Origin of the sequence: Psychrobacter sp. M9-54-1 (genome assembly GCF_016613355.1) — a bacterium.
In the GTDB taxonomy this organism is placed as follows: Bacteria; Pseudomonadota; Gammaproteobacteria; order Pseudomonadales; family Moraxellaceae; genus Psychrobacter; species Psychrobacter faecalis.
On record NZ_JADGFW010000013.1, the window covers coordinates 115,344 to 173,014 of the forward strand.

At 43.4% G+C, this 57,671-nt stretch carries 46 protein-coding genes; 24 read left to right on the plus strand and 22 right to left on the minus strand.

From position 1 onward, the window contains the following. The first annotated feature begins 728 nt into the window (after positions 1 to 728). Together IQ457_RS06520 and IQ457_RS06525 are read left to right on the plus strand one after the other, a co-directional pair. A complete protein-coding gene (locus IQ457_RS06520) occupies positions 729 to 1,754 on the plus strand; it encodes an RluA family pseudouridine synthase (protein ID WP_242465373.1) in 1,026 nt (341 codons plus the stop codon). A 167-nt stretch (positions 1,755 to 1,921) separates the two neighbouring features. Then, on the plus strand, positions 1,922 to 2,632 hold the full coding sequence (locus IQ457_RS06525; RefSeq protein WP_200662533.1) for an HAD-IA family hydrolase: 711 nt from the start codon (positions 1,922 to 1,924) through the stop codon (positions 2,630 to 2,632). A gap of 186 nt (positions 2,633 to 2,818) precedes the next feature. Here the strand turns inward: IQ457_RS06525 and yihA are convergent, their stop codons facing one another. Next, positions 2,819 to 3,574: a ribosome biogenesis GTP-binding protein YihA/YsxC gene (gene yihA, locus IQ457_RS06530; protein WP_242465374.1), complete on the minus strand. Its 756-nt coding sequence runs from the start codon at positions 3,572 to 3,574 to the stop codon at positions 2,819 to 2,821. A 396-nt stretch (positions 3,575 to 3,970) separates the two neighbouring features. On the opposite strand from yihA, the gene IQ457_RS06535 reads away from it, so the two are divergent. The 4 genes from IQ457_RS06535 to IQ457_RS06550 all read left to right on the plus strand — a co-directional run bounded on the left by IQ457_RS06535 (position 3,971) and on the right by IQ457_RS06550 (position 7,120). Further along, positions 3,971 to 4,306 carry a c-type cytochrome gene (locus IQ457_RS06535; RefSeq protein ID WP_200662534.1) on the plus strand — a complete coding sequence of 112 codons (336 nt, stop codon included), beginning with the start codon at positions 3,971 to 3,973 and terminating at the stop codon, positions 4,304 to 4,306. 354 nt (positions 4,307 to 4,660) lie between these two features. Beyond that, positions 4,661 to 5,329, plus strand: coding sequence for a c-type cytochrome (locus tag IQ457_RS06540; protein ID WP_200662535.1), 669 nt, complete (start codon positions 4,661 to 4,663; stop codon positions 5,327 to 5,329). A 271-nt stretch (positions 5,330 to 5,600) separates the two neighbouring features. Further along, complete coding sequence (locus IQ457_RS06545) at positions 5,601 to 6,743, plus strand: hypothetical protein (protein WP_200662536.1); 1,143 nt, start codon at positions 5,601 to 5,603, stop codon at positions 6,741 to 6,743. Continuing rightward, a complete protein-coding gene (locus IQ457_RS06550) occupies positions 6,743 to 7,120 on the plus strand; it encodes an RnfH family protein (protein WP_200662537.1) in 378 nt (125 codons plus the stop codon). The genes IQ457_RS06545 and IQ457_RS06550 overlap by 1 nt, the downstream gene beginning before the upstream one ends. Before the next feature lie 22 nt (positions 7,121 to 7,142). Here the strand turns inward: IQ457_RS06550 and IQ457_RS06555 are convergent, their stop codons facing one another. After that, on the minus strand, positions 7,143 to 7,562 hold the full coding sequence (locus tag IQ457_RS06555) for an outer membrane protein assembly factor BamE (protein ID WP_200662585.1): 420 nt from the start codon (positions 7,560 to 7,562) through the stop codon (positions 7,143 to 7,145). Between the two features lie 312 nt (positions 7,563 to 7,874). Here IQ457_RS06555 and fur point away from each other — a divergent pair, with 312 nt between their 5' ends. Continuing rightward, positions 7,875 to 8,309 (plus strand): ferric iron uptake transcriptional regulator, encoded by a 435-nt coding sequence (gene fur, locus IQ457_RS06560; protein WP_068406404.1) that lies wholly within the window; start codon positions 7,875 to 7,877, stop codon positions 8,307 to 8,309. A gap of 135 nt (positions 8,310 to 8,444) precedes the next feature. On the opposite strand, the gene IQ457_RS06565 is transcribed toward fur, so the two are convergent. Then, positions 8,445 to 9,566: a PilT/PilU family type 4a pilus ATPase gene (locus IQ457_RS06565; RefSeq protein ID WP_200662538.1), complete on the minus strand. Its 1,122-nt coding sequence runs from the start codon at positions 9,564 to 9,566 to the stop codon at positions 8,445 to 8,447. Between the two features lie 167 nt (positions 9,567 to 9,733). Further along, complete coding sequence (locus tag IQ457_RS06570; protein WP_200662539.1) at positions 9,734 to 10,789, minus strand: type IV pilus twitching motility protein PilT; 1,056 nt, start codon at positions 10,787 to 10,789, stop codon at positions 9,734 to 9,736. Positions 10,790 to 11,158: 369 nt separating this feature from the next. Between IQ457_RS06570 and IQ457_RS06575 the strand changes: the two genes are divergently transcribed. Continuing rightward, positions 11,159 to 11,923 (plus strand): YggS family pyridoxal phosphate-dependent enzyme, encoded by a 765-nt coding sequence (locus IQ457_RS06575; protein WP_200662540.1) that lies wholly within the window; start codon positions 11,159 to 11,161, stop codon positions 11,921 to 11,923. 84 nt (positions 11,924 to 12,007) lie between these two features. On the opposite strand, the gene IQ457_RS06580 is transcribed toward IQ457_RS06575, so the two are convergent. Together IQ457_RS06580 and IQ457_RS06585 are read right to left on the minus strand one after the other, a co-directional pair. Further along, complete coding sequence (locus tag IQ457_RS06580; protein WP_191691893.1) at positions 12,008 to 13,285, minus strand: hemolysin family protein; 1,278 nt, start codon at positions 13,283 to 13,285, stop codon at positions 12,008 to 12,010. A 298-nt stretch (positions 13,286 to 13,583) separates the two neighbouring features. Then, the gene (locus tag IQ457_RS06585; protein WP_200662541.1) at positions 13,584 to 15,287 is read right to left on the minus strand and encodes an NAD+ synthase; all 1,704 of its coding nucleotides are present in this window, start codon (positions 15,285 to 15,287) and stop codon (positions 13,584 to 13,586) included. Between the two features lie 1,095 nt (positions 15,288 to 16,382). Between IQ457_RS06585 and IQ457_RS06590 the strand changes: the two genes are divergently transcribed. From IQ457_RS06590 to epmA, 3 genes are all read left to right on the plus strand, one after another. Further along, on the plus strand, positions 16,383 to 17,537 hold the full coding sequence (locus IQ457_RS06590; protein ID WP_242465375.1) for an AI-2E family transporter: 1,155 nt from the start codon (positions 16,383 to 16,385) through the stop codon (positions 17,535 to 17,537). Positions 17,538 to 17,687: 150 nt separating this feature from the next. Then, positions 17,688 to 18,800 (plus strand): 4-phosphoerythronate dehydrogenase, encoded by a 1,113-nt coding sequence (locus tag IQ457_RS06595; RefSeq protein WP_200662586.1) that lies wholly within the window; start codon positions 17,688 to 17,690, stop codon positions 18,798 to 18,800. 87 nt (positions 18,801 to 18,887) lie between these two features. Continuing rightward, positions 18,888 to 19,913 carry an EF-P lysine aminoacylase EpmA gene (gene epmA / locus IQ457_RS06600; protein WP_200662542.1) on the plus strand — a complete coding sequence of 342 codons (1,026 nt, stop codon included), beginning with the start codon at positions 18,888 to 18,890 and terminating at the stop codon, positions 19,911 to 19,913. A 148-nt stretch (positions 19,914 to 20,061) separates the two neighbouring features. Here epmA and IQ457_RS06605 read toward each other — a convergent pair whose 3' ends face one another. The 6 genes from IQ457_RS06605 to IQ457_RS06630 form a co-directional block, all read right to left on the minus strand. Next, positions 20,062 to 20,700: an NAD(P)H-binding protein gene (locus IQ457_RS06605; RefSeq protein WP_200662543.1), complete on the minus strand. Its 639-nt coding sequence runs from the start codon at positions 20,698 to 20,700 to the stop codon at positions 20,062 to 20,064. 370 nt (positions 20,701 to 21,070) lie between these two features. Next, entirely contained in the window at positions 21,071 to 21,520 is a 450-nt protein-coding gene (locus IQ457_RS06610; RefSeq protein ID WP_144297416.1) for a YaiI/YqxD family protein, read from the minus strand. After that, positions 21,520 to 22,866 carry a 5-(carboxyamino)imidazole ribonucleotide synthase gene (locus IQ457_RS06615; protein ID WP_200662544.1) on the minus strand — a complete coding sequence of 449 codons (1,347 nt, stop codon included), beginning with the start codon at positions 22,864 to 22,866 and terminating at the stop codon, positions 21,520 to 21,522. Before IQ457_RS06615 ends, IQ457_RS06610 begins: the two co-directional genes overlap by 1 nt. Positions 22,867 to 23,085: 219 nt before the next feature. Next, entirely contained in the window at positions 23,086 to 23,664 is a 579-nt protein-coding gene (purE, locus tag IQ457_RS06620) for a 5-(carboxyamino)imidazole ribonucleotide mutase (protein WP_144297418.1), read from the minus strand. 119 nt (positions 23,665 to 23,783) lie between these two features. Then, positions 23,784 to 24,740, minus strand: a complete 957-nt coding sequence (locus IQ457_RS06625; protein WP_200662545.1) for a metallophosphoesterase — start codon at positions 24,738 to 24,740, stop codon at positions 23,784 to 23,786. 106 nt (positions 24,741 to 24,846) lie between these two features. Then, the gene (locus IQ457_RS06630; RefSeq protein WP_068406432.1) at positions 24,847 to 25,455 is read right to left on the minus strand and encodes a rhomboid family intramembrane serine protease; all 609 of its coding nucleotides are present in this window, start codon (positions 25,453 to 25,455) and stop codon (positions 24,847 to 24,849) included. A gap of 523 nt (positions 25,456 to 25,978) precedes the next feature. On the opposite strand from IQ457_RS06630, the gene IQ457_RS06635 reads away from it, so the two are divergent. Further along, the gene (locus IQ457_RS06635) at positions 25,979 to 27,631 is read left to right on the plus strand and encodes a hypothetical protein (RefSeq protein WP_200662546.1); all 1,653 of its coding nucleotides are present in this window, start codon (positions 25,979 to 25,981) and stop codon (positions 27,629 to 27,631) included. 432 nt (positions 27,632 to 28,063) lie between these two features. Next, positions 28,064 to 29,779 carry an OmpA family protein gene (locus tag IQ457_RS06640; RefSeq protein ID WP_200662547.1) on the plus strand — a complete coding sequence of 572 codons (1,716 nt, stop codon included), beginning with the start codon at positions 28,064 to 28,066 and terminating at the stop codon, positions 29,777 to 29,779. A 132-nt stretch (positions 29,780 to 29,911) separates the two neighbouring features. Here IQ457_RS06640 and nagZ read toward each other — a convergent pair whose 3' ends face one another. Then, positions 29,912 to 30,982 (minus strand): beta-N-acetylhexosaminidase, encoded by a 1,071-nt coding sequence (nagZ, locus tag IQ457_RS06645; RefSeq protein ID WP_200662548.1) that lies wholly within the window; start codon positions 30,980 to 30,982, stop codon positions 29,912 to 29,914. A gap of 553 nt (positions 30,983 to 31,535) precedes the next feature. Between nagZ and IQ457_RS06650 the strand changes: the two genes are divergently transcribed. Next, positions 31,536 to 33,746 carry a carboxy terminal-processing peptidase gene (locus IQ457_RS06650; protein ID WP_200662549.1) on the plus strand — a complete coding sequence of 737 codons (2,211 nt, stop codon included), beginning with the start codon at positions 31,536 to 31,538 and terminating at the stop codon, positions 33,744 to 33,746. A gap of 483 nt (positions 33,747 to 34,229) precedes the next feature. On the opposite strand, the gene IQ457_RS06655 is transcribed toward IQ457_RS06650, so the two are convergent. Continuing rightward, positions 34,230 to 34,715 carry an FKBP-type peptidyl-prolyl cis-trans isomerase gene (locus IQ457_RS06655; protein ID WP_068407618.1) on the minus strand — a complete coding sequence of 162 codons (486 nt, stop codon included), beginning with the start codon at positions 34,713 to 34,715 and terminating at the stop codon, positions 34,230 to 34,232. 326 nt (positions 34,716 to 35,041) lie between these two features. Here IQ457_RS06655 and IQ457_RS06660 point away from each other — a divergent pair, with 326 nt between their 5' ends. After that, on the plus strand, positions 35,042 to 37,009 hold the full coding sequence (locus tag IQ457_RS06660) for a M61 family metallopeptidase (protein ID WP_207161707.1): 1,968 nt from the start codon (positions 35,042 to 35,044) through the stop codon (positions 37,007 to 37,009). 114 nt (positions 37,010 to 37,123) lie between these two features. Here the strand turns inward: IQ457_RS06660 and copM are convergent, their stop codons facing one another. Both copM and IQ457_RS06670 read right to left on the minus strand, forming a co-directional pair. After that, positions 37,124 to 37,966, minus strand: coding sequence for a CopM family metallochaperone (copM, locus tag IQ457_RS06665; protein WP_200662550.1), 843 nt, complete (start codon positions 37,964 to 37,966; stop codon positions 37,124 to 37,126). A 251-nt stretch (positions 37,967 to 38,217) separates the two neighbouring features. Next, entirely contained in the window at positions 38,218 to 38,844 is a 627-nt protein-coding gene (locus IQ457_RS06670; protein WP_200662551.1) for a pseudouridine synthase, read from the minus strand. 482 nt (positions 38,845 to 39,326) lie between these two features. Here IQ457_RS06670 and icd point away from each other — a divergent pair, with 482 nt between their 5' ends. Then, complete coding sequence (gene icd / locus IQ457_RS06675; RefSeq protein ID WP_200662552.1) at positions 39,327 to 40,586, plus strand: NADP-dependent isocitrate dehydrogenase; 1,260 nt, start codon at positions 39,327 to 39,329, stop codon at positions 40,584 to 40,586. A gap of 114 nt (positions 40,587 to 40,700) precedes the next feature. On the opposite strand, the gene IQ457_RS06680 is transcribed toward icd, so the two are convergent. Further along, on the minus strand, positions 40,701 to 41,012 hold the full coding sequence (locus IQ457_RS06680; RefSeq protein ID WP_200662553.1) for a potassium channel family protein: 312 nt from the start codon (positions 41,010 to 41,012) through the stop codon (positions 40,701 to 40,703). Positions 41,013 to 41,495: 483 nt separating this feature from the next. Then, on the minus strand, positions 41,496 to 43,718 hold the full coding sequence (locus IQ457_RS06685; RefSeq protein ID WP_200662554.1) for an NADP-dependent isocitrate dehydrogenase: 2,223 nt from the start codon (positions 43,716 to 43,718) through the stop codon (positions 41,496 to 41,498). A gap of 853 nt (positions 43,719 to 44,571) precedes the next feature. Between IQ457_RS06685 and IQ457_RS06690 the strand changes: the two genes are divergently transcribed. The 3 genes from IQ457_RS06690 to glyA all read left to right on the plus strand — a co-directional run bounded on the left by IQ457_RS06690 (position 44,572) and on the right by glyA (position 48,160). Then, a complete protein-coding gene (locus IQ457_RS06690; RefSeq protein WP_200662588.1) occupies positions 44,572 to 45,933 on the plus strand; it encodes a GNAT family N-acetyltransferase in 1,362 nt (453 codons plus the stop codon). A 71-nt stretch (positions 45,934 to 46,004) separates the two neighbouring features. Further along, positions 46,005 to 46,505: a chorismate--pyruvate lyase family protein gene (locus tag IQ457_RS06695; protein WP_200662555.1), complete on the plus strand. Its 501-nt coding sequence runs from the start codon at positions 46,005 to 46,007 to the stop codon at positions 46,503 to 46,505. A 398-nt stretch (positions 46,506 to 46,903) separates the two neighbouring features. After that, a complete protein-coding gene (gene glyA, locus IQ457_RS06700) occupies positions 46,904 to 48,160 on the plus strand; it encodes a serine hydroxymethyltransferase (RefSeq protein ID WP_200662556.1) in 1,257 nt (418 codons plus the stop codon). 144 nt (positions 48,161 to 48,304) lie between these two features. On the opposite strand, the gene gltS is transcribed toward glyA, so the two are convergent. From gltS to IQ457_RS06720, 4 genes are all read right to left on the minus strand, one after another. Beyond that, positions 48,305 to 49,576 carry a sodium/glutamate symporter gene (gltS, locus tag IQ457_RS06705; RefSeq protein ID WP_068406019.1) on the minus strand — a complete coding sequence of 424 codons (1,272 nt, stop codon included), beginning with the start codon at positions 49,574 to 49,576 and terminating at the stop codon, positions 48,305 to 48,307. Between the two features lie 84 nt (positions 49,577 to 49,660). Then, complete coding sequence (locus tag IQ457_RS06710) at positions 49,661 to 50,038, minus strand: barstar family protein (protein ID WP_200662557.1); 378 nt, start codon at positions 50,036 to 50,038, stop codon at positions 49,661 to 49,663. Between the two features lies 1 nt (position 50,039). Then, positions 50,040 to 50,813 carry a ribonuclease domain-containing protein gene (locus tag IQ457_RS06715; RefSeq protein WP_200662558.1) on the minus strand — a complete coding sequence of 258 codons (774 nt, stop codon included), beginning with the start codon at positions 50,811 to 50,813 and terminating at the stop codon, positions 50,040 to 50,042. A 158-nt stretch (positions 50,814 to 50,971) separates the two neighbouring features. Beyond that, on the minus strand, positions 50,972 to 52,273 hold the full coding sequence (locus IQ457_RS06720) for a glutamate-5-semialdehyde dehydrogenase (RefSeq protein ID WP_200662559.1): 1,302 nt from the start codon (positions 52,271 to 52,273) through the stop codon (positions 50,972 to 50,974). A 414-nt stretch (positions 52,274 to 52,687) separates the two neighbouring features. Between IQ457_RS06720 and IQ457_RS06725 the strand changes: the two genes are divergently transcribed. From IQ457_RS06725 to IQ457_RS06745, 5 genes are all read left to right on the plus strand, one after another. Continuing rightward, positions 52,688 to 53,002: a hypothetical protein gene (locus IQ457_RS06725; RefSeq protein WP_144297436.1), complete on the plus strand. Its 315-nt coding sequence runs from the start codon at positions 52,688 to 52,690 to the stop codon at positions 53,000 to 53,002. Positions 53,003 to 53,355: 353 nt separating this feature from the next. After that, complete coding sequence (locus IQ457_RS06730) at positions 53,356 to 54,153, plus strand: ABC transporter ATP-binding protein (RefSeq protein ID WP_200662560.1); 798 nt, start codon at positions 53,356 to 53,358, stop codon at positions 54,151 to 54,153. A gap of 306 nt (positions 54,154 to 54,459) precedes the next feature. Further along, a complete protein-coding gene (locus tag IQ457_RS06735) occupies positions 54,460 to 55,260 on the plus strand; it encodes a transporter substrate-binding domain-containing protein (RefSeq protein WP_198328818.1) in 801 nt (266 codons plus the stop codon). A gap of 137 nt (positions 55,261 to 55,397) precedes the next feature. Further along, entirely contained in the window at positions 55,398 to 56,336 is a 939-nt protein-coding gene (locus IQ457_RS06740; RefSeq protein WP_200662561.1) for a transporter substrate-binding domain-containing protein, read from the plus strand. Between the two features lie 143 nt (positions 56,337 to 56,479). After that, positions 56,480 to 57,439 carry an ABC transporter substrate-binding protein gene (locus IQ457_RS06745; RefSeq protein ID WP_200662562.1) on the plus strand — a complete coding sequence of 320 codons (960 nt, stop codon included), beginning with the start codon at positions 56,480 to 56,482 and terminating at the stop codon, positions 57,437 to 57,439. The last annotated feature ends 232 nt before the right edge of the window (positions 57,440 to 57,671 follow it).

The window sequence follows — 57,671 nt, forward strand, 5'->3', positions numbered from 1 at the left end:
TCATTCTTTATTTATCGTTCTTTTGGCTATCACGTCAAAAATATCTGGGGTAACTCAAAGCTAGGTGGCGCTGCTCTAATCATCAGCGGGGCGTACTTGGCAAACAGAATAAATGACCGGCTTATCGGCGCGGTGTCTCTTGTCTATCCTACTTCGCGTGCTCTGTTTGACCACCAATACTTAGGCAGCTATCGATAATCAATCAATGATGCTCGATTCTGGCTCTAAGCGACCCATACTTGCTCAACTGTGCGCTAAAGGACTGGCTGATAATTAGTTATGCGTGATAAATAATTATCAAAATAAGTCGTGGTTAGGCGGTAGTGAGTAAATGTTATGTTGTTATCGCGCGATAAAATGGTTGTTAGCCAATTTATCAAAGCGATGTCGTTTAATATCAGCGTGTTTTGTCTTGATAAAAAACTATATTACTAAAAAACGTTGTACTAAAAATTTTGGGTACTGATACATCCTATATATAGATAATTATCAGCGTTGTTCTTACAATTTATGGGGCATTATAGGGTATATCAAGGGATATAACACCCTTAAAATCAGATGAAACGCACAAGTTTGGCAACCTTTATAACGGCCATCGCCTGACTAACCAGTAGTAGCAACGGCGCAATATTGTCTGTAACAACAAGGAATTATTGTCGCAGCCTCTGCTTAATTGGCGCTCAACATGCTAAACTATAGCAAATCTTTGTGTAAATACCTAACTAAAAATGACAAACTCAAAAATGCCAACCGAACAGCCTATCCACGAAGCGCCCGCTATCTTTAATAGTAAAACGCGCCCGCAAAGTGCCGATGACGAAATCAGTAACTTTGAAAAGGTCAATTACCTTGAAGTCACGCGCCATCAGCACGACCAGCGTTTGGATAACTTTTTGCTCAATCGCCTAAAAGGTTTGCCGAAATCCCACATCTACAAGATGATTCGCTCAGATGAAGTGCGCGTTAATAATAAACGCTGTAAAGCGCATGATAGATTGCAGCGTGAAGACGTGGTGCGTATTGCGCCTGTACAGCTCGCGACCCGTGACAAACCGATTATCAGCGCTGAATTTGCCAATAGCTTATTGGCGCGAGTGGTCTACGAAGATGAGGGGCTAATCGTACTTAATAAGCCTGCTGGTATTGCTGTGCATGGCGGTAGTGGTTTAGATTTTGGCGTTATTGAAGCCATGCGCGAAGTGACAGGTAAAAAATATCTCGAGCTGATTCATCGTATCGATAAAGATACTTCAGGTCTGCTGATGATTTCTAAAAAGCGCTCGGCGTTAAAAGTGCTCCAGCAGCATCTTGTCGATAGAACCATTCAAAAGCATTATCTTTGCCTAGCGAAAGGTCAACCTGCGCTCAATGAGCAGCGTATCGACGCGCCATTACTGCGCTATACGCTGGCTAGCGGTGAGCGCCGCGTAAAAGTAGATGCGCAAGACCCACAAGCCAAAGAAAGCCAGACCGATATCATTGTGCATGGCCGCTTTACGCTGAACAATCAGCCAGTGAGCCTGCTTGAAGCAAAACCTTTGACCGGTCGCACCCATCAAATTCGCGTACATTTGGCGCATATCGGTCATGCTATTTTAGGTGATGATAAATACAATGTGCATGACAAATCGGGCGTGCATCGTTTGTGTTTACATGCGTGGCGTTTAGATATTCCTGGCTATGAAACCATTACCGCGCCATTACCAGATGAGATGAAAGATTGGTTACCAGCAGATATGCAGCTGCCTGAATAAGTTTTAAAAATTTCTTTTTAAAGGCTGTTTAAAGACTGATAGTCAATGCAGTTTTGAAATGACTATTTAACACAATCGTCACAGTTGCTTATTTGCGCATACATTCGCCAAATAAGAACCTGTGACATTTTTATATTTGCCATTTGTTATTTGTAAAGGGTTAGTCCATGACAGCATCTAGCGCTAACAAAACAGCGCCAACCAATACTTCTGAATTAGCAGCTGAGCATCATTTAGCTGATAAAACGCTGATTATTTTTGATTGGGATGGTACCTTGATGGATTCGATTGGCCTAATCGTTGAGTCGATGCATGTAGCAGGCGAGGCGCATGGCTTTACGACTACCGATCAGGCCGTCAAAGACATTATTGGGCTGAGCTTAATGCACGGCATTGAGATTTTATATCCGCAAGCAAGCGATACGCAAAAGCTTGCCATTCAGCAAAGCTATGCGGATTATTATATTCCGAACAGCCATCGTACGCCGTTTTTTATGCCGATAGACGAAATGCTCCTGACGTTAAAGCAGCAAGATAAACAGCTTGCGGTCGCTACCGGCAAAAAAAGAAAGGGGTTAGATCGAGTATTAGAGGCTTCTGCTAGCCATCACTATTTTACCATCACGCGCTGTGCTGATGAATCCGGCTCTAAACCTGATCCGCAAATGCTGCGCGATATTTTAGATTACACCAAGCAGCCAATCTCGCAGGCAGTATTTATCGGTGACAGTATCTACGATATACAAATGGCCAATCGTTTGGGCATGACCAGTATTGCGGTCAATTATGGCACAGCGTCAAGCAGCGAGCTTGCTGCCGAGCAGCCAACTTATCAAGTGGACACGCCGCAAGAATTAGTGGCATTGTTATGTGCATAAATTAAGTGCTTAACCAAAACCTCATTTAATCTTAACAAATAGATTTTTCAAAAAATACCCATAAAAGAAGGGTTTATCGTTATAAATGATAAACCCTTCTTAATTTCTGCTTAGCGTTTGCAAAAGCGGCGGTCTTTAAATCAGGTTAGCCTTTAAATAAGCCTCTAAATCATCAAATACGATAATTTATTCAGTACGTTTTTGCTTATCAGCGCTTTGGTCGCTAGTTTCTATTCTATTTTCTTGGTTTTCAATAACAGACGCTTCAGCATTTTTATCCTCCTTGGTCTGATATTGATACCAATTACCCATGACGCCTGCCAGCTCATCAAGACCTTCTTTTCTTAATGCGGAAAACAACTGTATCGTGCAGTCTAAACCCAACTGCTTAAGTCTTTTACGGGTATTAAGCAGGGCAGTTTTAGATGCGCCATATTTAAGCTTATCGGCTTTAGTCAGTAAGATATGCACCGGCAGCTCGCCATCTTTTGCCCAATGCAGCATTTGCTCATCAAAGAATTTAAGCGGATGACGGATATCGGTCATCAGTACCAAACCTGCCAGGCTTGAGCGCGATACCAGATATTCTTCCAGCTCAACTTGCCATTCTTTTTTCATCTCAAGTGGCACCGCCGCGTAACCATAACCCGGCAAATCAACCAAACGCGTATCGGTATCGCCGATACTAAAAAAGTTAATCATCTGCGTACGCCCAGGCGTTTTAGACGAACGTGCCAGTTGGCGCTGATTGGTTAGGGCGTTGATAGCGGACGATTTTCCCGCGTTCGAGCGACCAGCAAACGCTACTTCGAGCCCAACATCGGGCGGACAAAGACGAAAAGTCGGCGCGGACGTCATAAATTCAGTTTGCTGAATGCGCTGACGGGCTTTGGTATTAAAATCCGCATGTTCGGCGGCGACATCTTTAAACGGGGTACTCATAAATGACTCATTAACCTTAAAAAATTAGATACAGTAGTGAAAAGTTTGTGAATAAAATAGGGCAGTAAGCAAAGCCAAAAATAGGTGAGCGGCAAAAGTAGGCCGTTAATAACATGAGCCTTTTAGGATAACGCCTATTCTATACTATTATAGCGCTTAGTTATTGAAATAACGGCAATTACCCTCATAATAATCACAACATAACCGTAAATAAAAACGCGTCTGAACCCTGACTTTTATTCCAATAAACATCGTTAACAAAGCTAAACCATATTTATATATATTAATATGACATATATTGTTACAATCTTTAGTCAGATAAAGTGAATGACCATTGCACGATAAACGCTTAATAAAATCATGGATTAAGCGCATAAAAAAGATATGAGGTGTCTTATGTTTTCAATCACCGACATTTTTGCCAAAAGCTATCGTCTTCTAGTCGCCAGCGGTGCAGCCCTAATCATTGGCACGGCGACGATAAGTAGTGCGGGCGCTGCTGACATTGCCACGTCCTATAATAACTCATGTGCGGCCTGTCACGATAGTGGCGCCCTTAATGCGATTAAAAAAGGCGATAGTGCCAAATGGCAACAGCTTATCAAACAAAAAGGTATGCCAGCGCTGGTTAAGTCTGTCAAAAATGGCATGATTCAAATGCCAGCGGGTGGCTTGTGCCAAAACTGTAGTGATGACGATTATCGCAAGCTTATCGAGTATATGAGCAAGTAGTAATTGGCTAATAAGTAGTAAGTAGTGTTGTACGGCTAAATAAATGTAATGATAAATGATACGAGGCGCAGGGTGAGTAAACCTATTGCGCTTTTTGTTTTTTTATTAAGCGAATAAATGTCGAACCGCCAGAAAAAATAACCAATGCTACGATTAAGTAGGCAAATAGTAAAAAGTCTTGCTATAATAATCCAAAATAAACCCTGATATTAGTAAGTACTTTCGGGCTGCTTGTGATAAAGACCGCATAATACATAGCGTAGCTGATTAGATGCTATGTTTGTAGTGGGTGCGGCTTTTGATAATGCAATCACTCTAAATAATGCTTACGTCGAGTTAGTAGGATTTGTATCAATGAAAAAGTTAATCGCTGCCGCCAGCTTATGTGTTGCAAGTTTCAGCGTACAAGCTGCTATTATTGTTCCTGAACATGACGTCAATGCAGGTAAGCAAATTGCAGAAACCGTTTGTGCGGCTTGTCATGGTGTTGATGGTGTCAGTCCTGTGCCAGCACAGCCAAATCTTGGCGGTCAAAACGTGAAGTACTTATATAAGCAATTGGTCGATTTTAAATCAGGCTACCGTAAAAACGGTATCATGCAATCACAAGTTGCCAATTTGTCTCAGCAAGATTTGGCCAACGTTTCAGGCTATTATGCCAGCCAAAAACCTTGGGGTGTTGCATTCGGTAATCCTGCGACCACGCAAGAAGCAACTAAGCTGTTTTTAGGTGGTGACAAATCCCGTGGTGTTATCGGTTGTGCAGGCTGTCATGGTCCAGATGCTGCGGGTAACGTTTGGGCTGCATTTCCGCGTTTAGGCGGACAGCATGCTGAATATATTGCCACTCAGCTAAAGCTTTTCCGTGCTGCCGGACGCGTTGATGATATCGATAGCGATGAGCAAAAACGTGTTAACGATGCAGAAAAAGAAGGCGAGATGGGTATGATGCAGATGGTTGCTGCCAAACTATCTGATCGTGATATTCGTATCTTGTCAGACTATGTGAGCGCGATTCACTAATCTGCTACCTATATAGCGGCTCGCACCTTGACGAGCTTAGTGAGATTATATAATAAGTGAAGCAATTTGCTGCCGCCGTTATGATTTAGCTCTTAAACCCCGATTTCGGGGTTTTTTTATAACTATTAGTCCTTATATAATTTGCGTAAGCTTTGCTAACCCTTATAAGAATTAAGCGGCTGTTATATGACGCTATCATAGAAAATATAGATGTTTATCAGTACTTTATAGCCTTAACTATTATTCACTTTGAATCGCTTGGATTTAGATTATGATGATTCGCTATGCTTCTTACTTTATCGCCGCGCTGCTACCGTTATTATTATTTCGCTGGTTTGCACCCGCATCCATAGGCGAGATTGATTTTTGGTTGCTATGGCTTGTGGCGATGGTACTGGTCTCTCTGCCCGTCGTTTATGCGGAAATTGCTTTGGCCTATCGTAGCGCTGAAGCACCGTTGGCAGGTATGCAAAAGCTTACGCGCGAAGCGGATGCCAGCACTCTATGGCGCAGTTTTGGCTGGCTCGCAGCATTGGTTTCTATACTGATTGCTGCGCTTGTCATATCAGGGGCAAGCCAAGGTATTTTAGCCGCTTTGGCGGAGCTCAATAGCGCACCTAATGTGCCAAGCTTTGCTATTGCGGCAGGATTAATGGTCATTGCCGTCTTATTAAGCTTACTCGGCGTGGCGCCGTTACCAATTGGCTTGGGTTTAATGCTGGTTGGTCTGTTATTGGGTGTTGCCAACGGCTTGCCAAATATCGCTTTTGCTATGACCGATGTCAGCTTAAGTGAATGGGCACGAGCAGTGGCTTTGGCGTTAGTGAGCGTCGGTGCGGGTACAGGTTTATACTGGTTTGGTCAAAACTTAATTAGCAAGCAAACGGTCACGGCGGTAGGGACTGATAATCACAATGCGCAAAAAACCTCTCATAATAATGTCGCACAAGTATATCGAGCAACCAAGCTGGTGTTACCAATTTGGATATTACAGCTAGTGGTTGGCGTGGTCGCTTTATTTATCAGCGGCATGGCGCTACCACCGATTGGGCAGTTACTTTATTGGGTCGGGGTGCTGTTTGTGGTCAGCTATTTGCTCCATTATAGTACGCAGCAATTGGCGCACAGATTTGGTTTGCTAGTCAGCGTGGTATTAACGTTTGTGCTAGCGCTATTGTTAGTCGTCGCCATACCGACCAATTGGCTCGTCGGCATTTTGGTGATTATCAGTAGTATCGCCGTGCTGTTATTGTCGGTTTTTGCTGGTTGGCAGATGAAAATCAGCCATTTACGTAAGTCTTTAAACTTTGGCAATGAAGCTTTTTATAACTTGTGGCGGGTGGCGATACGCCTTATTGTGCCGCTAGCGTTACTATTAGCGTTAATCGGTTGGGTGATGCAGTGGTTAAGCTAATGACCGCTGCTAATCATAGTGCAGCTGATAAAGATGAGGTTAACGTTAACCCAGCTCAGACTGATTTGATAACAGTATATCTGGCGTATGCAGAAGAGGCAGCACGCCAGCATTATCGCTCTATCCAAGTTAGGCGGGGCGCAACTTTGTATGAGGCATTAGCTCAGGCAGGTTGGCTAAAACAGTTTGAAGAGCTAGCAAGCTGGTGTGAACAGGTTGCCAATACGACAACGCCAACGGCTAAGCGTTGGCATGTGGGAGTATATGCGCAAAAGCAGCCGCTCAATTATATATTGCAGCCGTCTGATCGGGTAGAGGTATATCGCAGCTTAAGCGCTGATCCCATGTCTCAGCGCAAAAATAAATCTCGCGGTTAGTTTTTAGAAATTTCTATCAGACTTATGATGCAGGCAGGCTATCGATACCTTCAATGCGGGTCACTATACCGTTATCGTCGAAATAAACAATCAAATGCTGGCTGGCATTTTTGACATCGGCGATACCTTTACGGCGACCTTCTGTTCCGGCTTTATAGTCGTAAATGTAGTCCCAGCGTTTTGGCGCGAGCGTGTCTCTGATTGCTGGGCTACCAAGAATATAAAGCACCTGATTTTGATTCATACCTACTTGCACTTTTTGCGCTTGCGCTTGGGTAATGGCAGTGCCTTGGGGCAAGTCAATTTTATAGACACTCAGTAATGAGCAGCCAGACATAGCCACAGTGGCACTGAGCATAGTCGTCATGGTAATCTTGCGTAAGGCGTTTGTAGAGCTTAACGAACGAAAATTAAAGGTCTTTATCATGGTAAAATGACTCATAAAAAATGGGTTAGGCGCTGCTAAAAACCGATAATGGGGGTCTTGCAGGCAATCTTGCACAAATGATACGTCATTTACTTGCAATTGCCTACCACTTACGACATTATTTACCAAGCGCTACCTTACCGCTTTTATTATTTATATTTTAAATTCAAACACTTGGCAGCGATTTTTTGCAAAAAATGCTCTTCATAATCGCTCATTTTTTATGGTTTTTGTATTTTATCAGCACTTATTACTAACTATTGATGTTTATTTAACTCCTGTTTTTTGAATTCATTTGCTAAGACTTTCATAGTCAGAAGGGATATTATGGCTTCTTTTACCAATCAAGATTTACGTAAAGCGGGTTTAAAAGTAACGTTACCACGTATCAAAATTTTAGAGCTGCTTGAGAGTGCAGAGCTGCATCATATGAGTGCTGAAGAGGTATATAAAGCACTGATTGATCAAGGCGAAGATGTGGGGCTGGCAACCGTTTATCGCGTATTAACCCAGTTTGAGCAAGCGGGTATCGTTGAGCGCCACAACTTTGAAAACAATCTCTCAGTGTTTGAGATTACTCAAGAAGAGCATCATGACCATTTGGTTTGTGATGTCTGCGGCAAAATCGTCGAGTTCCATAACAAAACCATTGAAGAAGAGCAGACCAAAGTAGCGGCAGAGCATGGCTTTAAGCTATCTGGTCATTCTTTGGTGCTGTACGGTATTTGTGATAATCAAGCTTGTAGAGACAACGCTAAGTAAGCGTTTTAGAAATTGATTATCTGATATTGATAATTTATAGTCTATTACTGTCCAAGTATTAACTTAAACGCCAAAAAAAGCCCTCACATTTGATAAGGGCTTTTTTATGGGCAAATTTAACCAAATTGAGCTGGTTTAAGTAATATCTAACGATAAACTATCGGCGCCTTCATCTAAGTTGACGTTGCCATTTTTACCACTTAACTTAATCTTTAAGCGTAAATCGTTAGGGGAGTCGGCGTGCAGAATGGCTTCTTTATAAGTGATTTCACCATTTTCATATAAATCAAACAGCGCTTGGTCAAAGGTTTGCATGCCGCTATCACGTGAGCGCGTCATCACATCTTTGATTTCGTGCACCTCGCCTTTACGGATGTAGTCGCTGATCAGCTGTGAGTTTAATAAAATCTCAATAGCGGCGCGGCGTCCTTTACCATCAGGCGTTGGAATCAATTGCTGAGCGATAATAGCTTGCAAGTTTAATGATAAATCCATAAACAACTGATTATGGCGACTGGTTTCAAAAAAGTGAATGATACGGTCAATCGCTTGGTTGGCGTTATTGGCGTGTAAAGTTGCAAAGACCAAATGCCCCGTTTCAGCGTATTGAATCGCGTAGCTCATGACTTCGCGGTTACGAATCTCACCAATCAAAATTACATCAGGCGCTTGGCGCAAGGTGTTTTTGAGACCCGCTTCAAAAGAATGGGTGTCGATACCGACTTCGCGCTGGGTAATGATACAACCGCGGTGCTTATGTACAAACTCAATCGGATCTTCGATAGTAATAATATGACCGTGTGAATTCTGGTTACGATGTCCAATCATCGCCGCAAGCGTGGTTGATTTACCCGTACCTGTCGCGCCAACGAGTAAGATAATACCGCGCTTTTTCATGGCCAGCTCTTTTAGCGCTGGCGGCAGGCGCAGCTCTTCAACGGTGGGGATTTTGTTTTCGATTTTCCGTAAAATCATCCCTGCCATGTCGCGCTGAATAAAGGCACTTACCCGAAAGCGCGCTTGCTGTGCCTGATCTGAAATCGCAAATTGACACTCGTTGGTTTCGTCAAATTCTTTTTGCTGGCTTGGGGTCATCACCCCTTTGACCAATCTCATGGTTTGCTCAGCGGTTAACGGCGTTTTACCCACCGGCAAGATTTTGCCATTGATTTTCATGGACGGCGCGACATCAGCAGTAATAAAAAGGTCAGAGCCGTTTTTATTAATCATTAATTGTAAAAGCTTATCAATGTCCATAACGTACCTACATTTGGAATATATAGTTTAAAACTGCTGCAATAAACTTTTAAAGCGGGCAATAATAACCGTTAAAAATAACTAAAGCTGAGTAAAAGTTTTTGATCGTTTACCTATAACTTTAACAAAAATTTATGTTAAAACTTTTAATACTATGTAAACCCATACTAAATAAAGGCTTCAGGCTGCTTAGCATAAGGGCGAGCGACATCTTTACTGATTGTGCCTTTTGAAACCAAGTTTTTAAGCGTTTGATCAAGGGTAATCATGCCTTCACCTGCACCAGTTTGAATAGCAGAATACATCTGCGCGATTTTATTCTCACGTATTAAGTTACGAATCGCAGGCGTGCCTAGCATGATTTCATGGGCAGCAATACGTCCGCCGGTTTGCCGACGTAGTAGCGTTTGTGAGATGACCGCTTGTAGCGATTCTGAAAGCATCGCTCGAATCATATCTTTTTCGGCTGCAGGGAAGACGTCAATCACGCGGTCAATGGTTTTTGCGGCTGAGCTGGTGTGCAAGGTGCCAAAGACCAAATGCCCTGTTTCAGCGGCGGTCAATGCCAAGCGAATGGTCTCAAGGTCACGTAACTCACCAACCAGGATAACGTCTGGATCTTCACGTAGGGCAGAGCGCAATGCTGGCTCGAAACCTAAGGTATCGCGGTGGACTTCGCGTTGGTTAATCAAGCTCTTTTTAGACTCGTGGACAAATTCAATCGGGTCTTCAATGGTTAAAATATGCTCTTTACGGGTTTCATTGATATAATCGATCATGGCAGCAAGCGTGGTAGATTTCCCTGAACCCGTTGGACCTGTGACCAGTACCACACCGCGTTTAAAGTCAGATACTCGTTTAAAGACGTCACCCATACCTAAGTCTTCCATAGTAAGAACTTTAGAAGGAATGGTCCGAAAAACAGCGCCAGCGCCGCGGTTTTGATTAAAGGCGTTGACACGAAAACGTGCTAGATTTGGAATCTCAAAAGAGAAGTCGGTCTCAAAAAACTCTTCAAAGTCAGCGCGTTGCTTATCATTCATGATGTCATAAATAAGCTGATGCACCACTTGATGCGTCATTTCAGGCATATTAATACGGGTCATCTCACCATCGACACGAATCATCGCTGGCATACCGGCTGAAATATGTAAATCCGACGCTTTGTGCTTAACGGTAAAGCGCAATAAGTCTTCGATGTTTAAATGATGCTTTTCAGCCATAGTGAAATATCCCTATTGATAGACAAAAATGAGCCAAATAAGAATGAACAAAGAAACGCGTAGAAATTATGATACTTTACGATTCTATACCATTATTTAACTTAGCTTATTTAAAAGAGTTGTAGTCTTCGCTGTTACTATTGTTATATTTTTCAGTAGCATGAGTTAGACTATGTAACAATATAATAACAAGCCTGCTGCTATTTAACCATCTACTATATGAATAAAATGTAAAAATAATTCAAATATACTTTGTTTTGTTAATATAAGTTTATGTCTGTTTTTTATCAAAATTTTAACTGCTTAATTTCATAGCTCCTTCTATTTATAATTAATAAAATAATCACCTAATATTTCTGTGAGTTTTTTATGAACACTACCTCTACACCACAAACTAACGCTACGAGTTTAGCTGATAAAAAAAACAATGAAGATGATTTTGAGGCGGCAGAATTGATTGCAAATTGGCAGCAAGTAAGCGAGCAGGTGGCGCAAGCGTCTGTACAGGCGCAAAGGCAGAAAGACGAGATCACTTTATTAGCAGTGTCTAAAACCAAACCTGCTGAGATGATTGCGACGTTAGCGCGTCAAGGCCAACAAGATTTCGGTGAAAACTACTTGCAAGAGGCTATTGAGAAAATACAAGCTTTACGACAACAGGCAGACTGTGAACACATCGTTTGGCATTATATTGGCAGTATTCAGCGTAATAAAACCCGCGATATTGCTGAGCATTTTGATTGGGTGCAAACGCTTGAGCGTGAGATTATCGCCAAACGTTTAAACGAACAACGCCCAGCCGAGCTGCCAGCGCTTAATGTGTTGATACAAGTCAATATTGATAACGAGGACAGTAAGTCAGGATGTTTGCCAGCTGAGCTGTCAAACTTGATAAGCGCGATTAAAGATTACGAGCGCTTGCAATTGCGCGGGCTGATGATTATTCCCGCAAAAGCCAATACTGATGCTTTTGTTCGCATCAAGCAGTTATTTGATAGTATCAAGCGTGAACATCCAGAATTAAAGCAGTGGGATACGCTGAGTATGGGCATGAGTGATGATATGAGCGCCGCGATTGCCCATGGCTCGACCATGGTACGCGTCGGCTCGGCGATATTTGGTGTGCGTGGCTGATTTTGAGCTTGTCATTAATTGACTGTTAAACCATTAAGTGAATACTAAATCAAGTTATAAGATATTAAATTTGAACCGCTCTTTTTACTTAACCGCTTCTTCAAGCTTAGTGACGAGTAGCTGGGTGATTTTTAGGTTATCAGTCGCAATAATCTCAAAACGATAATTGGCGTATTCGATGGTATCGGTTTTTTTAGGGATTTTGCGCAGCATATACATCATAAAGCCGCTAATGGTTTCATAGTTTTGACTGCGCGGTAAATTAACGATATCGAGCGCGCGAACCACATCTTCAATAGGTGTCATGCCATCGATAAGCCAAGAATTATCGGTACGTTGCACGATAGGCTGCTCCTCAACTGTGACCAGCTCTCCCATGACAATACTCATTACATCACGCAGGGTAATGACACCAACCACCAAGCCATATTCATTGACGATAACGGCAAAGTCGGCGCCGGTCGATTTAAACATCTCTAAGACTTCAAACAAAGACAAGGTATCAGGTACAAATAATGCCGGTTTTAATAGCGCTTTATCGGTTAGGCTAACTTCTTGCTGATTGAGCACCAGAGCTAGAAAGCTGCGCGACTCTACATAGCCGATAATCTGCTCTAAATCATCTTCCTCACAGACCAAAAACTTATTATGTGGCTGGGCAATCATTACCTCAACCACTTCTTCGGTGCTGGTTTTGCTATCAAAATAGACGATATGCTCACGCGGATTCATGACTGAGGTGACGGTACGCTCTTGCATCTCAAAGATATTTTCAATCAGATGATGTTCTTGTTTTTTGATTACCCCAGCTTCCGCGCCCGCGTCCATCACCGCATATATGTCTTCTGGCGTCATATCATCTTGGCGTGTGGTTGAGATACCAAAAAACTCAAAAATGAGGTTTGCTGCGCCATCAAAGATCCAAATAACGGGCTTAAAAATAAATGTCAGCGCCATCATAGGGCGTACCAGCCGCACCGCAAAAACTTCTGCATTAGACATCGCCAAACGTCTGGGCATCAAATCGGCAAGTAGGGAAAATAAGCTGGTAATCACGACAAATGAGATAACCGATGACACCGCTTCATTCTTAACCAACAGCTGTAAATACGGGCTAATCGCCGACTCACCAACCGCACCTGCTGAAATGGCGACGGCATTAAGCACGACTTGCACTACCGTAATAAATCCACCAGGATTCTCTTGCATATGCAGCACATCAAGGGCGCGGACTTCGCCTTCTTTTGCCATGATTTGCAGCTTAATCTTGCGACCAGCAGCGATAGCAATTTCTGCCCCAGAAACAAAGGCACTTAAAGCCAGTAATAATAAAAGAAAGATACTAGCGGTTAGCAAACTCATGACGGACTCGGATAACGATAGGTAGGGTAGTTAAATTGAAAGTAATAGTTGAAATAAAGAAAAGTAGAGAACTGGGTTTAATTATTTATTCAAAGAGTTTTATATGAAGAAAAATTTATCAATAAAAACTAAAAAAGCTGGGTAAGTACCCAGCTTATTATAAAACATTCTAATTATATTATATCAAATTATATAGAAACGTAAAGTTATTCAACCTTTTAGCCTTTATCTAAAGGGTAGTATATTCAGACTACAGAGACATCTAAAAGGTTGAAATAGCAACTTTAGTCGTTGACGCTTAGCCTTTTATCGACCATTTATTGACTAAAGGAAAACGGCGCTCACGGCCAAAGGCTTTATGGCTGATTTTAGTCCCAATCGGCGCTTGAGCACGTTTGAATTCGCTATTATCAACCATTTTAATCACCTTAGCGACTAAATCGGCATCAAATCCTTTATCGACAATATCTTGATAGCCCATATCTTCGTCGATATATGACATCAAAATACCATCTAGCACGTCATAGTCTGGCAAGCTGTCTTGGTCTTCTTGATCAGGACGTAGCTCAGCCGATGGCGGACGTATAATCACGCGCTCAGGAATAACTGGCGTGTCCTCTAAACGGTTGCGGTAGCTGGCAAGCTTATAAACTTGCGTTTTATAAACGTCTTTTAGTACGTCAAAACCACCTGCCATATCACCGTATAACGTTGAATAACCAACTGCTAGCTCTGATTTATTACCCGTAGTGATGACTAAATGCCCAAATTTATTAGACAAGGCCATTAGTACCACGCCGCGAGCGCGCGCTTGGATATTTTCTTCGGTGGTATCAGCAGGCGATTTGTTAAATAACGGCGCCAAGGTATGGCGGATACCTTCAACAGCATCAAAAATCGGGCAAACCGTATAAGAAACGTTTAAGCGGCGCGCTTGCGCTTGCGCGTCCTCTAAACTGATTTGAGAAGTATATTCGTACGGCATCATTACCGCATAAACTTTATCAGCGCCCAGCGCATCGACAGCGATACACAAGGTTAACGCAGAATCAATACCGCCCGACAAGCCAACGATAATACCAGTAAAACCCGAAAGATTGACATAATCACGCAAACCGACGACCAGCGCTTGATACATCTCTGACTCGCGGCTTAATGACAATGGCGCTTTTGTTTGCATATCGAATTTTGCGGTTTTTACGTTAAACGTCGTCAGCATAAGCTGATTCATAAAGCGCGACGCTTCATGAGCAACGCTGCCATCAGATTGGATGGCCATAGAGCCGCCGTCAAATACCAAATCATCCTGCCCGCCAACGGCATTAAGATAAATAATTGGCAGATTATTTTCGCGGCTACGTTTGGCGAGCATGGTTTTACGGTTGTCTTGTTTTTCAATCTCAAACGGTGAGGCGTTTAAGCTCACAATCAGGTCAGCGCCTTGTTTTTTAAGCTCGGCAATCGGACCTTTTTCCCACAAATCTTCGCAGATAAGTAGACCAATGGTGATGCCTTTATAGTCAAATAAGACTTGATTGCGACCTTTATCAAAATAACGGCGCTCATCAAATACGCCATAATTTGGTAAGATTTGCTTATGATAAAAGCCTTTTTGATGACCGTTATGCAAAATCGCCGCCGAGTTAAAGGTGCCATGATGATCGACATGCGGATAGCCCACAATCATCACGATATCATCGATATCACTCAAGCTAGATAGCGCGCTTTTGACACGGCCGGATAGGCTGGGACGTAGCAGCAAATCTTGCGGAGGATAGCCTAATAAAGCAAGCTCTGGGAAAATGATGACATCAGCGCCTTGCTCGCGGGCTTGTAGGGCAAGGGCGCGCATTTTTTCAGCATTGGCGGTGATATCGCCGACCAAAAAATGCGATTGCGCTAACGCAAAAGTAACGCTATCTTGCGATTTAGAGCCTGTATTGGCCTCATTTGACGAATTAAGGTTGGGATTATCAGTATCTTTGGTGGTGTCTTTTGACATTGTTATTGTTCCTATCAATAGGTTGTGTAAATGTATTGAATCTAGCTGGGTTTTAAATAAAACCAAAGCAAAATAGGTTATAAAAGTAACGCAAAATATAAGTATGCACTTATGCCCCCATATCAAGGCTCATCAATCGTGAGCCTATGCTGAGCGCGGCACTTGGATAGCCATTAATACAATGAATATCGGTATTACTAAAATATGCGGCGCTGCTCTAAATGGTAGTGCTTAAAACCGCTTAGAATAGGGCAATCAATAAAGGTTTTCAGAAATAGTGTTAAAAACGCTAGGGCTGATTTTGCTATAAACCAATAATAGCAAACCTGCTTAACAGCGTTTAAATGTGCAAATTAATCCCTTTAGTATAACATCAATTGTCTGCACAAATAGAACTGCACAGTGATTTAGCGCGCAAGTTGTCAGCGTAGAAGTCATTAAAAAGCAAATAAATAACTATTGTTTTAAAGCAATGATTCTAATAAGGTATTTTTGAAAGTACCTATTAATACTTAATAATATTGGTGCCGATAGCGTACAGGTAATTGTAAGTAAAGATTACAACATAGCCTTATTTATTTAGCGGGCTTTGAGGCATAATAAGCCGTTATTATGTTTGGCCTTGCTCTTCTAAATATAGAGAAATGGCAAGTTAAGAGCGATTTAATGAATCACAATTATTTTTTAGATTAATACTATTTTTGGTGGTGTTCTAAAAAGTATGCTGGCGATAGAAGTCAATAAGAAATCTATGCTCAGTTCTCTGATTCTATAGGGCTTTCAAGGCTTCAAAAACTGTTCAAGTTTTAATCAGCATACTTTTTGACACACCACCCTATTTTTTATAACCAAATAACATGTTTATAAAAGCGCGCTATGGTACGGTAGCGCTATTATTAGACTTATTTTTCGCAATGATTTCGCCTAATTCATGAAGCGAATATCTCGCAAAGCTTACAACGTAAAATTTATAACGCAACACACTCGCTAAGGAATATAAATGATGGACGCGGTCTGTGATTTTTATCCACCTATTTATAAACGTTACAGCAGCGCCAAATTGACTGCCTGCTGCCCGCTCTTGGTTTATACGCTATGATCGAAAACTGGACAAAAGAATTTATTATTCAGCGCTTATTGGCTATTACTCTGCTGGTGGTGCTGATTGTATTGTGTTTTCAAGTCGTACAGTTTTTTATTGTACCGGCACTGTGGGCAGCGATTTTGGCGTACGTCACCTTTCCTATTTATAATTTTTTTCATCAGCGCGTTCGCTTTAGCTCAAACTTTAGCGCCGCCATTATGACGGTCAGCATCACATTGATGATAGGTCTGCCGCTCGTTGCTGGTGTCTTTATCTTGCAGCAAGAAGCCTTAAGCCTGATTAGCAACTTAATTTATCGCATCAAGGTTGGCTATTTGGATGTGCCAGACTCTATCAAGGACTTACCCGTCATCGGACAGCAAGTTAAAGATGTGTTGTGGAGAATTAATAAAAACCCAGAAGGCACGCTAGAGGCTTTTCGCCTGTGGGTGCAGTCGCATCTATATTATGGCAAAGTCGCGTTCGATGTCGTTTTCAGTGGTCTTGCCAAAATGGGGATGGCACTGATGACGCTGTTTTTCTTTTATCGCGATGGCACCAGTTTGGTACGTCAAATCCGCCAAGCCTTACGCAATATCATTGGTAATCGCATCGATGGTTATATTGATTCGGTCGGTACGACCACGCGCGCGGTAGTGTATGGCATTGGTTTGACCGCATTGGCTCAGGCTTTGCTCGCTGGTATTGGTTATTATTTCGCTGGTGCACCAAGTCCTATTCTACTGACCATTGTTACTTTTATTATCGCTTTAATTCCCTTTGGTACGCCATTTGTTTGGGGCGGGGTGTCTATTTGGTTATTAAGCCAAGGTCATACTGTAGAAGGGATTGGCTTGGCGCTTTGGGGCATATTGGTTATCAGCTGGGTTGATAATCTTATTCGTCCTATCGTCATCAGCGGCGCGACCAAAATTCCTTTTATTATTATTTTTATCGGGGTGTTGGGTGGTCTGACGGCGTTTGGTTTTGTCGGCTTGTTTATCGGTCCTGTGGTATTGGCAATCGGCCTTGCAGTATGGCGTGAGTGGATATCGCAGCATAAGAATGATTTATTTGCGCAGCACGAAGATATGCTCGCTGACGCCCAGCTGCAACCTAAAGTTAAGGCACAAAATGAAGACGAAAATATTATTTCTACGGATTAGGGCGTGTGCTTAATTTAAACAGCAATTTAAAAACAGATGAAATGAACCTATAAAAAATACACCTTGCTAATCCAACAATCATTGATAATAAACCTTTAGAGATAGGGATAATTAAAAATGCCACATGCGAGCGCTGCAAATAATGAACATATGCGTCCTCTAACTATCATTGCTGATAGCAATATCGCTAGCCTTGATGAGTTTTTTAATGCGTCGACGCTTGGGCAACATAATAAACGACCAGTAAATATTATTAGCGTTGCTGGGCGCGCTATCAATGCCCAGTTGCTCGCAGAGTATCAGCCTGACGTACTGTTGATACGCTCGGTTACGCCAGTTAGCGAGCCGCTATTGGCAAACAATAATAGCGTTCAATTTGTTGGTTCGGCGACGATTGGTACTGACCATGTCGATCAAACCTATTTGGCAGCGCGCAATATTACCTTTGCCAATGCCGCAGGCTGCAGTAAGCATTCGGTTGCGCAGTACGTATTGACCGCTATCTTAAATTTACGTCCACAATATTGGCAGCAATCGACGCCGCCCGTGACCTTGGGCATTATCGGACTGGGTAATATTGGTAGTACTCTTGTGGAGTACGCTCATGATTTAGGCTGGCAAGTATTGGGTTACGATCCGCTACTGCCTGCATCGACCATAAATAACGCCAGCCTTGAGCAAGTATTGAGCCAAAGTCATGTGATTAGCTTGCACGTGCCGTTGACCGATAAAAAACATGCCACTAATCCTACTGGTAGCGACTATCCAACTCGTCATTTAATTGATAAAGAAGCATTAGCTGCGATGCCAGCAGATACTTTGTTGATTAATAGCGCGCGTGGGCCGGTCATTAATGCCGATGATTTGCAGGCAGATATTGCCCGTACCGATCGCCAAGTGGTACTCGATGTATTTGAGCATGAGCCTGAGATAGCAGCAAATTTATTATCTAAACTTGCGATTGCCACTCCTCATATTGCTGGCTACACGTTAGAAGGTAAGCTACGCGGTACGCAAATGATTTATGATGCGCTTTGTGAAAAATTAACAGTGGCTCCTGGGCAAACCATGCATCAATTACTGCCGCTCAATATGTTTTTATGGTCTGAGCTAAAGGAGCATCCAGATAGATTGGTGAAGTTTTATGACATCATGGCAGATGATGCGGCACTGCGAGATAAATTAACAGATGGACAAATACATGGTGCAGATTTTGATCAATTGCGCCGAGATTATCATTTACGCCGCGAATGGCAGTTTTAAAAGACAACCAGCTTTAAAGATTAAAACTCCATTTCAAAGCCTATTTTAATTATTTGATTTTTTATTCGAAAACTACAGTAGAGAGTAATGACCCAAGCAAATAATCTTTCCTCTAAACCCAGTTATGCGCCAACCATGACGCTATCAATGGCACAAAAGCGGGCGCAATTTATCAATGCTATTCGGCAGTTTTTTGCCGCGCGTCAGGTGCTCGAGGTACAGACGCCATTGCTCTCACAAGCGGGTAATACCGATACCTTTTTGCAGTCGGTAGCGGCGCAGGTCACGTATCAAGACAAACCTTGTACCTATCATCTGCATACGTCGCCTGAGTTTGCCATGAAGCGCCTACTTGCCAGCTGGCAAATGCCCATTTACCAGATTTGTCCGGTATTTCGTGATAACGAGATAGGCGTGCGCCACAATATTGAATTTACTATGCTTGAGTGGTATCAGCCGAACTATAGCCTAGAGGATATGGGCGCTGAATTGGGCGAGCTATTGGAGGCGCTTTACGGTTATCCGATGGTGCTAAGTCATTATCGTTACGTCGATGCTTTTATGGATTTTGTGGGTATCCATCCGTTAACGGCGAGTCTTGCCGCGCTACAAGCGGTGGCAGAAGACAAAGGTTTAACAGGGTTTGATTTTAATAGTGCAGAAAATGGTGCCAGCAATAGTGACGAAGATATTCGCCAAAGTTGGTTAGATTTATTGTTTAGTCATGCCGTCGAGCCAAATTTGGGGCACGATTTGCCGACATTGATTATAGAATATCCGCCTGCGACGGCAGCATTGGCAAAGACAGCTATCGATAAAGATGGTAATACAGTCGCCAAGCGCTTTGAGCTGTATATTAATGGCATTGAGATTGCCAATGCTTACGATGAGCTAGCAGACGGGCAGGCGTTAAGAGCGCGCTTTGAGCGTGATAATCAATTGCGCAAGCGGCATAATCTGCCGCAAATGCCAATCGATGAGCATTTATTAGCAGCATCTGATGATTTGATACCTTGTAGCGGTATCGCCGTCGGTATTGATAGGTTGCTGATGGTCATCACAGGTGCCAGCAGCTTAGAAGACGTCATTCCATTTCCAAGTGGCCTAGCTTAGTTGTTTTTTAATACCGTTTAACGTAACCGTTAATTTTTAAATAATTCATAATAAAAGACGCATAAACCAGATAGTTTATGCGCCTTTTTATTTCTGTGTTTTTAATAATGCTTCAAAGCTACATATTATTTATTATAGCTTTTATTTACTAAAGTTTAGCCAGCGCTGCATCGATAGCAGTCTCACCATTATGCATACTAAAGACTTTTTTAATCGTATTATCAGCACTAAGTACCGCTGCTAACGTCGTAGCCACATCTTCGACAGCGTTTTCGCCCGCATTGTCATCGTTAATAATGATTTTACCCGTACCAGCGCGTTCTTTTAGCGCACCTGCTTGCACAATGGTGTAATCAAGCGTGCTATTTTTAACCAACCACTGATCGGCGTAATGCTTACAGATATAGTATTCTTTTAAATCGGCAATACCAGGCTGATTCCATTTGCTAGTATCTAAAGAAAATACCGTGCTTAGCATGATATAACGTTTGATACCTTTATCTTGAACCGCTTGCATCGTCTTGACCGCACCATGCAAGTCGACTTCTAAGACATCTTTCCCACCAGAACCAGCAACAAAATAAACCGCATCGATATCTTGCTCAATTTGCTGTTGAATGGCGTCTCTCTCAGCAGTAATATCTAAATCTAACTGACTATAATTGTCATCACTAAATAATTTTTCATCTTGACGGGTCGTGCCAATTACTTGATGGTTGTCCGCTAATAGCTGTTTAACCAAATCTGTACCCACTCTACCGCTAGCGCCAATTACTAATATTTTCATTATCATTCCTATTGTTATATGAATTTTATATGCGTTATCTTTATTTAATAATTTATGATTTAAAACTGGATATACAAGAACCGTTTATTCAAAAACTATTTTTTTAAAATACTTTGTTTTAAAAGCTGAATATAGCCTAACAATAATGACGAGCACACTTCGTTATGAAGCGTGCCGTTTGCATGATATTTGGTTATGGAGTGTATAGGGTTTGCAAGGCGGCTGTTATCAACGTTATTTTTTATAAAGTTCTCATTTATAGAATTGCTTTCGATAAAAATTGCTATTTCTAAAAGCTGTTAATTATACAAATGAAGAAATTATAAGAAAGGTAGGAAAGACAATGAATATATCAAGTCGACGTGATAAGTTAACGCACCAAGCGATTAAGACCGTCGGCAAAGGCTTTTTTATCGCGGTCGCCGTAAGGTTTCTGCCCGCTCATTTCTTGCAATTCAAGCACGCCTGTACCGCGCATGGTATCCATAAAGTCGCGCATATTGAGCTTTTGCTTGATATTGTTTTTATCATAAACCACACCGCGCGTGGTCAAAACCATACCGCCTTTATCCAAAATATCATTGGCCAAAGGAATATCGCTGGTAATGGCTAAATCACCTGGCTGGATTTGCTCGACGATATAATCATCGGCTTTATCAAACCCTGACGGCACCACGGTCATGACAAGCAGCGGTGATTTGCGCAATTTAATCGGCTGATTGGCGACAAATATTGCCATCGTTTGGGTACGTTCAGCCGTTTTGATGATTAAGTCTTTGGCAATCAGTGGCACCGAATCGGCATCTACCCAAATCTGCATTATTTCTCAGCCTTATCGGTCTTTAATAATGCCTCTGTTTGGCTACCTTTGACTTCATTTTCATTATCTTCTGAAGTACTGTTAGGTTTCGTATTGCTTGCTTCCTCTAGCGTACTTGTTTGCTTCTCGGTAATAGTAGGGGCCAGTTTTTTATCAAGCCCCACTTTATTTGGCAAGACCGCAACCAGTTTTGCTAGCGCAGGTTCTAAATCCGCCACGTCATTTGGCATCAAGGTAATATGCGCAATTTTGCGGTCTTCGCGCTCAGCCTTGTGGTAGCTATGATAATGGGCGCCATCGATATTGAGTACCGCGCTGATATCAGGATACTGACCCAAGACGTTGAGCATAATCGCTGGATGAACATTGTCGGTATCGCCTAAGGGCAGATTGACCACCGCGCGGATATGGTTTTCAAATTGACTGGTGATCGCGCCTTCGATACTCCAGTGTCCAGAGTTATGGACGCGCGGGGCAATCTCATTGGCTAGCAGATAATCGTTACCGCGCGCATCTTTACTTACAAACAGCTCAAGCGCCATCACACCGACATAACCCAAGTGATTCATCACCGTGCTAATGGCATCGGTTGCTTGCTGAAATAAATGGCTGGTACCAACGGCAGGGGCGCGGGTTTTGGCTAAGATACCATGATGATGATGGTTTTCGACCAGATCATAGCAGCGCACCTGACCATTTTGCGCGCGTACGGCAATGATAGACACTTCACGGCTAAAGTTAATAAAGCCCTCTGCAATTAATGGCGCAGGCGTTGGGGTTAGCGCGCCTTTACCGCTGACGGCGTCTTTCAGCTCATGCCAAGCAGTTTTAATATCGCTGTCTTCTCTAATGACAAACTGACCTTTGCCATCATAACCACCGCGGCTGGTCTTGAGCACAATAGGCAATCCTAGCTCGTCGCAAGCTTGTTTTAATTCAGCTTCAGAATTGACCGCCATAAATGGCACGGTGGCGATATCAAGCTCATTAAACATGCCTTTTTCTTTTAAGCGATCTTGAGCGATATCAAGGGCAAGCGGTGGCGGAAACATGCCTTGTTTGCTGCCTGATTTCGATAGATTTGCTAACTGCTCGACAGTCGCCGTTGTCGTGTTTTCAAACTCTAAAGTAAAAACGTCAGCTGCGGCGATAAATTTATCTAATTGCTCGCTAGAAAAAACTTTTCCGTAAAGGCTGGCAGGGCAGTCGGCGTTGTCTTCTAAAAACACGCACTGATAACCGAGCGGCAGGGCAGCTTGGGCGAGCATCATACCAAGCTGACCGCCGCCTAAAATACCGATGGTACGGATGGTTTGGGTAACAGGATAAGCATTGGCGGTAGTCATGGCAGGCTCTTTACATTTAAAATGAATAAGGGTTTTTAGTAAATGATTGGCTAAAAGTTAAGGTTAGAAATAGGAAAAGGTGCACCGTATGCACCTTATCTTTAGTAAAACTCATTTGGCTATAAATATCAAGTTTAGCGCATGGTAAGTATAAAATATTACTAGCAAGAGTATTGATAACAGCATTTTTTGCTAAAAGGTTAACTCATCTTGCTTACTTTATTGATTAATAATACCGGGCGTTGGACTTGCAAGAATGGTCTCTGTTTGCGCTTGACGCATGTTATCAAGCTTAGTGGCAAGCGATTCATCATGCAAGGCCAGCACCTGAATGGCAAGGAGGGCCGCGTTATAGGCACCAGCAGTACCAATGGCTAAGGTGCCAACAGCCACACCTTTTGGCATTTGTACGATAGAAAGCAGACTGTCCCAACCGCTAAGCATGGATGATTTAACAGGCACCCCAAACACAGGCAGCGGCGTTTGACTGGCACACATGCCGGGCAGATGCGCCGCGCCGCCCGCTCCAGCGATAATTACCTGCAAGCCATTATTTTTCGCGCTTTTGGCATAATCAAACAATCTATCTGGCGTACGATGGGCTGACACCACTTCACATTCAAAGGCAATATCAAAGTCAGCAAGCAACTGCGCCGCTGCACTCATGGTCGCCCAATCCGACTGCGAGCCCATGATAATGCCAACTTTTGGTTGACCAGCAGGGGAGGTAATGGGACCGTTTTGCTCAATAGCAGCGTTTTGTGTAGTAGGGTTCACAGTAGCGGAGGTGGTGCTCATGCTTTGATATCCTCAAAAAGACCATCATACAAAAGTTTTGCTGCCTTCGTAAAGCCAAGTTTGTCGTTTAATGTCAAAGCTGACTAAATAGCAGTTTTTTATGTCGCGGTTTTATAAATTTATAATAGGCCTTCATCATGGCGATATTGCACAAAGTTACTGGCTTTCAATGGTAATGGCTGCTCAGTATCAAGCTGATAACAGGTCATATAGCCGCTATCTATGGCTGCTGAATAATCGGTGCAAACCACTTGATTACTTAATGGTTCAGGATTGCCAGTAAGCCAATAATGTCCAACAAACACGGGCTTATGGGTTTTAAGGGCAAATTCAATGTTCTCTGCCATGGCATCGTTTGGAATCTGCGCCAAACCCGATTTTGGCGCACGGGCAATTTCATGTATAGGCCGCTTATTTAGCTCATCAAGCCACCAACGCACGCGTACTTGTGAGCGCGCTGCACCGTCTTTATCGACCATGACCAAACCCTTAGGTAACGCTGTTTCCACACCTTTTAACACACGCTCAAGCGCCTCATAGGCGGGGCTATGTTTTTGTGAGGTGGCAATGACCGCTTCAGGGGTCAAGCAGTTACCAGCAGTGAGCAAAGGTTTTAATACCGCCATGCTATCGACATCCCAGCAAGCGTGGACAAAACAGGCATAATCGGTCTCAAGCCAAAGCGGTATCTCATAAAAGCGCTGCAACCAGTATTGATGCGCTTCTGAGCCAAAGGGCACTTCGGCTAAAAACGCTTCATGTTGGCGTATGTGTACATCGCTATGCGAGCGTAAATAGTGCTCGGGCTGCTTTGGATCAAGCATCGCAAAAGCCAAAGCATTGTATTCATGATTGCCCATCACTGCATCGGCCACGCCTGCATCTAGCATCGCAAAAACAATTTCAAGAGTGGCAACCTGCTGCGAACCACGGTCAATCAAATCACCAATAAAGAGCGCCCGATGACCTACTGGCGGTACAAAGTGACTGCCATTATGCACATAGCCCAACTGTTTTAGCAGCCCAATCAATTTGTCTGCATAACCGTGAATATCACCAATAATATCTATAATCATAATTATTTATTAAATTCTTAAACATGTTGTTAAATACAAATTAGGGCAAAACATCAAACGTTATCAATTAGCAAATTTAAAACTAAAGATTCTAAAACTAACCGCTCTAAAGGCCAGGAGACAATAGCGCATTTAAAAAGTGCGGCAAGACGCGAGGTTCTAAAATAATGGTCGCAATCACTCCAAACGCGCCGCCCCACATATGCGCCATATGATTGATATTGGAGCCACCGCGTTTATCGGCGTAAATACTATAAGCAACGTAAGCGACGGCAAACACTATCGCTGGAATAGGAATAATGGCGAATAGATAAATTTTTTCCCACGGTGCTAGTAAAATAAATGCAAATAGCACCGCTGAAACCCCACCTGAAGCACCAAGGCTTAAATAGCTGGCGCTTTTTTTGTTTTTAAGATAGCTTGGCACCATGGCAATCACGATAGCCAACACATAAAAAACCACAAAACCATAACCGAATAAAAATGGCTGATACAAGCCTTCAATAGCACGGCCAAAAAAGTATAGGGTGAACATATTAAACAGCAAATGCATCGCATCGGCGTGAATAAAGCCGTGGGTCACAAAGCGATCCCATTGACCGTTATTCACCGCTGGCGGATAAAAAATCAGCCGATTAAATAGGGTTTTATTTTGCCACGCCAATAAACTGACAATAACCGTAATAATGATAATAAGCGTCGTGTGGTTGAACAAAGGAGAGTCCTTAGGCCGAGCCTGATAGGGGGCAGTGTTATAGAGCGTAGTGCTTAAAGACCAAATAAGTTGGATAAAAAATAACTAAATATGGATGCTGAAAATAGCTAAAGCTTACACCAACAGTAATAACAGTGATGCTAAGGCAAAAAACCAATAGACGACAAAATTATGCTTTAATAATCGTTTATATTGAATAATATAACAGCGTAACAGGCAACTAAGTAATGCTTCGTATACTGACCGTAACGTTTAACGACAGAATAAATATTTACCAAAAATAAATAATAGATCGGTGATATTTATCCAGTTTTACGCTTATTGAAATTTTAAAAAAGATTAAAAATAATAGGCAATTTATATGCCAATATTAGCTTATTAAGTATCAACTCAGTACCGACTAAGTGTTGACCTGTTAAGCGCGCATTTTTATGGGCGTGCTACAGTCTACAGCGTATAAAACTGAAGTCAAAAAGAACCGCTGTCCCATATCTTAAATCAACGCCGATAAAGGCTGGAACTTATGAATATCATCGACCAATTAGAGCAGATAGTAACCCCAGCCGTCTTAGGTAGCCAGATTAATAATGAACATGTTATTGATGGGCATCGTATTGATAACGGCAGCGTGTCTTATGTCAGCTTATTGGAGCAGTTTTATGCCATTTTGGCGGCGCGTTTGGCATTGCCGCAAATTTACTCGCAGTTATTGCGTGATGATGAGCCGATTACTAATGAAAATATAGTAGAGACGCCATTATTTGAACAACTATGGCAAGCTCCAAGCGCGCGTCAAACCATTATCGAAGAGCTGGCAGTGACCCATCATATTGATAAGCTGACTACCACAAAGCTTATTATGAATGCTGCGCCACTGGCTTACCGTGAACTTAAGGTCATGGCTAACGGGCAGTTTTTACCAGCATTTTTACAAAATGAGCAACCTTCACTGCGCCATTACCTGCCGATATGGGCAGCACCGCTCATTACCGTCGCACAAGATAACCCTGATGAATTGTTTGATTATCAAAACGCCATAGTCAATGCGGCGACAGAAACTGTTTTATTAAATAAAGATGCTACTGAAGCAAGCGTGGTAAGCCCTTCTGCGAACTTGATAAAACAACCAAACGTGGCAACAGAACTTGCTAGTGAAAGCTTCGATAACAGCCTAGCTGTGAGTGCTATTCATGCCAATCCTGCTGAGCATCACTTAGCAGAAAACAGCAGTTTAAAGCGCGAAAAAGTACGAACCCGCAACCAACGTAATGACTTATTAATACGGGTGTTTTTATTATTGGCCGCCATCGCAGCGATTGGATTGGTATGGGCATTTTTAATTAAATCTAATGAAGTCCCGCCTGTAGAGCCAGTGGCGACTGCACCCGCTGTGGTAGCGCCTGTCGCTGAGCAGCCCGCGCAGGTGTTGACGCCCGCTACGCTTATCGTTGGCGTGGATAATAACGGTAATTTATACACGTGTAGCGCCTCTGTCGGTGACGCTGCGCTACAAAGCACGCTGCAACAAGCGCTCAATAGCAGTTTTGGCGAGCAGGCAGGGATGTGTCAGTTTACGGTACAAGAAGGCGTGGCTAACAATATTGCCAATATGCCTATCGAAGCACTGCCTAATATTCTGACATTATTAAGAGCGACACCATTTGCCCGTCTACAATTGCAAAATGACCGTATGACAATAGAAGCGCCGGATGGTATACAGCTACAAAGATTAACCACTGAAATCCGTACTTTGGCACCAGCAATAATGGTAGATAGTACCGTGCCGCTACCATTGCCTAATAATGCAGAAAGCGGCATAGGCGCCGATAATATGGCGATGAACGGTGCAAGCAATCAGTTTGCTCAAGATGGAAGCGGCATAAATGACCAGTACGTTGGCACTAATAATGTGAATAACAGTAATGCAAATAACAATAACGACTATCAAGCTTCTGATGACGTCACCGGTGATAGCGTGACGCCTACACCGGTACGTAATAGCGATTTTAATAATCCGCCTAGAGCTAACGAGCCTAGAAACAATGAACCTAGAAGCAATGAACCTAGAAGCAATGACCGTCCCGCATCAACGCGACCACCGGGACCTTTTTCAGAGTCAGAAGTAGACGATATGGCAAATAGCGTTATCGTGGCAGAGCCTGCGCAAGTAAGATGATAGTATAAAGCGCCTAACAAATAATGAGCTAAAGGAGGGTAGGATCAATCATTGACTATCCTCCTTTTTATTTTTGCCTAAAAGATAGACAGTCATTTCCAGATATAATGGATATGTTAGTAATTTGTACTGTAAAGACTTCGCAGTTACGTGTCACAACTGAAACATTACTTAACGTAGCAATTGCACAACAGCCCATCGATTGTGAATACAACCTTAATACTTTTATAATGACAAAAGTTGAATATAGATAGTGCTGATATTTATTAAGCCGCTTTTTAATACCTAATGTTTATTAAATGCTGATATAAATATTAATATTAAAAAATATCGTTATTAAGAAATATCAGTACTATTAACTTTTCAGTTTTTTGAGAATGCAGTTTGGTACAAAAGAATTATTCAAAATAACAATTATTGAGGAATGACATTATGGATATTATCAGTCACTTAACGCGGACGGTTAGCCCTGCAGTATTAGGCGATGATCGCAATCCCGCTAAACAAAACTTACTTGAACAATTTTATGCTATTTTTGCCGCACGTCTAGCAGATAATACGACTTATACACGTTTTGCTAATGAAAATATCGCCCGTGATGACCAAGGGTTTTATGACCGCGTATGGACCGATGGCGCCCACCGCGACCAAATTGCCCGTGAGCTTGCGGGTAAACATAACGTTGATGCAACTGCAGCCCGTGGTTTGATTGCGATGGCCGCACCGTTAGCGTATCACGAAATCAAAAGCTTGGCCGGAACCACGCCCGTGCCACAGTTTTTAAATGACAATCTTGCCAGTTATCAGCACCATATTCCGGCATGGGCAAGCGCCGTTCTGCCTGCAGGTATGATTGCCGCACCAGCTAGTGCTCATGTGTCTGATACGGTCAGCACTGCGCCTATTCGCCGTGAAGAGGAAGAAAAAGGCAGCTTTATGAAAGCGCTGCTGCCGATTATCGGTTTGATTATCTTAGGCGCCTTGGCGTGGGCGCTACTCAGAGGTTGTCAAGACAATCCTGAGCCAGTCGGTACACCAGTTGCCACTGAGCAGCAAGCGGATAGTGACGGACAAACAGTGGTTGCAGCCGATATAGAGCCGGCTTCACTGCGTATTGCGACTGGTGAAAATAGTGGACTATATGCCTGCCGTATGAACGTTGGTAACGAGACGCTACAAGGCAATGTGATGGACGCGTTGACAGCGACATTTGGTGATGAAGCCAATAATTGCCGCGCCGATGTCGATGATAACTTCTCGATCGATATGCCAGCTGCCGCTCAGCTTTCTTCTATTCTACCAATCGTCAAAAATGTGCCAAATGCCAGTATGCTGATTAAAGGCGACACCATTACGGTCAATGCGCCAGACGCAGCAGCATTAGGTAAATTGGTTGCTGATTTACAAGCCGCAGCACCAGCTATGACGGTACAAGCAGAAGGTCCGCTCGATGCACAAAGCGAGATTGATCGCAGTTTAGCAGCATCACAAGCGGCGATGCAGAACCTTGGTCAAGACCCAGATCCCCGTGATGTGGCACGCGCACTGAGCCTGCAAGTCGTAAACTTTGAAGTAGATAAAGCTGTTATTCCAGAAGCTAACAAGCCACTATTGGACAATGCTGTTCAGATTATGGAACAAGTGCCAGATATGAAGCTGATGATTATTGGCCATACCGATAAAACCGCCGATGCCGCTTATAATATGCAGTTGTCACAAGAGCGCGCGCAATCGATGAAAGACTATCTGGTCGCACAAGGTGCGGATCCAAGTAAGCTAATGACCAAAGGCATGGGTGAGACAGATCCAATCGCTGATAACGCTACAGAGCAAGGTCGTTTCCGTAACCGCCGTATCGAGTTCGTCGTCTATGATGAAACGGCAATGGCCAATGATGGCGTGGCGATTAGCAACGGTGCGCTCGATCCAGACTTAAATCCATTAGACAGTAATAATGATGATCTAATGCCTGACAGCGATGACCGTACAGGGAATAATTTACCGGCACCGAAGAGTTCGATACCGACATCGAATAGCAGACCAATTGACCCAGATTTAAATCCATTAGATCGCAATAACGATGATGTTTTACCAGATGGTGATGATGCCAGCCGTGGTACTGCTTTAGACCCAAAAGCCAGTAATTAATAAATGTTCTACTGACTTATAGTTGTTTATCGATAGCTAGTATTAATATTAAAAAGACCGCATCTTATGTTTAAGGTGCGGTCTTTTATTACATCAAAAAAAACTGGAATAAAGCTGCTTTGGTTAAATGAATTATCTATAAGCGGTTGGGTCTTTTGACTCAGTAGGTGCTTTCGTTTGATTGGCAAAAAAGGTCTGTAAGATATTTTCCTTTGCTTGGTGCCAATAAGCAAACTGCTGGCACGTTGATTCAAGGTCGCCCTGCCAAACAGGTATTTGTCCGCGCATAGTTTTAACACGTTTTTGGTTAGGATAGGGCAGCTCTTGGGCAGCTTTGGCCGCTTCGTGAGCAGCAACGCGGTCATTACAAACCAGAGCAATATCACAGCCTGCTTCAATTGCTGCTTTGACGCGGGCGCTGACATCACCGGCAGCTTGCGCACCAGCCATTGATAAATCGTCAGAAAATAAAACCCCATCAAAATTCAGATGTTTGCGAATGATGTCTTTGAGCCAAATTTTTGAAAATCCAGCGGGTTTATTATCGACTTGTGAGAAAATCACATGCGCCGGCATTAAAGCATCAAGCCAAGGCAGCGTCTGCGTAAACGGCTGCATGTCGCAATTGATAATCTCATCTAAACTACGTGTATCGATTGCTTCTGCCAAATGCGAGTCAGGCGCGACGGCTCCATGACCGGGAAAGTGCTTACCCGTGGTTGCCATTCCCGCCGCTTTCATACCGCGCATAAACTGGCTTGCTAAAGCGATGATGGCTTGTGGGTTTTGATGAAAACTGCGATCGCCGATCACTTGGCTGATACCGCCTCTATCGAGCACCGGCGCAAAGCTCAAATCAATGCCGACCGCCAATACTTCTGCTGCCATCAAATAACCACAATCGTAAGCAAGGCTCAAGGCGCGACTAGGGTCTTGGTCAAATAATTCGCCGAGCCTGCCCATCGCCGGTAATGGCGTAAAACCCTGACGTAATCTGGCAACGCGACCGCCTTCTTGGTCGACGCCAATCAATAAATCGGCATTGTGTTGGCGGATATCGTCACACAAAGCGCGCACTTGCGCCGCATCTGCCACATTGCGGGCAAATAATATCACCCCGCCTACTTGTGCTTGTTTGATTAAACTGACATCTTCAGCAGTCAGTGCGGTACTATCGATATCAATCATTAAAACGCCGTACATTGCGTAATCCTTATCAGGCTAGAAGGTTGTTTTCTCATTTGCACTATATTATAAGTCAAATCGAGACAGAGCTTAGAGATGAGAGGGTTTTTTCTTATAGATAATCTTTCTGTTACGGATGGTTTGTCGCTACTCACTTTTACCTTATATTAAGCCAGTGATTGCAAGGGACGCATAATAGCGGTTTGCTTGGCTTAAATAAGTTAGGTTTAAATGATAAGTTTAAACAAGATGATTCACGCTTATAACCAAATGCACCAATGGATGCGCTAAAAAATAGCCAGACCGCGTGTAAGATTGTTTATACAGATTGAGACAGTGGTGTATTTATAGCTGTGCTAGTATTGATTGATTTTTAACAATGAAAATAAGGGCCTATCTAAGATAATTATCCTGTATTTGCCGGCTTTTAATGCTAGCGTAACCTATGGTTTAATGGTAAATATAATAGGGTGAAAAATCGCGACATTTTTTGGCTCATAGTCTATTAAATAACCTTTATTAGTAATAACAACTCAGCATACTTTTAACTTAAAATAATTAGGTATATACGATGAAAAAACAACCAGCACAGTGGTTACTCAGTGCAGCGTCAGTGGGCGTCGCTGGTCTTATCCTTACTCAAAGCTACAGTACCGCAGTGGCTGATAGCAATACGGCAGGCTTTAAAGCCACTCCTGAGCAACAGGTTACCACCCGCCAAGTAGCCGCTTTGCTGGATCGTAGCCATTATCTCAATCAGCCGCTCGATAGCGCCATGGGTAGCGAGATTTTGTCTATGTATATTGACAGTCTCGATCCAAACCATACCTTGTTTTTGCAATCTGATGTCGATGAATTTAAGAAAAAATATGCCGACGAATTTGCCGCGCGCCTAAAACGTGGCGACCTATCGGCTGGAGTGGCGATTTTTGAGCGTTACCGTCAGCGCTCTAATGAATATTTTACTCTATCAAAACAACTGCTGAAAACCAAGATAGATTTGACCAGTAAAGATAGCATCGTCCTTGACCGCGAAAAGCTCAGTCATTTTAAAACCAAAAAAGAACAGCGCGACTATTGGACACGCCAGCTGAAGTTTCAGTTGATGAGCATTACCCTAGGTCAAGAAGACGAAAAGGCGAAAGAGAAAGTCTTTTTAAGCAATCCTGATATCACGCGCGGCCAAGACTTGCTGCGTAATGATGAGCGCACGCCAAGTGAGATTTTGCTCAATCGTTTATCACGTCAGCAAGAGCAGCTTGCCCGTCTAAAAGATGATGAAATCATGGAAACCATCTTAAATACGGCAATGCTCACTTATGACCCGCACAGTAATTATTATGCGCCAATCCAAGCCAATGAGCTACAAATTCAATCGAGTCTGCAATTAGAAGGCATCGGGGTTTCTATCCGTCCTGACCGTAAAAACCCAGATTATACTCGCATTGTCACTTTGGTAGATGGGGGCCCAGCAGCCAAATCTGGGCAGATTAAGCCCAATGATTTGATTATTGGTATTGCCAAAGACGGCGAGAATATGGTTGATGTGGTTGGCTGGTCAACACGTGAAATCGTCGGTCTGATTCGCGGTAAACGTGGCACCTCGGTGACCATTAAGGTGCGTCAACCAAATACGCCCGATACCAGCGCCCGTAATGTGACGGTAGTACGCGATATTATTCAGCAAGAAGAGTCGGGCGTAAAACAGCGCGTCGTTGAAGTACAGCGTCCCAATATCGATAAAACGCCAAAACGTATCGGTGTGCTTGAGATACCAAGTTTTTATCTCAACTATCGCGCGCGCCGCAATGGTGAAGAGTACCGTAGTGTCAGTGACGATACCGAAAAAGCCCTTAAAGCGCTGAATAAAGAAAATATCGACGGTCTAGTGGTTGATTTACGGAATAACCCAGGTGGCTCGCTCGATGAAGTTGCTAAAATGCTCGGCTTCTTTATTAAAAGCGGCCCATTGGTGCAAATTCGCGACAATCGCGGCAATATTCAAGTCTACCGCGATGACGATGGCGGCGAGCAGCTTTATGACGGCAAAGTGGTTGTGCTGACCAATTTAGCCTCTGCCTCTGCCAGTGAAATCTTTGCTGCTGCGATTCAGGATTACGGTCGCGGCCTCGTTGTCGGTAGCACCACGACTGGTAAAGGTTCGGCGCAAATCCAGCTAGACAGCTTGGCTTTGGGTACAGCGACGCTCACGCAGCGTAAGTTCTACCGCGTCACTGGCGGTAGTACGCAAAATAAAGGCGTGGTCCCTGATATTGAATTGGTCAATATCTACGATGATGCGACTTTTGGCGAGCGCGCTCAGAAAAAAGCCTTACCATGGGATACCATTAAAACTGCCCCTTATAAGCCTGAAGGTAAATTCTCTGCCAATACCTTAGCAACGTTAAATCAGCAATCAAAGATCCGTCAGCAGCAAAACCCGCATTTTGTGTATCTATCGACGCTGAATGATATTCGTAATATGGAAGATGAGAAAAAACCGATTCCTCTTGATATCAATAGTCGCCGTGCAAAAATGCAGCTGATAGAAAAACGCTCATTGGAAGCGGAAAATAAACGTCTGATTGCAACGGGCGAGCGTCCTTATGCCAATTGGAATACTTACCAAGCCGCTATGGACGCAAAGTTTGAAGAGCGCAGTCAGATGAAAGAAAGTGAGCGTCCTGAACTACCTGAGGATGAAGCGTTCATTAAAGAAGCGGCTTATATCATGCTTAGCGCTGATCCAAAGATGCAGGCTAGCCCAGAAGAGAAGCTATAAAAAAGCAACTCTTGAACAGTCATTATCGGCAACGTCAATGCGTGTAAGCATATGCTTACACGCATTGACGTTTAGACCTCTTACTAACCTCATGCCAATCTGCGATTATAACTGTACGGCACGATTGAACGAAAAGGTTCATAGATACTAGGGATTGGTATCGCAAAGGTCGCATCAGGGATAGGTGGTTTGCTGATTAGGGAAGATAAGGCTGGATGCCTGAACGTTATAAGATGCTCCGGGATTAAGTATCTGATAACATTAACATGGATGGTTGGTGATAAAAGCCGCATAATACTTGTTGTTATGCGGCTTTGTTACGTCTGTAATCTTTAAAATTTATTCAAAAAAAAGGTCAGTAGATTGCTCTACTGACCTTCATAGCTAGACGACCCTAGCATTACCAATAACTATTCATTAATAATTAACTATTCGTCTAAGCATCTTATCGTCTGAAAATTTTACGCCAAACTCAAGAAGAAATTAGTGCTCAACGCCACCAGCGCCATGGATATGGCCGTGGTTTAGCTCGTCTTCAGTGGCTGCGCGTACTTCTTGAATTTCTACATCAAAGGTCAAACGCTTACCAGCTAACGGATGGTTTGCATCAACCGTCACTTCTTTATCGTTGACGTCAGTGACAGTTACTAGCATCACTTGACCGCCAGCTTCTGACTGAAACTGCATACCAGGCTGGATATCATCAACGCCTTGGAAGTTTTCGCGTGGTACATGTTGTACCGCTTGTTCTTGGTATTCACCGTAACCATCAGCAGGCTCTACAACGGCATTGACTCTTTCGCCAGCAGATTTGCCTTCTAGTTGTTGCTCAAGACCTGGGATGATGTTGCTATGGCCATGTAAATACGCAAGCGGTTGACCTTCTGGAGACTGGTCAAGGATATTGCCTTCGTCGTCTTTTAGCGTGTAGTTAAACTTGACGGCAGTGTCTTTTGCGATAGTAGTCATAAATTATCCTAAATATGTCGTTATTGAAATTTAAATACGGTTGCAATAAACCTAAAAAAGCCAATCAGCCAGCCAAATAGCCACGTCATTAGTTAATTATCATCAGTTTATTAGGGTAACTTTAGCAGTTAGCATCTTTAATTGCGATGCCTGCCAGCGGTTTCAAGGTTAAAATCCGAAAAAATAGCAATTATTGGGCGAATTAATGTAAATAAATATGATTTTTCAGTTTTGGCCGTTGGTAAAGGTAAGAGGCTAAAGTTTGCTAGTTGCGTTTTTGCATGATGGCTTCTACCATAGTCATAAACATAAGGATAATAACGTTTATGAATTTATCTTCTCAAATCTCACCGATTAATAATTTAAATCAGCCAACCGCTCATGTCTTTTACCAATTCGACTTTGCGCGGTTTTTGGAGCATTTGGTCGATGTCGCGCTGACTTTCACCGCTAATACCGACGCGCCAAGTTTATGGTTGCCCGCCTGGATACCGGGTAGCTATTTAATGCGTGAATTTGCCCGTAATATAACCGCAGTGCATTATGAGATTTTAGACAGTCAAGTCGTTTCTAACGATAAACAAATCAACACGTATCGCGCGCAAAAAACAGATAAAAATACATGGCAGTTACCAGAGGCGCGGGCAGCACAACGTATACGCCTTCATTATGAAGTATATTGTTATGATTTATCGGTGCGTACGGCGTATGTCGACCAGCAGCGTTTGTATGGCAATTTTACCTCATTGGCCTTAGCGATTGATGGGCAAGAACAACAAGGGGTAGAAGTTGATTTAATCGTGCCAGCTGCATTTTTAGCGGATAAAGACGCTAGTCTTGTGCGCTTGGCGTGTGGACTTGAGGCAGTACAGTCGCAAATTGATAAGCTGCGAATATATACTCTACAAGCAGACAGCTATCATGAGCTGATCGATCATCCGTTTGAGTTTGCCGAACAAGATAACTTTGATTTTATCATTCAAGATAATAGCCATCAGACGCTTAGCCATCATTTTTATCTTTCAGGTAAGCATAGCGCTAACATGGGACGCTTGCGGCAAGATGTTACTCAAATCTGTCAGACTTATTTAGATTGGCTTGGCGATGCGCCCTTTAACAATTATACCTTTATGACCTTTGCCAGTGGGCAGGATTATGGCGGGCTTGAGCATATCAACTCGACCAGTTTGATTACCCCGCGTCGTGATTTGCCTAATGCTGATGAGCCAAAAGTGCCAAGTGCCGATTATCAACGCTTTTTGGGCTTATGCAGTCACGAGTATTTTCATGCGTGGTGGGTCAAAACCGTGCGTCCAGATGTGATGCTAGATGTGGATTTACGCCGCGAAGCCTTTACGCCGCTGCTTTGGGTATTTGAAGGTTTTACCTCTTATATCGATGATTTTATGTTGCAAGCGTCAGGCGTCATTGATAAAGGAAGCTATCTTAGATTGCTTGCCGAACAAATCAATCGCTACTATCAAACCCCAGGACGTGCGCATCAAAGCGTTGCCGAGTCAAGCTTTGACGCTTGGATTAAGCTGTATCGCAATGATGAAAATACCGGCAATGCAGGTATCAGTTATTACAACAAAGGCGCATTGGTGGCGTTATGCTTGGATTTGACCCTGCTTGCAAAAAGCGATGGGCGTTATCGTTTATTTGATGTGGTTAAAGAATTTTATAGCCAAGCAAAGCAAAAGGATAATAAACGTATTGGCATCAGTAGCGCCGATATGGGTGCAGTTATCGGGCAGTTTATGCCGTTAGCAGATTGGGAAGAGTTTGAGCGCCGTTATGTTAATGGCGTTGAGGAGCTACCACTAGAGACGCTGCTTGTGGAAAATGGTATTAAGATTCATACCAACACTAAAGAGACTGCCGATAAAAACATACCGTGGGGCATGCGTTGTAGTGAGACGCCGCTTGGACTTAAGGTTAATCGCGTCAACCGTGACAGCGCTGCCGCTAAGGCGGGTATTTCAGCGCATGACGTCATTGTTGCAATCGATGGGATTAAAGCAGACACCAAGCAATTAGCAACGCTTAGCATTGCTACCTGCCCTGTACAATGTCATTTATTTCGCCGTGATGAGCTAATGGTAGTTGAGGTTGTGCCTAAAGAGTTGAGCGATAAAGCTAAGCATGACGTTAATCAGACAGTTTTCCCGCATAGCATCAGCTTACGGTTAGCAAGGGCGAGTACAGATTGTGAAGACGATGGGGATTCTGTCGGGTATGCCAATACTGAAAATACATGGCTAAATGCGCTAGCACGCCATCAAAGTGAATAGATAAATAATAAAGCATGAAGACATTAAAAACCCTTGCTAAGCTGCGTACTTAGCAAGGGTTTATATTTTTAATATTCAAAGTACTATAAATAACAGTTAAGACGTTATAGCTGTTTAACTTGTCGCTTTAGTGGTTTCTTTGATTGCTTCTTTATCAATTGCTTCATCATTGATAACGGTGTCATCACTATTGATAGTCGCGGTATCAGGCACTTTATTTGCCGCAATCCAGTTTTGTATCAACTCAATCTCAGGCTGCTGAGCATCGATAATGTCTTGTGCCAATTTGCGCATTTCTTCATCGGTACCGTATTGGAGTTGCACTTTTGCCATGTCTACTGCGCCAATATGATGCGGCAGCATACCGCGCGCAAATGCCATATCAGCGACAGGCTCAGCAATACCGAGCATCATATCGCTATGCATGGTATTCATTCCCTTTGCATACGCTTCTTGCATAGCTTCGGTATTGGGTTTTGGTTTGGGCGCATCAGGATGGCTTGCGAGCCATTTATTAAGAATATCAATCTCAAGCTGCTGCGAGTCGATGATGTCTTGTGCAAGTTTACGCATGGTTTCATCAGTGCCGTACTTTAGCTCGATTTTTGCCATATCTACCGCGCCGCGATGATGGCCGAGCATGCCTTTAGCAAAGGCGGTATCAGGATCGTTATAACCCATACCAACCATCATTTCATTATGCATACTGGTCATTGACTTTGTATAGTCTTTCAGCATATCTGACATTTTTTCATCGTTTACCGTAACAGCATTGGCAGCCATGTCGTGCCCAGCATGGGCATCCTCGGGAGCTGTTTCAGATGGTTCATTAGTGGCTTGAGTGGCCTCTTCTATTGGCATCACCTCGCTATCCTCAGTTGCTGGCTGGCAAGCGCTTAGCAGCAGGGCAGTAGCCACACTGGTAGCAAACAAAGCAAAATGACGAGAGGCAATCATGATATATCCTTACTATCAAAAAAACAGGAAACAGGCTCAACGAAAAATAAGACAGAAGACAAGATAAATAATGGCCAAATTTAAACCGATATAAAACGCGAAAATACGGCAAGGTTGGCAAGTCAGCGCAGTTTTGCATCTTAACAGATAAACCTTACGCGTTCGAGACGCGCCGTTTAATAAGTCGTAATATTTAAATCAGAGCAAAATTGGCTCATATAAGCGGATAAGGTTTAATTTGGCACGCTAATCTAATCCATAATCCCTAACTGCCGACAGCGCTCACTATTTAGGTGAATACGCACAAACTCACCAACGCCAAGCGAACCAAGCTCAAATCCTGCCACCGACCAACGAATCAGACGCAAGCAAGGCAGTCCCACATGAGCGGTCATGCGTCTTACTTGGCGATTTTTACCTTCATAAATAGTTAGCATAAGCCATGATGTTGGGACGTTTTTACGCTCGCGAATGGGCGGATTACGTTGCCATAAGTCAATCGGCAAATCGCCTTCCTCGACCAGTCGTGCAACTGCTGGCAAGGTTTTGCCATCTTTTAAATGTACTCCCGCCGCCAATTGCTCTAATTGAGCAGTGCTTACCAAACCTTCGACTTGTACCAAATAAGTCTTCCCTTGCTTTTTTTTATTTTGGGCAAAGTTCTTGGCTGATGGTGGTTGGGTAATGGCTTTATTTACCCGTCCGTCACTGGTCAAAATCAACAAGCCTTCTGAGGTTGCATCAAGTCGGCCGGCAACGCGCAGCGATTTGTCAGTAAAATACTGCGATAGAGTGGTGTGATCATTATTGCTGTCATCACGAAATTGACTTTGGACGCCGTAAGGTTTGTTGAATAAAACTAGGCTAGAGGTCGACATAAAATGGCATTTCCCAAAAATAAATTGATTGCTACAACATGGTTAACAAATGGCGTGCACGGCAGTCTAAAATGTTTTTACGCAAAAGTAAAAAGCGGACTGTTGCTAAAAAATAACTCAGATAAGCAAACGTAACAATAACAATAAACGAGATATTAAATAACCCTGTTCATATTGTGGTATTTATAATATTGATTGGCAAAACTGACGTATGCAAAAGAAAAATTATCAGTCATGTTTTTATGTTAGTACACTATTGAAGGTAAATGATGATATTTTTATATCATTCATCTGGTAGAAATCATGAAAATGATTATCTAACATACTTTTAAACCTATTGGCGTATCGGCATTTTACGTAAATTATTAATACGTAACTCGCTAGCATAATGCCATTTTAAAGCCAAAATATTTTAGCCAGCATAACAGAACGCCAAGGAAACTGGCGCAACCAATATATAAATATAAAAGGAGTTTGACCCCATGCCCTATGATAAAGTTATCGTCCCAAGAGACGGCGCAAAAATAACCGTCAACGCTGATTTGTCCCTAAACGTCCCTAATCATCCGATTATCCCCTTTATCGAAGGTGATGGCATTGGTGTTGATATCACGCCGGTGATGATTAAAGTGGTCGATGCCGCCGTATCAAAAGCCTACAAAGGCAAAAAATCGATCGTTTGGATGGAAGTTTATTGCGGCGAAAAGGCATCTAAAATCTATGATGGCGAATACATGCCGACCGAAACGCTAGAGATTTTGCGCGAGTATGTCGTCAGTATTAAAGGGCCTCTGACCACGCCAGTTGGCGGCGGTATGCGCTCATTAAACGTCGCGCTACGTCAAGAGCTCGATTTATACGTTTGTCAGCGTCCGGTGCGCTGGTTTGAGGGTGTACCAAGCCCTGTACATAGCCCAGAGCTGACCGATATGGTAATTTTCCGCGAAAACTCAGAAGATATCTATGCGGGTATCGAGTGGAAAGCGGGCAGTGATGACGCCAAAAAAGTCATTAAATTCCTAAAGGAAGAGATGGGGGTGACCAAAATCCGCTTCTCAGATGACTGCGGTATCGGCATCAAGCCTGTATCAAAAGAAGGCTCGCAGCGTTTGGTACGTAAAGCTATCCAGCATGCCATCGATAATGACTTACCGAGCGTCACTCTCGTGCACAAAGGTAATATCATGAAGTTTACCGAAGGCGCGTTTAAAGAATGGGGCTATGAGCTTGCCGCTGAACGTTTTGGTGCGGAGCTGCTCGATGGTGGACCTTGGATGACGATGAAAAATCCAAAAACCGGTAATGATATTATCATTAAAGACGTCATAGCTGATGCTTTTCTGCAGCAAATCCTGATGCGCCCTGCTGAGTATTCAGTCGTTGCAACCTTGAACTTAAACGGTGATTATATCTCTGATGCGCTTGCTGCTGAAGTTGGCGGTATCGGTATCGCGCCGGGTGCCAATAAGGGCGGCTCAATCGCTGTTTATGAAGCTACCCACGGCACAGCGCCTAAATATGCTGGTCAAGATAAGGTCAATCCAGGTTCGTTGATTCTATCGGCAGAGATGATGCTGCGTGATATGGGCTGGATAGAAGCGGCTGACCTTGTTATCGCAGGTATCAAAGGCGCGATTAAAAATAAAACCGTCACTTATGACTTTGAGCGCTTGATGCCAGATGCCATTTTGCTCAGTAGCTCGGAGTTTGGCAAAGCCATTATTAAGCATATGGATGTGTAAGGGCTTTATAGCATGTGATTTTATAATTTATAGCGTAAACAATAAACCATCTATATTTTTATAGATGGTTTTTTTTGTGCTTATGGGTTTTTATACTGATTATTGAATTTCAATTTAACTGTCATTTTTACCACGATTTTTACCGCTACCATTCGCTGTCCATTTGACCACCGATAAGCTGGTTGAAGCCATTAAACCGAGCACTAAGTAGCCAATCAACGCCTGTAAACTTGCAAAAACCCGAGTCATGCCTTGTGGCCGAAAATCACCATAGCCTGTTGAAGTGAAAGTGACGACAGCATAGTAGCAGTACGCCCAAAAATCTTGCGAAATGGGATTACCATCGAGCGTGGTGTCGACGATGCCGACTTCGTAATAAAGTGCCGAAAAGGTAAGCAAAAATAAAAAGACATTAAGCGTTGTCATCGCAAGCTCTTTTCATAAATTGCCATCATCGCCATAGATGCGCTGCAAGGTGCTAAAAAGCGACCACATAAAAATCCCGCAAAACAAGAAGGCAAGGCCGATAGTAAATATATCGCGCCACCTATTGTCCGGTAAAAAATGCGTCAGTAAATACCATATACTGCCAGTGAGGATATAAATAAAAAGAGTTCCTCTGGCGGTTGTTATTTTTTCTAGTATCATAAGATTTCATCCATACGCTCAGTATTATGCTTAGTCTTAGGCCCAGTAAATGCTCAAAAATAATTTTAACATTGAGCGTCATCTAACCATAGCAGTAGGGCGCTTCATATAAAACATTGGTGTAGGTGTTTGCTTTGAACGTTTTAAGCAGCACAGAACCTATAAAAACGCCCCAATAGCCTAGGACTATTGGGGCGTTTGTTTTAAACTGACTTTAATAAAGCTTGTTCAGCCAGCTTTATTTTATTTGCAACCAAGCATTTATGACAATGAAGCAATAGCTTCGTTGAATAACGGACTTGGACGCATGGCTTTTTCAGCCAACGCTTCATCTGCTAAATAGTAGCCTTTTAGATCCATCGACTTACCTTGAACTTCATTCAGCTGCTCAACGATAGCGGCTTCATTGTCTTCAAGTTTTTGTGCCAGCGGCGCAAACTGTGCTTTTAGCTCGCTATTTTCATCTTGTGCAGCCAGCTCTTCTGCCCAGTATTTTGCCAGATAGAAATGACTACCACGGTTATCAAGCTCGCCAGTTTTACGTGATGGCGATTTGTCATTTAACAGTAGCGTTTCAGTCGCTCTATCAAGGGCGTCTGCCAATACTTTCGCTTTGGCATTGTCATCATTTTTCGCCAAATGCTCTAAAGATTCGGTCAAGGCTAGGAACTCACCTAGAGAATCCCAACGTAGATGGTTCTCTTCGATCAGCTGCTGTACGTGCTTCGGTGCTGAACCGCCTGCGCCAGTCTCGAACAAACCACCGCCTTTCATTAGTGGCACAACTGACAGCATTTTCGCACTGGTGCCCAATTCTAAAATCGGGAACAAATCAGTCAGATAATCACGCAAAATATTACCAGTCGCAGAAATCGTATCTAAACCACGGGCAACGCGCTCTAGGGTATAACGCATGGCGCGAACTTGTGACATGATTTCGATGTGCAGACCGTTGGTGTCATGATCTTTTAGGTAGGTTTTAACCTTTTCAATCAGCTCGTTTTCGTGTGGACGGTATGGGTCGAGCCAGAAAATAACTGGCGTATCTGATTCGCGCGCACGGCGTACTGCAAGCTTAACCCAGTCTTGGATAGGGTCATCTTTGGTCTGACACATGCGCCAGATATCACCTTTTTCAACACGCTGCTCAAGTAAAACTTCGCCTGATTCGATGTCGACGATACGCGCGATACCATTGTCGCTAGATTCAAAGGTTTTGTCGTGTGAGCCGTATTCTTCCGCTTTTTGCGCCATCAAACCAACGTTTGGCACCGTACCCATAGTGGTTGGGTCAAAGTTACCATGCCACTTACAGAAGTTAATCATCTCTTGGTAAATACGCGCAAAGGTCGATTCAGGCATGACCGCTTTACAGTCATATAATTTACCATCAGCGCCCCACATTTTACCGCCGTTACGAATCATCGCCGGCATAGACGCATCGACAATCACGTCACTTGGAGAATGGAAGTTGGTGATACCTTTTGAAGAATCAACCATCGCTAGACGCGGACGGTGCACTTGGCAGGCATGGAGGTCACGCTCAATCTCTTCACGTAAGCTGGCTGGCAATTCGGTGATTTTTTCGTACAAGCTTGCCATACCGTTATTGACGTTAATACCTAGCTCATCAAATAACGCGCCATGTTTTTGGAAGGCGTCTTTATAATAAATACGCACCGCGTGACCGAAGACGATAGGGTGTGACACCTTCATCATCGTGGCTTTTACATGTAATGAGAATAAAATACCGGCTTCGCGGCAATCTTCCATTTCACGCTCATAGAACTCAAGCAGCGCTTTTTTGCTCATAAACATCAAGTCGATGACTTCTTTATCAAGTAAGGCAATCTTTGGTTTTAATACCTTGGTCGTACCGTCTTCGAGCAACAGCTCCATACGCACGGTACGCGCTTTATCCAAGGTCATCGACTGCTCGCCGTCATAAAAGTCGCCGCTGTGCATGTGCGAAACGTGTGTCTGTGACCACTGTTTCCATTCGCCCATCGAGTGCGGATGTTTACGCGCGTAGTTTTTGACTGCTTTTGGCGCACGGCGGTCTGAGTTACCTTCACGTAATACAGGGTTGACCGAGCTGCCTAAGCTTTTGCCATAACGGCGACGGATTTCTTCTTCCTCTGCGTTTTTTGGCTCGTCTGGAAAATCAGGAATCGCGTAGCCTTTAGCTTGTAGCTCTTTGATAGCCGCTTTTAGCTGCTGTACAGAAGCACTGATATTTGGTAGTTTAATGATATTGGCGTTTGGATCTTGAGTCAATTTGCCAAGCGCTTCTAAGTTATTTGGAACGCGCTGCTCTTCGGTTAAGTAGTCTGGAAATTCAGCCAACACACGCGCCGCGACCGAGATATCACTGGTTTCAACGTCGACGCCTGCTGTCTGGGCAAATGCTTTTACAATCGGCAAAAATGATAAGGTGGCAAGCGCTGGGGCTTCGTCAGTTTTTGTATAAATAATTTTTGACATGTTAGTAGATTATTCCTTGTTGTCATTAATGAGGTTAATAAGGCTGCGGTATCATTTAATAGCTTTATACAGCCCTTATACCATAATGGTCTACGGGGTTGGTTCGAGGTTCAAATACATCAGTCGTCTTTTATCGCCATTCTTGAGCGAGTATGACGGCGAGAAAAGTTTCGTCGCCAGCCATTTATGTTTATTCGTCTTTATAAAGCAGGCGCTCGATCAAGTACCAGCTTTATTAAAGAGTGATTATAAAACATTATAAAAGGTCACACTCAAAAGACCGTAGTTAAAAAGTTATGCAAACCAGCGACTCAATACTCATGATTTACAATGATCTGAGCGCGAATGGCTGACGCTATATTATAGTTGATCCACTATAAATCTGATATGATGTCAATGTTGTATATTGAACTAAGTATACTATTTTCGCTCATACCCTATGTATCTGAATTATATTAAGCTAATAATAGCCTTATTCTACCAGTCCTCGCCCTCAATATCATCTTTTGCGTGTAATTAGCGCGCTTTTAGTGCCATTTTTACTTTTGTAAGCTTGTTTTTGAAATGATCGGCTTATCGACGTTGAAATAGTCTACATACTTCAAATTATCTGTTTTTAACACACTAACGCTAGCAAAACCCAATCCTGCGCTCCATCAATAAAAGACTTAGTAATCTATCCGTATGGCATTTTTATGCGCCTTTGTTTATAAACCTTCTTCATAAAAGTATTTTAGTGCCAGATAATTTTTACTTTTTTGCAAATTGTGACAGCAAACGCGCTGGTATTTGCTAGGCTAAACGATAGAAATAAATGAGCTTAAGAAAAAATTCTAAAAATAGTGTGGTGATGATGAATTTACAATATGCGTTACTCAGTGACAATAGCTGGCAGGATATGGCGCGTTGGCAAACGCCAGATACGCCTTTTATGACATTTGAGTTTTGGCAAGCACTTAGTGATACAGGCGCAATTGGTGAGCAAGCAGGTTGGTTGCCGATTTATGTCTTAATCCATCGGCCAAATGAGACAGATGGCGTTATTGATAATAATGCGAATGATGATAAAAGTAATGCTGCGCAGCCAATGCTGCTTTCTTCAGAACCAATAGGGCAGCCTGTTGCGGTTATGCCGGTTTTTATTAAAGGGCATCATCAAGGCGAGTTCGTTTTTGACCATGCGTGGGCACAAGCTTATGCGCAGTATGGTCTTGATTATTATCCACGCTTGGTGACCAGTGCGCCTTATACACCCGTGACTGGCCAACGTCTGTGGCTAGCAGAAGGTGAGGCGCTAAATACGGATATTTTAAAAACAGCTATCGCAGGCGTTGATGATATCGCCCAGCAAGTAGAGGCCTCTAGCTGGCATGGTTTGTTTGCGACGTCTGAGATGGCGACTATTGCTAACGCGTCAATGCCGACTGATACCGATATAGAAATGGCGCTTAATAATCAAAAAAATAGCGGTACAGTAGAACCGATTGAGCTACCGATACTTGAGCGGCAGGGCTGCCAGTTTTTATGGCAAAATAAAAATGTCAGTCAAAACAATAAACAATTTGCCGACTTTGAGGCATTTTTGGCAACCTTTAGAGCCAAAAAACGCAAAACCGTGCGTGCTGAGCGGCGTAAAGTTGCCGAGCAAGGCATCTCTTGCCAGCGTAAATGCGGGGTTGCTATCACTGCAGAGGATTGGCAGACGTTTTATCGTTGTTATGTGATGACCTACGCGGTACGTGGGCAGCAGCCTTATCTCACGCTAGATTTTTTTAAAAGACTGGCTGCTAGCATGCCTGAACATTTGATGCTGGCACAAGCACTTGATGCCAATGGTGAAATTATCGCTAGCAGTTTGTTTTTTTATGATAAACCCAATAGCCAAAACGCCACGCTTTATGGTCGTTATTGGGGCGCGCTTGCTGAGTATGATAGCCTACACTTTGAGCTGTGTTATTATCAAGGTATCGAGTTTGCGATTGAGCAAGGTTTGACGTATTTTGACCCCGGCACCCAAGGTGAGCACAAATTAGTCCGAGGTTTTGTTCCGACCAAAACTCACTCGTTGCACCGTATTTACGATGGGCGTTTTGTCCCGGCGATTAGTAATTTCTGTGTAAAAGACCGCATGCATATGGCGCAATATCGCAAGCAAGCCTTTGCAGCATTGCCCTTTAATATGGATAATATGCCGACATTTGATAATACTGATTAATCCTCGATCATTTTTTTGCTAATCTTTGCCCAATGACTTCCTACCTAATACTTTTCTATCAGCTGTAAACTATGACTCCTCATTTTTCTCATTCTGCTCCATCATCCGCTCCCACTGAGCTAGTAGATTTTCTCAATACCGAAGGGTCGCTGACGGCCATGCTCGAAGTAAAAGCAGGGCAGCCGTTACGCGTCGAGCGCAGTTTTGAAGGCTATCGGTTATTATCCTTAGCGCAAAAAAAGCAGTTGGGTTTGCAAGGCGCGGCGTTAAACCGTCCGTTATTGGCGTGGGTACGCGAGTCGCAGCTATATGGCGATAATGAGCAGCAATGGGTACAAGCACAAAGCATTTTCCCGCTAGTAAGTTTGAAGGGGCGCGCTCGCCGTTTACAGCAGCTAAAAGGTACGCCGATTGGCTATGTGTTGTTTAAGCGCCGCCGTACTTTACCCAATCAACGTGTTATCGAGCAAACAGTAGATGGTTGGCAACGGCAGACGTTATATGATTGGTATGGACGTAAAATACTGATCAGTGAGACTTTTTTAGCAGCGTTTTTGTCTAGTGATGCTTGATGTCGATACATGCATTACCTAATGTAACAATAAATAAAAAAGTCATCTTAAAGGGGCTGTTTTTTATGGGCGATTAATAATTATTTGATTAACAAATCCATCGCGACCTAGAAGTAAAAAAGATAAAACAATGATTTTATTGCGCATTTATTTCTCTAATAACGCCATTTAAATCTCTCAGCTTTCCGTGAGGTTTTTTTGCGCTCATCGCACAAAGTTTCATGCTACACTTAATCTATAGCGATGATATCGATGCTCCCACGTATCGATTTTATTGCCAATTTAGGCAAGTTTTTAACAGGCCAATTGTCTGCGTTTGCCAATTTTACCTTCTTTTATTACTCGCCTCTTTTCAATGAGCACCACCATTAACGATAGCCACTACCTAGGACATCACTATGTTTAAAGATATTTCTATCAAAGAGTTTGATCCAGTACTTGCTGAAGCCATGGCCGCTGAAAGCGTTCGTCAAGAAAACCACATCGAGCTTATCGCTTCAGAAAACTACTGCTCACAAGCAGTGATGGAAGCACAAGGCACTGACCTGACCAATAAATACGCTGAAGGCTATCCTGGTAAGCGTTATTATGGTGGCTGTGAGCACGTCGATGTGGTTGAGCAATTGGCCATCGACCGTGCAAAAGAGTTGTTTGGTGCTGAGTACGTCAACGTCCAGCCACACTCAGGTAGCCAAGCGAACTCTGCTGTTTTCTTAGCATTGTTAGACGCTAATGACACCGTGCTTGGCATGAGCCTAGACGCTGGTGGTCATTTGACACATGGCGCGCATATCAACTTCTCAGGTCTAAACTACAACGCCGTACAGTATGGCTTGGTTGAAGAAACTGGTCTGATCGATTATGACGAAGTTGAGCGTTTGGCAAAAGAGCACAAGCCTAAGATGATTATTGCTGGCTTCTCAGCCTATTCGCAAGTGGTCGATTGGCAGCGTTTCCGTGATATCGCTGATGAAGTTGGCGCGTACCTTTTAGTAGATATGGCTCACGTAGCTGGTTTGGTCGCGGGCGGTGTTTACCCAAACCCAGTACCATTTGCCGATGTGGTCACGACTACCACGCACAAAACCTTGCGTGGCCCACGTTCAGGTATGATTTTAGCACGTGATGAAGAATTGGCGAAAAAGCTAAACTCTGCTGTCTTCCCAGGCAATCAAGGCGGCCCGCTCATGCACGTCATCGCGGCAAAAGCGGTTTGCTTTAAAGAAGCCTTAGAAGATAACTTCAAAACTTATCAGCAGCAAGTGGTTAAAAACGCCAAAGCAATGGCAAAAGTGATTCAAGACCGCGGCTATGAGATCATCTCTGGCGGTACTGAAAATCACTTGATGCTGATCAGCCTAGTCAAGCAAGAAATGACGGGTAAAGAAGCCGATAAATGGCTTGGTGATGCGCACATTACCGTGAATAAAAACGCCGTACCAAACGATCCAAAATCGCCATTTGTCACCTCAGGTATCCGTATCGGTACGCCAGCGATTACCACGCGCGGCTTTAACGAAGCACAAGCTGGCGACTTGGCTAGTTGGATTTGTGACGTCCTAGATAGCCGCGGTGATGAAAAAGTTGCTGCTGAAGTACGCGGCAAAGTAGAAGCGATCTGTAAAGAGCTACCTGTCTATGCTAAAAATCAGTAATTTCTGATTAATAATTGGTTTTATAAGTAGATATAAAAAAACCTCTTAGAACTTGAACTGACCCCCATAAGTTGGACACAACTTTTGGGGGTCAGTTCACTTTTGCTAGGCGATTTTTTATTAATAAGACAATAATATAGAAGACTAAAACGGCAACTTGGTAAATATCTGCAAGATAGTTGCGTTAACGATATCGACAAAGAAGGCACCAACCATCGGTACAATCAAAAACGCTTTCGGTGATGGCAAGTAGCGATCAGTCACTGCCTGCATATTGGCAATCGCCGTCGGCGTGGCGCCCATACCAAAACCTGAGTGTCCAGCTGCCAAGACAGCGGCATCATAGTCTTTACCCATGATTCTAAAGGTAACAAAATAAGCATAACCAATCATGACTAAAGTCTGCACGACCAAGATAATCAATACAGGACCCGCCAAATCTGTCAGCTCCCATAGTTTTAGCGATAGCAGCGCCATGGCTAAAAATAGACTTAATGACGCATTACCAATCACATCGATAGCACGGTCGAACATATCAAAATTAAACACCATGGTTAAGGCATTACGAATGATAACGCCGCCTGCTAATGCCCAAACGAAGGTGGGCAGCTCAAACGCAGTATCTGCTGCAACCAATGTCATGATGTCTGCAAACGCTAACGCCCCTGCAAACAAAGCCAATGACTCAATCGTTGAAGAGGCGGTAATCAGACGGATATTGTCAGGTTTTTCAAACATCTCTTCATGGCGATGATCGCCATCTTCGCTGTGCTTGGTACTATATAACGACTGCTTGCCAGCAAGCTTTTCGACGTCGCTTTGATTGGGATTAACAGGGGTCGGTTTAAGACCCATTTTATTGATCAATCGGCGTGCAACAGGACCACCAACCAGACCACCTGCAACCAAACCATAGGTAGCAACAGCAATACCAAGAGTGGTGGCACCAACGACATTGTATTGTTCTTCTAACACAACGCCCCACGCGCCTGCGGTACCATGGCCGCCTGTTAGAGCGATAGAGCCAGTCACCAAGCCGAGCAGCGGATCAAGACCTAGTACGCTGGCCATCGCTACCCCAACCACGTCTTGTAAAATAATAAAGACCGAGACGACGATAGTAAAAATTAATAAAGGCGTACCACCTGCTTTCAGCCGTCCAAAGTCGGCGCTAAGTCCGATAGAGGCAAAGAACATCAGCATGGTTGCTGTTTGTAGGCCTTGGTGAAAGTTAAAGCTATAACCCCAAATCAAATTAAGGGCATAAACAATCACAGCAGCAATCAAGCCACCAGCCACGGGTTCTGGGATATTAAAGTCTTCCAAAAACTTAATTTTTTTAACCAAAAAGCGCCCTAATAACAGCACCAAGGTGGCAAAAATCAGGGTGTAATATCCGTTTAATGTTACTTCCATAAGTTCATCCTTTCTCTAAATATGAATTCACCTAAATTCGGGATAAAACTGGCTTTATCTCGAATTTAGGTTCTGCTCGTTTTGCTATTCGTAGGTATCGTCTGACGCCTCAATAATCCATAATTGCGGTTTGCCAAAATCTTTATAGGCGTCTTCGATCAGGCGCTTAAAGGCATTAAAGTCCTCGCTGTTGATTTTTTCTACCGCATTTAAGTAAAGCGTGAAATCGGTGATATCACTATCGGTCAAACAGTCCCAAGCGCTGTCCCAATTATGGGCAAAATAGCTGGGAAAATTGGCGGCTGTCGCTAAGCTATTTAGCAGCGTTTCTTTATTCAAAACATCGCCAATTGGAATGTTAATTGCATGCTTCGGAATGGCATTAATAAACGCTTCGTCTTTTTGAGCAATGGCGTTTTGGTTAACGTCATTTTTTTTAATATAGTAAATCGCTTGGTTCATATCATCTCACCTGCAATGGTCTAAAGCTGTCGTAATGGTCGACGGTCAAATAATAGACGGTTGGCGGATGACCGCCGGTGACAATACGCCGTGCGCCGCGATGCGAAACGCCGGGCGTCGGCACGGTATATTCGCGATAATAGCCTTGCGACTGGGCAGGCAATTTGCCTTCGCGATTATAAAAGGTGGTGCCATCTTTATTCGGATAAGGAAACGGGCCACCTTGCTGAATCAGCGCCAGTGTTTGGTCAATTTGCGCGTCACCCGTGATAGCTGCTGTGGCCGCTGTATCAGGGCTAGAGGTTTTAGGGGCTGTCTGCGTTATAGACGTTGCTGGCGTGCTGTCTGCAAAAAAACTAGACGTCAAATCTCCAAAGAAAAAAACCGCCACGGCAATAAGGGCGATAAAACTTAGTAGAGTAGATAAGCCAGTTTTTTTGTGTGGCTTGCTTTGGTTATTTTTTGACTGGTTTTTTCGATGATAGCTAGCGTTATTTGTATGCGTATTTTTTGCATAATGTTTGGTTGAATTTGCTAGTGGGTTTTTTGCGTCTGCCGTTTCTAAAATACTTAATTCGTTAGAGGTGACTTCGGTTGCGCGTAATTGGTTTTTATCATTACGCTGACTGTTAAAATAGACACGTTGACCCTCGCTTATCGGCCGCGAGAGACGCATGCTGCTGATATGAAAGAAGACATCTTCACCTTGATTGTCTACTTCGATAAAGCCATAGCCTTTGTCAGCATTCCAGTGTTTAATTTTGCCACTTTGCATGGGCACGGCTTCCTATAGCGTGGTTCTATTCAGCAAAATAATTTTTATATGCCATATATAGCATATTTATCAATAATAAAAAAACGCCAGCAATTAAGCTGACGTTATTTAAGATTATACTCGAATTAGGCAATAAATTATAGTGCAGCAATGATGCCCTAGGCGCGTGTTTCGCCGTGACCGTAAACAATCCATTTTTGCGAGGTTAAACCCTCAAGCCCAACCGGTCCACGGGCATGAATTTTATCGGTTGAGATACCGATTTCTGCTCCAAGTCCGTACTCAAAGCCATCGGCAAAACGGCTCGAGGCGTTAATCATCACACTTGCCGAATCGACTTCGCGGATAAAGCGCTGCGATTTGGTATAGTTGTCGGTAATGATGACGTCGGTATGGTGGCTGCCGTGAGTGTTGATATGTTCAATCGCCTCGTCGATACCCGCTACCACCTTAACTGCCAAGATAGGGGCAAGATATTCGGTATCCCAGTCCTCGCTGGTGGCTGCTGATAAATGACCTTGCAGGGTAGCATTGTCATTTAAAATCGCCTGTGACTTCTCATCGAGGCGCAGTTGCATGGCGTCATCGGCTGTTACGATGGCTTCAGCAATCTTTGGCAATAACTCATCGGCGACATTTTTATCGACCAACAGCGTCTCCATGGTATTACAAGTACCGTAGCGGTGGGTCTTGGCATTGACGCTGACTTTAATCGCCGTGTCTGCATCGGCATCGCTATCGATAAAGGTATGACAATTACCATCTAAATGCTTAATCACAGGGACGCGGGCATCGCGGCTGATACGTTCAATCAAACCTTTACCGCCGCGTGGTACGATCACATCGACATAGTCCGTCATGGTAATCAGCTCGCCAACAGCAGCGCGGTCAGTGGTTTCTAACACTTGTACGCTATGCTCAGAAAGACCGACCTTTTTTAAACCCTGTAAGATACATTTGGCAATCGCTTGATTGGACTCAAAGGCTTCAGAACCACCGCGCAAGATAATAGCGTTACCAGATTTTAGCGCCAGCGAAGCCGCTTCCAAGGTAACGTTGGGACGCGACTCATAAATCATCCCGACTACCCCGAGTGGCACACGCATTTTGCCTAAATGAATACCTGATGGACGATAAGTCATGTCGGTCACTTCACCGATAGGGTCAGGCAATGCCGCCACGTCTTTTAACCCTTGCAGCATACCATCGAAGCGTGCATCGTTTAGCTCTAGACGATCGAGTAAGGCAGCGTCCAAGTCGTTTTTTTGCCCCTTATCCATATCGATTTTATTGGCCGCTAAAATATCAGCTTTGGCGCTTTTTAACGCATCATAGATTGCCATCAGCGCCGAATTCTTATCACCAGTATTGGCCGCAGCTAACGCTCGTGATGCCGCGCGCGCTTGCTTGCCGACCGTCTGCATATAAGCAGTTACATCTGTGGTATTCGATTGCGTCATAAATTAACGTCCTTTTATCATCAATAATCTAAAAAATATCGTTTAGCGCTCTAATGGCGCTCTGCTATTTAACATAGAGGAGATGAGGACGATAGTAAAGTCGATTTTGTGAACAACGACCGTTTAGCAAGCACTGCGGAGTTTCCTTATGTTCGATTTTAAGGTTTTTAACTTTTTATAGCGTCTATAAGTAATGGGAGATAAAAAAGTATGCTGTCTGTTACGTATTTTTAACAGAACTGCGCTGCAACTGCTAAGGTAGTCGTGGTCAATCGTAAGTATAGTGGGTGCTAAGACGGTCAATTCACACGCTATCTCATACGTTATCAATGATAGATATAGCAATTGGCTGATGCAATAAAGTGATGAATTTTATAAAGATTAATAAACTAAAGACTCATTATGGAGAAAAAAATGGCTATTAAAAATAAAGCCTATAAAAACTGGCTCACAGTAGGCTTGGTAGCAGCAGCATTAAGCGTCAGCGCCTGCGGCAAAAAAGAAGAAGCGCCAATGGATGTTGAACCAACTGCGGACGCGCAGACGCCAGTAGAAAATAACGCTACTGGCGTGGCAACGGCAAACAGCACGGATGATGTCGCGGTAGCAAGTGCCGATGCTAATAATGGTATGGCCGTTAGCGAAAATGATGATGTCGCGGTAGCAACAGCTGATGATGCAGAAGTCCTGGATGGTACTGAAAGCGAAGAGCACATTTCGACTTACTAGTTAAGCTTGTTAAATGCTGCTTGCGAGCGTCGACTGACTATTTAGCAGATAAAACAGCGCTAGCGGCGTTAAGATGATAAAATAAGGCCCATAACTGACTATGCGTTATGGGCCTTATTTTGTCGTTGATTCCGTTTAAAAAAGTACCGCGCTACTTAGCTGGAGTTATCTAAGCTGAGCGCCGTTTTGAGTATTTTTTTATCGGCAATGAATTATCCTGTCAAACTCTAATGACTTTTAATGATTTTTAATAACTGAAGGGGCAGGGTTTGCCTTTTTATCGCATTATAGGCGACAATGGCGCATTTTTTTATTCATGTTTTCACTCATATTTATTGGAAGTCTGCTAAACCATGCTTGATACTGCAAAGAATCCGACTCGGCCTATCGCCTTAGATTTACAAGACGTCCATAAAAGCTATGGCTCGTTGGCGGTGCTAAAAGGGGTGTCTCTCACCGCTTATGATGGCGACGTTATCTCTATTTTAGGCTCGTCTGGCTCCGGTAAGTCAACCTTGCTGCGCTGTATTAACTTGCTTGAAAAACCCAATCAGGGGCGTATCATCATCGGCAATGATGAGCTGATGCTAAAGCCTGCCAAATCAGGCGAATTGCAAGCGGCAGATATCAAGCAATTAGAGAGCTTACGTGCGCGCGTCGGTTTTGTGTTTCAAAACTTTAATTTGTGGCCACACAAGACCATTTTGCAAAATATCATCGAAGGACCAACGCAGGTCTTAAAAATCAAAAAAGACCAAGCGATTAGCGATGCAGAAAAACTGCTCGATAAAGTGGGTCTGCTCGATAAAAAAGACGCTTATCCGGCGAATTTATCGGGCGGTCAACGTCAGCGGGTAGCAATAGCACGTGCCCTTGCCATGCAGCCACAGGTGTTATTATTTGATGAACCAACCTCGGCCCTTGACCCTGAGCTGGTCAATGAAGTGCTCGCGGTCATGCGTGAGCTTGCCGCCGAAGGACGTACGATGCTGATTGTTACCCACGAAATGCGCTTTGCCCGTGAGGTATCAAGCAAAGTGGTGTTCCTGCATCAAGGTATCATCGAAGAAATTGGTACACCTGAACAGGTATTTGATAATCCAAAGTCTGAACGCGTCAAAGATTTTATGGCATCTCATCGTCAAAACTAGAAGCGAGTGTTTGACAGGTTATTGGTTGAATGTCAAAAAACCTAAAACGCTTACAATGCAAAAGTTGCCCTTAGTAACCTTCTTGGCCTAAATTTTCTTAGCCTATTTATTACCGAATAATCACAGTTGGTATGCAAAACGTTTGTTTTTGATATTTGAGTCAGGTATTATCAAAGGGTTTATAGGCAGTCGCAAATCGCGCCTGCTTATGTCTTTATGTTCATTGACTTGCTTATCTGGCAGGGACGCCAGAGAACAAAATATCAGAACCCTATATCAAAAACCTCATCAGAATTTAAGGAATGTATGATGTCGAATTCTCGCCTCTTGTGGTCATCGATGACCGTCACCGCCGCGCTTATGCTTGGCGCTTGTAGTCAGTCTGCTAATGACGCTACTGATAGCAGCGCTGATGCCTCTGCTACAGAAACGGCTGGCAAGACCATTCGTATCGCCACTGAGGGCGCATACCCTCCTTTTAACTATACCAATGCCGATGGCAGCTTGGCAGGATTCGATATCGACGTCGCCAATGCCTTATGCGCGCAAATGCAAGCCAAATGTGAAATCGTTGCTCAAGATTGGGACGGTATTATTCCAGGTCTATTGGCGCAAAAATACGACGCCGTCATCGCTGGTATGTCAATCACTGAAGAGCGCCAAGAAAAGGTTGATTTTAGCGAGCCGTACTTTGCCAATACCATGGTTTGGCTTACCGATACCAAAAGTGGCTTTGATCCTAAATCTATTAAGAATCTAACGCTTGGCGGTCAGCGCTCTACGACACCTGGCGCGTATTTACAAGACAATTATGAAGGTAAAGACGGCAACACTGTCAAGCTTTATGATAATTATGACAATGCCTACTTAGACCTAAAATCGGGTCGTAGCGATGCGGTACTTGCCGAAAAAGTCTCTGCCAAATCATGGTTAGCGGATAATCCAGAAGGGTTCGGTATCGTGGGTGATGAGATTGATAACGACGATAATATTGCCATTGCTGTCCGTAAAGGTGACTCAATCAAAGACGACTTTAATAAAGCGCTGAGCGAAATCCGTAGCAACGGTGAGCTTGCCCGTCTTGAGCAAGAAAACTTCGGTCAGTAATTTGCTTGATGCGCTTTGCGAGAAGTCTTTAACTGATAGCTATTAGTCAACAGACGGTTTCGATAAGCGCCGATTAACCAATGTCTGAACCATTGCGGATGAATAACGGCTGGTAAATATATTAAGGAATAACCTCTATGATCACTTCAATGACCTCATCAATGAGCAAAAAAGCGCTATGGCTTGCGCCGCTTAGTGCAGCGATGCTGATGCTTGCTGCTTGTAACAACAGCTCAACGCCTACAGAAAATACGGACGCCGCTGCTACAAGCGACGCACCGTTACATATAAAAATCGCCACAGAATCGAGCTATAAGCCTTTTAGCTATACCGACGCCGATGGCAAATTAATCGGCTACGAGATTGAGCTGGTAGACGCCTTATGTGCGCAAATGAAAGCTGAATGTGAAGTTATCTCGCAAGATTGGGACGGCCTCATTCCAGGGCTAAATGCGCAGAAATTTGATGCCGCCATTGCTGGTATGTCAATCACCCCTGAGCGTAAAGAAGTCGTAGAATTTAGCGACCCGTACTTTCATACTGGTATCATCCTCATTGGTAAAAAAGGCGATGATATTACCGTCGATGGCCTAAAAGGTCAGCCAGTTGCCTCACAGCGCTCGACGGTTGCGTCACAATATCTACAAGAAAAACATGCCGACTCTGACATCAAGCTTTATGACACTCAAGACAACGCTTATCTAGACCTAACCTCAGGTCGCGTGCGCGCCATGATGTCTGATAAAGTCACTGGTATTGACTGGCTAAAAACCGACGCCGGTAAAGACTACGAAGTCAAAGGTCAAGAAATCAGCACCAGCGATGATGCGATGGGTATTGCCTTTCGTAAAGGCGATCCATTGGTTGCCAAGTTTAATAAAGCTTTGGCTGAACTAAAAGACAACGGCACTTACGACCAAATCACAGGCAGTTATTTTGGTACCAGCTCAACAGCGGCGGCGCAAAAAGCAGTAGCGACTGATGGCGTCAAAGAAGTGGTGGTCGTTGATGATGGTAATGTCGATGCCAATGCAGTAATAGCCAAAGAAGAGCAAGCAGAAACGGCGACTAATTAATAGAGCTGTCTCTCATAATCTATTAGATAAGCGCTGATTTTAATAAAGCACGTTTTAATTAAAGCGTGCTTTATGCCATCTACAATACTTTCCAAAGTACCAATGCCAATTAATAATGTCAAATAACAACATCAAGGATGATTATGAGCAACTATCTTCTTTTAGCCCCTATTCCTAGTACGCCCTCTGCCACCTCATCCGCCAGTAAGCACTTGTTAAAGACAAAATCGATGCTAGCCCTAGCGGCATTGTTGGCTTTAGCGGGCTGTAGTAATGGTCAAAATGAGACTAACGAAAGCGCAAGCGCAGAGACGACTAAAACGTCAGAAGCGGCTGATAATAATAGCGCTGCGAGCGACGATGGTAATATACTACGTATCGGCACCGAAGGCGCTTATGCCCCTTTTAATTATACCAATGCCGATGGCACGCTTGGAGGCTTCGATGTTGAAATCGCCAATGCTATTTGTGACGATTTGCAGATGACCTGTGAAATCATAGCGCAAGATTGGGACGGTATTATTCCTGGGCTTAAAGCGGGTAAATATGATGCCATCGTCGCGGCGATGTCGGTCACGCCAGAGCGTGCAAAGCAAGTGGCTTTTACCGATCCGTACTTTAGCAATGCCTTGGTATTTTTAGCCAAAAAAGACAGCAGCTTTGATCCTGCCAATAGCAGCGATATCAATGCCCATTCTATTGCCGCCCAGCGCTCGACCATCTCTTCGCAGTGGTTAGAAAATGCCTATCCAAAAGCTGATATGAAGCTTTATGATACCTTGAGTAATGCCTTTTTGGATTTGGGTTCTGGTCGCGTTGATGCCATGATATCGGACAAATTGCCCGCACTTGAATGGCTTGGCTCAGCATCAGGCAGCAATTATGCAATCAAAGGCGATGAGATAGATATCAATGATAATTTTGCAATTGCCGTACGTCCTAATGACGAAGCTTTGCAAGCCAAAATCAATAAATCTTTGGCCAATCTAAAGTCCAATGGTACGTATGATAAAATCAATCAAAAATATTTTGCCGTACCAGCAAAGGCGGCAACCACTGAGACAGTATCAACCGAACCAACGGTAGAAAATGCAGCGCAATAAGCGCTTATTATCATTGTTATATTAATCACGGTTTTCCCTATTTAGCGGTAAACGTGAAGTCATAAAAGCAAAAAGACATTACCATCAGGGTGATGTCTTTTTTGCTTTAATAATAGGGTTACTTTACAACCAATACAGGGCGAGTAGGATAAATTTTTCGAAGCCTCTGGAGTGCAAAGCGCACAGCAAGCAAGAAAAATTTATCCTACTCGCATCTGGTTATTATTCTATC

What these genes read in the sequence shown, in the direction of transcription:
- IQ457_RS06520 (WP_242465373.1), top strand. Translation starts at nt 729, where the DNA reads ATGACAAACTCAAAAATGCCAACCGAACAGCCTATCCACGAAGCGCCC.
- IQ457_RS06525 (WP_200662533.1), top strand. Translation starts at nt 1,922, where the DNA reads ATGACAGCATCTAGCGCTAACAAAACAGCGCCAACCAATACTTCTGAA.
- yihA (WP_242465374.1), bottom strand. Translation starts at nt 3,574, where the DNA reads ATGAGTACCCCGTTTAAAGATGTCGCCGCCGAACATGCGGATTTTAAT.
- IQ457_RS06535 (WP_200662534.1), top strand. Translation starts at nt 3,971, where the DNA reads ATGTTTTCAATCACCGACATTTTTGCCAAAAGCTATCGTCTTCTAGTC.
- IQ457_RS06540 (WP_200662535.1), top strand. Translation starts at nt 4,661, where the DNA reads ATGAAAAAGTTAATCGCTGCCGCCAGCTTATGTGTTGCAAGTTTCAGC.
- IQ457_RS06545 (WP_200662536.1), top strand. Translation starts at nt 5,601, where the DNA reads ATGATGATTCGCTATGCTTCTTACTTTATCGCCGCGCTGCTACCGTTA.
- IQ457_RS06550 (WP_200662537.1), top strand. Translation starts at nt 6,743, where the DNA reads ATGACCGCTGCTAATCATAGTGCAGCTGATAAAGATGAGGTTAACGTT.
- IQ457_RS06555 (WP_200662585.1), bottom strand. Translation starts at nt 7,562, where the DNA reads ATGAGTCATTTTACCATGATAAAGACCTTTAATTTTCGTTCGTTAAGC.
- fur (WP_068406404.1), top strand. Translation starts at nt 7,875, where the DNA reads ATGGCTTCTTTTACCAATCAAGATTTACGTAAAGCGGGTTTAAAAGTA.
- IQ457_RS06565 (WP_200662538.1), bottom strand. Translation starts at nt 9,566, where the DNA reads ATGGACATTGATAAGCTTTTACAATTAATGATTAATAAAAACGGCTCT.
- IQ457_RS06570 (WP_200662539.1), bottom strand. Translation starts at nt 10,789, where the DNA reads ATGGCTGAAAAGCATCATTTAAACATCGAAGACTTATTGCGCTTTACC.
- IQ457_RS06575 (WP_200662540.1), top strand. Translation starts at nt 11,159, where the DNA reads ATGAACACTACCTCTACACCACAAACTAACGCTACGAGTTTAGCTGAT.
- IQ457_RS06580 (WP_191691893.1), bottom strand. Translation starts at nt 13,285, where the DNA reads ATGAGTTTGCTAACCGCTAGTATCTTTCTTTTATTATTACTGGCTTTA.
- IQ457_RS06585 (WP_200662541.1), bottom strand. Translation starts at nt 15,287, where the DNA reads ATGTCAAAAGACACCACCAAAGATACTGATAATCCCAACCTTAATTCG.
- IQ457_RS06590 (WP_242465375.1), top strand. Translation starts at nt 16,383, where the DNA reads ATGATCGAAAACTGGACAAAAGAATTTATTATTCAGCGCTTATTGGCT.
- IQ457_RS06595 (WP_200662586.1), top strand. Translation starts at nt 17,688, where the DNA reads ATGCGTCCTCTAACTATCATTGCTGATAGCAATATCGCTAGCCTTGAT.
- epmA (WP_200662542.1), top strand. Translation starts at nt 18,888, where the DNA reads ATGACCCAAGCAAATAATCTTTCCTCTAAACCCAGTTATGCGCCAACC.
- IQ457_RS06605 (WP_200662543.1), bottom strand. Translation starts at nt 20,700, where the DNA reads ATGAAAATATTAGTAATTGGCGCTAGCGGTAGAGTGGGTACAGATTTG.
- IQ457_RS06610 (WP_144297416.1), bottom strand. Translation starts at nt 21,520, where the DNA reads ATGCAGATTTGGGTAGATGCCGATTCGGTGCCACTGATTGCCAAAGAC.
- IQ457_RS06615 (WP_200662544.1), bottom strand. Translation starts at nt 22,866, where the DNA reads ATGACTACCGCCAATGCTTATCCTGTTACCCAAACCATCCGTACCATC.
- purE (WP_144297418.1), bottom strand. Translation starts at nt 23,664, where the DNA reads ATGAGCACCACCTCCGCTACTGTGAACCCTACTACACAAAACGCTGCT.
- IQ457_RS06625 (WP_200662545.1), bottom strand. Translation starts at nt 24,740, where the DNA reads ATGATTATAGATATTATTGGTGATATTCACGGTTATGCAGACAAATTG.
- IQ457_RS06635 (WP_200662546.1), top strand. Translation starts at nt 25,979, where the DNA reads ATGAATATCATCGACCAATTAGAGCAGATAGTAACCCCAGCCGTCTTA.
- IQ457_RS06640 (WP_200662547.1), top strand. Translation starts at nt 28,064, where the DNA reads ATGGATATTATCAGTCACTTAACGCGGACGGTTAGCCCTGCAGTATTA.
- nagZ (WP_200662548.1), bottom strand. Translation starts at nt 30,982, where the DNA reads ATGTACGGCGTTTTAATGATTGATATCGATAGTACCGCACTGACTGCT.
- IQ457_RS06650 (WP_200662549.1), top strand. Translation starts at nt 31,536, where the DNA reads ATGAAAAAACAACCAGCACAGTGGTTACTCAGTGCAGCGTCAGTGGGC.
- IQ457_RS06655 (WP_068407618.1), bottom strand. Translation starts at nt 34,715, where the DNA reads ATGACTACTATCGCAAAAGACACTGCCGTCAAGTTTAACTACACGCTA.
- IQ457_RS06660 (WP_207161707.1), top strand. Translation starts at nt 35,042, where the DNA reads ATGAATTTATCTTCTCAAATCTCACCGATTAATAATTTAAATCAGCCA.
- copM (WP_200662550.1), bottom strand. Translation starts at nt 37,966, where the DNA reads ATGATTGCCTCTCGTCATTTTGCTTTGTTTGCTACCAGTGTGGCTACT.
- IQ457_RS06670 (WP_200662551.1), bottom strand. Translation starts at nt 38,844, where the DNA reads ATGTCGACCTCTAGCCTAGTTTTATTCAACAAACCTTACGGCGTCCAA.
- icd (WP_200662552.1), top strand. Translation starts at nt 39,327, where the DNA reads ATGCCCTATGATAAAGTTATCGTCCCAAGAGACGGCGCAAAAATAACC.
- IQ457_RS06680 (WP_200662553.1), bottom strand. Translation starts at nt 41,012, where the DNA reads ATGACAACGCTTAATGTCTTTTTATTTTTGCTTACCTTTTCGGCACTT.
- IQ457_RS06685 (WP_200662554.1), bottom strand. Translation starts at nt 43,718, where the DNA reads ATGTCAAAAATTATTTATACAAAAACTGACGAAGCCCCAGCGCTTGCC.
- IQ457_RS06690 (WP_200662588.1), top strand. Translation starts at nt 44,572, where the DNA reads ATGAATTTACAATATGCGTTACTCAGTGACAATAGCTGGCAGGATATG.
- IQ457_RS06695 (WP_200662555.1), top strand. Translation starts at nt 46,005, where the DNA reads ATGACTCCTCATTTTTCTCATTCTGCTCCATCATCCGCTCCCACTGAG.
- glyA (WP_200662556.1), top strand. Translation starts at nt 46,904, where the DNA reads ATGTTTAAAGATATTTCTATCAAAGAGTTTGATCCAGTACTTGCTGAA.
- gltS (WP_068406019.1), bottom strand. Translation starts at nt 49,576, where the DNA reads ATGGAAGTAACATTAAACGGATATTACACCCTGATTTTTGCCACCTTG.
- IQ457_RS06710 (WP_200662557.1), bottom strand. Translation starts at nt 50,038, where the DNA reads ATGAACCAAGCGATTTACTATATTAAAAAAAATGACGTTAACCAAAAC.
- IQ457_RS06715 (WP_200662558.1), bottom strand. Translation starts at nt 50,813, where the DNA reads ATGCAAAGTGGCAAAATTAAACACTGGAATGCTGACAAAGGCTATGGC.
- IQ457_RS06720 (WP_200662559.1), bottom strand. Translation starts at nt 52,273, where the DNA reads ATGACGCAATCGAATACCACAGATGTAACTGCTTATATGCAGACGGTC.
- IQ457_RS06725 (WP_144297436.1), top strand. Translation starts at nt 52,688, where the DNA reads ATGGCTATTAAAAATAAAGCCTATAAAAACTGGCTCACAGTAGGCTTG.
- IQ457_RS06730 (WP_200662560.1), top strand. Translation starts at nt 53,356, where the DNA reads ATGCTTGATACTGCAAAGAATCCGACTCGGCCTATCGCCTTAGATTTA.
- IQ457_RS06735 (WP_198328818.1), top strand. Translation starts at nt 54,460, where the DNA reads ATGATGTCGAATTCTCGCCTCTTGTGGTCATCGATGACCGTCACCGCC.
- IQ457_RS06740 (WP_200662561.1), top strand. Translation starts at nt 55,398, where the DNA reads ATGATCACTTCAATGACCTCATCAATGAGCAAAAAAGCGCTATGGCTT.
- IQ457_RS06745 (WP_200662562.1), top strand. Translation starts at nt 56,480, where the DNA reads ATGAGCAACTATCTTCTTTTAGCCCCTATTCCTAGTACGCCCTCTGCC.